46 protein-coding genes, 1 tRNA gene and 3 pseudogenes are annotated in these 55,384 nt (G+C 43.6%); 24 read left to right on the top strand and 26 right to left on the bottom strand.

Annotated elements, in window-relative coordinates; translation table 11 throughout:
- Together F8S12_RS23380 and F8S12_RS23375 are read right to left on the bottom strand one after the other, a co-directional pair.
- A partial coding sequence (locus tag F8S12_RS23380; RefSeq protein WP_196518705.1) for a beta strand repeat-containing protein occupies nt 1-4,077 on the bottom strand: 4,077 nt, incomplete at its 3' end.
- Between the two features lie 65 nt (nt 4,078-4,142).
- Nucleotides 4,143-5,246 carry a TIGR03032 family protein gene (locus F8S12_RS23375; RefSeq protein WP_196518704.1) on the bottom strand — a complete coding sequence of 368 codons (1,104 nt, stop codon included), beginning with the start codon at nt 5,244-5,246 and terminating at the stop codon, nt 4,143-4,145.
- Nucleotides 5,247-5,372: 126 nt separating this feature from the next.
- Between F8S12_RS23375 and F8S12_RS41745 the strand changes: the two genes are divergently transcribed.
- Nucleotides 5,373-5,507 (top strand): hypothetical protein, encoded by a 135-nt coding sequence (locus tag F8S12_RS41745; protein ID WP_269144846.1) that lies wholly within the window; start codon nt 5,373-5,375, stop codon nt 5,505-5,507.
- Nucleotides 5,508-5,797: 290 nt separating this feature from the next.
- Here F8S12_RS41745 and F8S12_RS23370 read toward each other — a convergent pair whose 3' ends face one another.
- Nucleotides 5,798-6,757 (bottom strand): protochlorophyllide reductase, encoded by a 960-nt coding sequence (locus tag F8S12_RS23370; protein WP_196518703.1) that lies wholly within the window; start codon nt 6,755-6,757, stop codon nt 5,798-5,800.
- Between the two features lie 206 nt (nt 6,758-6,963).
- A complete protein-coding gene (nagZ, locus tag F8S12_RS23365; RefSeq protein WP_196518702.1) occupies nt 6,964-8,049 on the bottom strand; it encodes a beta-N-acetylhexosaminidase in 1,086 nt (361 codons plus the stop codon).
- A gap of 807 nt (nt 8,050-8,856) precedes the next feature.
- On the opposite strand from nagZ, the gene pds reads away from it, so the two are divergent.
- From pds to F8S12_RS23345, 4 genes are all read left to right on the top strand, one after another.
- A complete protein-coding gene (gene pds / locus F8S12_RS23360; RefSeq protein WP_196518701.1) occupies nt 8,857-10,296 on the top strand; it encodes a 15-cis-phytoene desaturase in 1,440 nt (479 codons plus the stop codon).
- Complete coding sequence (gene crtB / locus F8S12_RS23355; RefSeq protein ID WP_196518700.1) at nt 10,280-11,212, top strand: 15-cis-phytoene synthase CrtB; 933 nt, start codon at nt 10,280-10,282, stop codon at nt 11,210-11,212. The genes pds and crtB overlap by 17 nt, the downstream gene beginning before the upstream one ends.
- 83 nt (nt 11,213-11,295) lie before the next feature.
- Nucleotides 11,296-11,387, top strand: a tRNA-Ser gene (locus F8S12_RS23350).
- Nucleotides 11,388-11,580: 193 nt separating this feature from the next.
- The gene (locus F8S12_RS23345; protein WP_196518699.1) at nt 11,581-12,906 is read left to right on the top strand and encodes an ABC transporter substrate-binding protein; all 1,326 of its coding nucleotides are present in this window, start codon (nt 11,581-11,583) and stop codon (nt 12,904-12,906) included.
- 77 nt (nt 12,907-12,983) lie between these two features.
- On the opposite strand, the gene F8S12_RS23340 is transcribed toward F8S12_RS23345, so the two are convergent.
- A complete protein-coding gene (locus F8S12_RS23340; RefSeq protein WP_196518698.1) occupies nt 12,984-13,814 on the bottom strand; it encodes a hypothetical protein in 831 nt (276 codons plus the stop codon).
- Between the two features lie 781 nt (nt 13,815-14,595).
- On the opposite strand from F8S12_RS23340, the gene F8S12_RS23335 reads away from it, so the two are divergent.
- A complete protein-coding gene (locus F8S12_RS23335) occupies nt 14,596-14,913 on the top strand; it encodes a hypothetical protein (RefSeq protein WP_196518697.1) in 318 nt (105 codons plus the stop codon).
- A 212-nt stretch (nt 14,914-15,125) separates the two neighbouring features.
- A complete protein-coding gene (locus F8S12_RS23330) occupies nt 15,126-16,853 on the top strand; it encodes a succinate dehydrogenase/fumarate reductase flavoprotein subunit (RefSeq protein ID WP_196518696.1) in 1,728 nt (575 codons plus the stop codon).
- A 220-nt stretch (nt 16,854-17,073) separates the two neighbouring features.
- Here the strand turns inward: F8S12_RS23330 and F8S12_RS23325 are convergent, their stop codons facing one another.
- From F8S12_RS23325 to hetZ, 3 genes are all read right to left on the bottom strand, one after another.
- Nucleotides 17,074-19,404, bottom strand: coding sequence for a transglutaminase TgpA family protein (locus F8S12_RS23325; RefSeq protein WP_442946824.1), 2,331 nt, complete (start codon nt 19,402-19,404; stop codon nt 17,074-17,076).
- Nucleotides 19,405-19,723: 319 nt separating this feature from the next.
- Complete coding sequence (locus tag F8S12_RS23320) at nt 19,724-20,701, bottom strand: PatU (protein ID WP_196518695.1); 978 nt, start codon at nt 20,699-20,701, stop codon at nt 19,724-19,726.
- Entirely contained in the window at nt 20,694-21,899 is a 1,206-nt protein-coding gene (gene hetZ / locus F8S12_RS23315) for a heterocyst differentiation protein HetZ (RefSeq protein WP_196518694.1), read from the bottom strand. The genes F8S12_RS23320 and hetZ overlap by 8 nt, the downstream gene beginning before the upstream one ends.
- A 205-nt stretch (nt 21,900-22,104) precedes the next feature.
- Between hetZ and F8S12_RS23310 the strand changes: the two genes are divergently transcribed.
- On the top strand, nt 22,105-22,578 hold the full coding sequence (locus tag F8S12_RS23310) for a hypothetical protein (protein ID WP_196518693.1): 474 nt from the start codon (nt 22,105-22,107) through the stop codon (nt 22,576-22,578).
- Between the two features lie 300 nt (nt 22,579-22,878).
- On the opposite strand, the gene sds is transcribed toward F8S12_RS23310, so the two are convergent.
- Nucleotides 22,879-23,850 carry a solanesyl diphosphate synthase gene (gene sds / locus F8S12_RS23305; RefSeq protein ID WP_196518692.1) on the bottom strand — a complete coding sequence of 324 codons (972 nt, stop codon included), beginning with the start codon at nt 23,848-23,850 and terminating at the stop codon, nt 22,879-22,881.
- Nucleotides 23,851-24,995: 1,145 nt separating this feature from the next.
- Here sds and F8S12_RS23300 point away from each other — a divergent pair.
- Complete coding sequence (locus F8S12_RS23300; protein WP_196518709.1) at nt 24,996-25,193, top strand: hypothetical protein; 198 nt, start codon at nt 24,996-24,998, stop codon at nt 25,191-25,193.
- Between the two features lie 60 nt (nt 25,194-25,253).
- Here F8S12_RS23300 and murI read toward each other — a convergent pair whose 3' ends face one another.
- The 6 genes and pseudogenes from murI to F8S12_RS23270 form a co-directional block, all read right to left on the bottom strand.
- Entirely contained in the window at nt 25,254-26,117 is an 864-nt protein-coding gene (murI, locus tag F8S12_RS23295) for a glutamate racemase (RefSeq protein WP_196518691.1), read from the bottom strand.
- Nucleotides 26,118-26,246: 129 nt separating this feature from the next.
- Nucleotides 26,247-28,114, bottom strand: a pseudogene (locus F8S12_RS23290) (N-acetylmuramoyl-L-alanine amidase).
- A gap of 300 nt (nt 28,115-28,414) precedes the next feature.
- A complete protein-coding gene (locus F8S12_RS23285; protein WP_196518690.1) occupies nt 28,415-30,289 on the bottom strand; it encodes an N-acetylmuramoyl-L-alanine amidase in 1,875 nt (624 codons plus the stop codon).
- 779 nt (nt 30,290-31,068) lie between these two features.
- A complete protein-coding gene (locus tag F8S12_RS23280; RefSeq protein WP_196518708.1) occupies nt 31,069-32,547 on the bottom strand; it encodes a cation:proton antiporter in 1,479 nt (492 codons plus the stop codon).
- Between the two features lie 380 nt (nt 32,548-32,927).
- Nucleotides 32,928-33,995: a S66 peptidase family protein gene (locus tag F8S12_RS23275; RefSeq protein ID WP_230968213.1), complete on the bottom strand. Its 1,068-nt coding sequence runs from the start codon at nt 33,993-33,995 to the stop codon at nt 32,928-32,930.
- Nucleotides 33,996-34,031: 36 nt separating this feature from the next.
- Complete coding sequence (locus F8S12_RS23270) at nt 34,032-34,211, bottom strand: hypothetical protein (RefSeq protein WP_196518689.1); 180 nt, start codon at nt 34,209-34,211, stop codon at nt 34,032-34,034.
- 61 nt (nt 34,212-34,272) lie between these two features.
- On the opposite strand from F8S12_RS23270, the gene F8S12_RS23265 reads away from it, so the two are divergent.
- A complete protein-coding gene (locus F8S12_RS23265; protein WP_196518688.1) occupies nt 34,273-35,019 on the top strand; it encodes an SIMPL domain-containing protein in 747 nt (248 codons plus the stop codon).
- A gap of 522 nt (nt 35,020-35,541) precedes the next feature.
- Here F8S12_RS23265 and F8S12_RS23260 read toward each other — a convergent pair.
- Nucleotides 35,542-35,904 carry a single-stranded DNA-binding protein gene (locus F8S12_RS23260; protein ID WP_196518687.1) on the bottom strand — a complete coding sequence of 121 codons (363 nt, stop codon included), beginning with the start codon at nt 35,902-35,904 and terminating at the stop codon, nt 35,542-35,544.
- A 369-nt stretch (nt 35,905-36,273) separates the two neighbouring features.
- On the opposite strand from F8S12_RS23260, the gene F8S12_RS23255 reads away from it, so the two are divergent.
- From F8S12_RS23255 to ribD, 4 genes are all read left to right on the top strand, one after another.
- Nucleotides 36,274-37,281, top strand: a complete 1,008-nt coding sequence (locus tag F8S12_RS23255; protein WP_196518686.1) for a rod shape-determining protein — start codon at nt 36,274-36,276, stop codon at nt 37,279-37,281.
- A gap of 102 nt (nt 37,282-37,383) precedes the next feature.
- Entirely contained in the window at nt 37,384-38,178 is a 795-nt protein-coding gene (mreC, locus tag F8S12_RS23250; protein WP_196518685.1) for a rod shape-determining protein MreC, read from the top strand.
- A gap of 25 nt (nt 38,179-38,203) precedes the next feature.
- Nucleotides 38,204-38,821: a rod shape-determining protein MreD gene (gene mreD, locus F8S12_RS23245; RefSeq protein WP_196518684.1), complete on the top strand. Its 618-nt coding sequence runs from the start codon at nt 38,204-38,206 to the stop codon at nt 38,819-38,821.
- Nucleotides 38,822-39,008: 187 nt separating this feature from the next.
- Complete coding sequence (gene ribD, locus F8S12_RS23240) at nt 39,009-40,253, top strand: bifunctional diaminohydroxyphosphoribosylaminopyrimidine deaminase/5-amino-6-(5-phosphoribosylamino)uracil reductase RibD (protein WP_196518683.1); 1,245 nt, start codon at nt 39,009-39,011, stop codon at nt 40,251-40,253.
- Between the two features lie 29 nt (nt 40,254-40,282).
- On the opposite strand, the gene F8S12_RS23235 is transcribed toward ribD, so the two are convergent.
- The gene (locus F8S12_RS23235; RefSeq protein WP_196518682.1) at nt 40,283-40,501 is read right to left on the bottom strand and encodes a hypothetical protein; all 219 of its coding nucleotides are present in this window, start codon (nt 40,499-40,501) and stop codon (nt 40,283-40,285) included.
- A gap of 265 nt (nt 40,502-40,766) precedes the next feature.
- Nucleotides 40,767-42,554, bottom strand: a complete 1,788-nt coding sequence (locus F8S12_RS23230; protein WP_196518681.1) for a serine/threonine-protein kinase — start codon at nt 42,552-42,554, stop codon at nt 40,767-40,769.
- Between the two features lie 342 nt (nt 42,555-42,896).
- Here F8S12_RS23230 and F8S12_RS23225 point away from each other — a divergent pair, with 342 nt between their 5' ends.
- The 3 genes from F8S12_RS23225 (at nt 42,897) to F8S12_RS23215 (ending at nt 44,177) form a co-directional block, all read left to right on the top strand.
- Entirely contained in the window at nt 42,897-43,190 is a 294-nt protein-coding gene (locus F8S12_RS23225; RefSeq protein ID WP_196518680.1) for a hypothetical protein, read from the top strand.
- A 263-nt stretch (nt 43,191-43,453) separates the two neighbouring features.
- Entirely contained in the window at nt 43,454-43,642 is a 189-nt protein-coding gene (locus tag F8S12_RS23220) for a hypothetical protein (RefSeq protein WP_196518679.1), read from the top strand.
- 13 nt (nt 43,643-43,655) lie between these two features.
- Entirely contained in the window at nt 43,656-44,177 is a 522-nt protein-coding gene (locus F8S12_RS23215; protein WP_196518706.1) for a substrate-binding domain-containing protein, read from the top strand.
- Here F8S12_RS23215 and F8S12_RS23210 read toward each other — a convergent pair.
- Together F8S12_RS23210 and F8S12_RS23205 are read right to left on the bottom strand one after the other, a co-directional pair.
- A pseudogene (locus F8S12_RS23210) lies at nt 44,161-45,304 on the bottom strand (hypothetical protein). The gene F8S12_RS23215 and the pseudogene F8S12_RS23210 sit on opposite strands and share 17 nt — an antisense overlap.
- Nucleotides 45,305-45,821: 517 nt before the next feature.
- Complete coding sequence (locus F8S12_RS23205) at nt 45,822-45,989, bottom strand: hypothetical protein (RefSeq protein ID WP_196518678.1); 168 nt, start codon at nt 45,987-45,989, stop codon at nt 45,822-45,824.
- Between the two features lie 873 nt (nt 45,990-46,862).
- On the opposite strand from F8S12_RS23205, the gene F8S12_RS23200 reads away from it, so the two are divergent.
- The 3 genes from F8S12_RS23200 (at nt 46,863) to F8S12_RS23190 (ending at nt 48,181) form a co-directional block, all read left to right on the top strand.
- Nucleotides 46,863-47,261: a DUF1304 domain-containing protein gene (locus F8S12_RS23200; protein ID WP_196518677.1), complete on the top strand. Its 399-nt coding sequence runs from the start codon at nt 46,863-46,865 to the stop codon at nt 47,259-47,261.
- A 192-nt stretch (nt 47,262-47,453) separates the two neighbouring features.
- Nucleotides 47,454-47,837 (top strand): hypothetical protein, encoded by a 384-nt coding sequence (locus F8S12_RS23195; RefSeq protein WP_196518676.1) that lies wholly within the window; start codon nt 47,454-47,456, stop codon nt 47,835-47,837.
- 8 nt (nt 47,838-47,845) lie between these two features.
- A complete protein-coding gene (locus tag F8S12_RS23190) occupies nt 47,846-48,181 on the top strand; it encodes a hypothetical protein (RefSeq protein WP_196518675.1) in 336 nt (111 codons plus the stop codon).
- Here F8S12_RS23190 and F8S12_RS23185 read toward each other — a convergent pair.
- Together F8S12_RS23185 and F8S12_RS23180 are read right to left on the bottom strand one after the other, a co-directional pair.
- A complete protein-coding gene (locus F8S12_RS23185; RefSeq protein WP_196518674.1) occupies nt 48,172-48,327 on the bottom strand; it encodes a hypothetical protein in 156 nt (51 codons plus the stop codon). The genes F8S12_RS23190 and F8S12_RS23185 overlap by 10 nt on opposite strands.
- Before the next feature lie 21 nt (nt 48,328-48,348).
- On the bottom strand, nt 48,349-49,272 hold the full coding sequence (locus F8S12_RS23180) for a nucleoside hydrolase (protein WP_196518673.1): 924 nt from the start codon (nt 49,270-49,272) through the stop codon (nt 48,349-48,351).
- 15 nt (nt 49,273-49,287) lie between these two features.
- On the opposite strand from F8S12_RS23180, the gene F8S12_RS23175 reads away from it, so the two are divergent.
- The gene (locus tag F8S12_RS23175) at nt 49,288-49,719 is read left to right on the top strand and encodes a nucleoside deaminase (RefSeq protein WP_196518672.1); all 432 of its coding nucleotides are present in this window, start codon (nt 49,288-49,290) and stop codon (nt 49,717-49,719) included.
- 31 nt (nt 49,720-49,750) lie between these two features.
- The gene (locus F8S12_RS23170; RefSeq protein ID WP_230968212.1) at nt 49,751-50,098 is read left to right on the top strand and encodes a hypothetical protein; all 348 of its coding nucleotides are present in this window, start codon (nt 49,751-49,753) and stop codon (nt 50,096-50,098) included.
- Nucleotides 50,099-50,405: 307 nt separating this feature from the next.
- Here the strand turns inward: F8S12_RS23170 and rbsK are convergent, their stop codons facing one another.
- Nucleotides 50,406-51,341: a ribokinase gene (gene rbsK, locus F8S12_RS23165; RefSeq protein WP_196518670.1), complete on the bottom strand. Its 936-nt coding sequence runs from the start codon at nt 51,339-51,341 to the stop codon at nt 50,406-50,408.
- A gap of 195 nt (nt 51,342-51,536) precedes the next feature.
- Nucleotides 51,537-51,761, bottom strand: coding sequence for a ribbon-helix-helix domain-containing protein (locus F8S12_RS23160; protein WP_196518669.1), 225 nt, complete (start codon nt 51,759-51,761; stop codon nt 51,537-51,539).
- 217 nt (nt 51,762-51,978) lie between these two features.
- On the opposite strand from F8S12_RS23160, the gene F8S12_RS23155 reads away from it, so the two are divergent.
- Entirely contained in the window at nt 51,979-53,520 is a 1,542-nt protein-coding gene (locus tag F8S12_RS23155; RefSeq protein ID WP_196518668.1) for a phytoene desaturase family protein, read from the top strand.
- On the opposite strand, the gene F8S12_RS23150 is transcribed toward F8S12_RS23155, so the two are convergent.
- The gene (locus F8S12_RS23150) at nt 53,488-54,180 is read right to left on the bottom strand and encodes a hypothetical protein (protein WP_196518667.1); all 693 of its coding nucleotides are present in this window, start codon (nt 54,178-54,180) and stop codon (nt 53,488-53,490) included. The genes F8S12_RS23155 and F8S12_RS23150 overlap by 33 nt on opposite strands.
- 287 nt (nt 54,181-54,467) lie before the next feature.
- On the opposite strand from F8S12_RS23150, the pseudogene F8S12_RS23145 reads away from it, so the two are divergent.
- A pseudogene (locus tag F8S12_RS23145) lies at nt 54,468-54,632 on the top strand (calcium-binding protein); the annotation flags it as partial.
- A gap of 3 nt (nt 54,633-54,635) precedes the next feature.
- Here F8S12_RS23145 and F8S12_RS23140 read toward each other — a convergent pair.
- Entirely contained in the window at nt 54,636-55,196 is a 561-nt protein-coding gene (locus F8S12_RS23140) for a sugar O-acetyltransferase (RefSeq protein WP_196518666.1), read from the bottom strand.
- Nucleotides 55,197-55,384 lie beyond the last annotated feature (188 nt).

Genomic DNA, 55,384 nt, shown 5'->3' with positions numbered 1-55,384 from the left:
AGACTTGACTAAATCTGTACCTGCATCTAAGCCTTCAATAATAGTATCGCTGAGGTTGTCTACGATGTAAGTATCATTACCCACTCCACCATCAAGACTGTTAATCCCGGTACCTCCATCCAAGGTGTCATCGCCTGCGCCGCCGAACAAGGTGTCATTGCCTGAGCTACCAGAGAGGCTATCGTTGCCATCTTCTCCTCTCAAAGTGTTAGCACCAGTATTTCCCGTCAGGATGTTATTAAGGCTGTTACCAGTACCATTAATTACCCCGCTTCCAGTCAAAATCAAGTTTTCTAAGTTATCTGCCAGCACCCAACTCACGGCAGACTTGACTAAATCTGTACCTGCATCTAAGCCTTCAGTAATAGTATCATTCAGGCTATCTACAGTGTAAATGTCATTCCCTGCACCTCCATCAAGACTGTTAATCCCGGCATCTCCATCCAAGGTGTCATTACCGGAACCACCGAACAAAGTGTCATTGCCTGCACTACCAAAGAGGCTATCATTGCCATCTTCTCCTCTCAAGATGTTAGCACCAGTATTTCCCGTCAGGATGTTATTAAGGCTGTTACCAGTACCATTGATTGCTTCGGTTCCAGTCAGGGTCAAGTTCTCCAGGTTATCTGCAAACACCCAACTCACGGAAGACTTGACTAAATCTGTGCCTGCATTGAAGCTTTCAGTAATGGTATCACTGAGGTTGTCTACGGTGTAAGTGTCATTGCCGACTCCACCATTGAGACTGTCAGCTCCCAAACCTCCATCTAAGGTGTCATTTCCTGCACCACCCAACAAGGTGTCATTGCCGAAATCACCAAAGAGGTTATCGTTGCCATTTTCTCCGCTCAACGTGTTAGCAGCAGTATTTCCAGTCAAGATGTTATTAAGGCTGTTACCAGTACCATCGATTGCGTTGGTTTCAATCAGGGTCAAGTTCTCCAGGTTATCTGCTAAGACCCAACTCACCGAAGAGTTGACTAAATCTGTGCCTGCATTTAAGCCTTCAGTAATGATATCGCTGAGGTTGTCTACGGTGTAAGTGTCATTGCCGACTCCACCATTGAGACTGTCAGCTCCCAAACCTCCATCTAAGGTGTCATTTCCTGCACCACCCAACAAGGTGTCATTGCCGGAATCACCAAAGAGGTTATCGTTGCCATTTTCTCCGCTCAACGTGTTAGCAGCAGTATTTCCAGTCAAGATGTTATTAAGGCTGTTACCAGTACCATCGATTGCGTTGGTTTCAATCAGGGTCAAGTTCTCCAGGTTATCTGCCAACACCCAACTTACCGAAGAATTAACTAAATCTGTGCCTGCATTTAAGCCTTCAGTAATAGTATCGTTCAGGCTATTCACAGTATAAGTATCATTACCTTTACCACCAATGAGACTGTCAATTCCTGCACCACCATCTAAGAAATCATTTCCATCGCCGCCATCGAGGGTGTCATTATCACCTAGTCCTGTGAGCGTGTCATTGCCCTGCAATCCTGAGATAATATCCATGTTCACCGTACCAGTCAGGTTGTCTATACCTGAAGTACCATTAATCACATTTGTGATTTCATTAATGCTCAAGTTGACAGTAGCAACACTGCTACCTCCGTTTCCATCACTTATGGTGTAAGTAAAGCCGTCGGAGCCAAAATAGTTTTCGACAGGGGTATAAGTGTAAGTACTGTTGCCATTGTTAACTAGGCTTCCTTGGCTAGGTTGAGTCAAGCCAGCAATGCTCAATACGTCACTGACATCCACATCTGTATCATTGCTCAACAGAGTAGTAGCGCTAATGATAATGGGTGTGTTTTTGTTTGTGGTGATGCTGTCGTTAACAGCGACGGGAGCATCATTGGTATTAGCCACTGCCAGTACAAAAACATCGCTGACAGTTGCTGTTCCATCACTGGCAATAACTTTGATGTTGAGGCTGCCAACGTTGTCATTAGTGGGAGTACCACTGAAGGTAGTGCCGTTGAATGTCAGCCAACTGGGAATAGGGTTACCATTTTCCAGGGTGGCGCTGTAGGTGAGGTTATCTCCCGCATCCACATCGGCGAAGGTATTTGCTGGTAGGGTAAAGCTGAAAGCGGTGTCTTCTGTCGCCGTTTGGTTAATAATGGGGTTGATAACGACTGGGGCATCATTCTCCGCCGTAATATTAACATTGCGGGTAACAGCAGTACTATTAACAGTCCCATCATCGACGACAAAACTGACGGTACGAGGTGTGAGACTGGGGTTGTCGCTGCTGTTGGTATAAGTAATGGAACGCAGTGCGGTTTGATAATTAGCAACGGTAGCACTGCCAGTTAAGATTAAGACACCTGTGTTGCTGTTATAGCTGCCCGTAATCCCATTTTGGTTGGTGAAAGCGAGGGTGTCTTGAGCAGAAATAAAGCCACTGCTAATCCTGACGGTGGCACTGGAGAGGTTAGCGGAGTCTATGTCGCTGATGGTGATGTCTGAGTCGATGGCTGTAATGGCATTCTCAGTGTATGCCAGGGCAGAGTTGGTGGCAGTAGCAACGGGCGCATCATTCACTGCCGTAATATTAATATTACGGCTAACGACGGTACTATTGGCAGCTCCATCATTAACTAGAAAGCTGATAGTACGAGGTGTGAGATTGGGGTTGTCGCTGCTGTTGGTATAAGTAATGGAACGCAGTGCGGTTTGATAATTAGCAACAGTGGCACTGCCAGTTAAGGTTAAGACACCTGTGTTGCTGTTATAGCTGCCCGTAATCCCATTTTGGTTGGTGAAAGCGAGAGTGTCTTGAGCAGAGGCGAAACCACTGCTAATGCTGACGGTGGCACTAGCCAGATTGGGGGAGTCTACATCGCTGACGGTGATGGCTGAGTCGATGGCTGTAGTGGCGTTCTCGGTGTATGCCAAGGCAGAGACAGAAGTAGACGTGATTGTCGGGGGAACCCCACTTCTGTATAGTTGGGCATATATCCCATTGCCAGACGCGTCCTGATCAAAGCTAGTCCAGGAAATGACAAAGTCCCCCCCTGCATCTATTGCTACTGTGGGGTTATTTTGGTCGCCGATGGTGTAGTTATTGACCTTGAATTCGCCTCCTTGAACCATCCCAGTACTGTTGTAGCGTTGGGCATATATCCCAAAGCCAGACACGTCTTGCTCAAAGCTTTGCCAGGAAATGATAAAGTCCCCATCTGCATCCATCGCTACTGTGGGGTTAGCTTGATCGCTGGTGGTGTTGGTATTGACCTTAAATTCACCCCCTTGTGCCACCCCGGCAGTGTTGTAGCGTTGGGCATATATCCCATAGTAAGACCCGTCCTGACCAGAACTCTGCCAGGAAATGACAAAGTCCCCATCTGTGTCCATCGCTACTGTGGGGTTAGCTTGACTGTTGGTGGTGTAGGTATTGACCTTAAATTCGCCCCCTTGAGCCACCCCAGCACTGTTGTAGCGTTGGGCATATATCCCATTGTCAGACCCGTCCTGACCAAAGCTAGTCCAGGAAATGACAAAGTCCCCATCTGCATCCATCGCTACTGTGGGGTTATATTGAAAGCTGTTGGTGTTGGTATTGACCTGAAATTCGCTTCCTTGTGCCACCCCGGCAGTGTTGTAGCGTTGGGCATATATCCCATCCAAAAATCCGTCCTGACCATCGCTAGTCCAGGAAATGATAAAGTCCCCATCTGCATCCATCGCTACTGTGGGGTCACTTTGGTCGCTAGTGGTATTGGTATTGACCTTAAATTCGCCCCCTTGAGCCACTCCAGCACTGTTGTAGCGTTGGGCATATATCCCATTGCCAGACCCATCCTGACCATCGCTAGTCCAGGAAATGACAAAGTCCCCATTTGATTCTATCGCTACTGTGGGGTTACTTTGATTACTGTCAGTGTAAGTATTGACCTGAAATTCGTTCCCTTGAGCCACCCCAGCACTGTTGTAGCGTTGAGCATATATCCCAGCACCAGACCCATCCTGACCATCGCTAGTCCAGGAAAGGACAAAGTCCCCATCTGCATCTATCGCTACTGTGGAGTTATATTGATTGCCAATGATATTGGTATTGACTTGGAATTCAGTCATGAAAAAACCTCTGAAAAAAACTAAAAATTTGATTTCAACAATTACGCTTTGATTAGCCAGACTCTTTAGTCATTAGGAATCACCGCACTCGGTCGCAGCCAATAATTCAACTCTGGTGCAGTAAATGCTTGGCGGATTTCTTTTCGTTCCTGATTTAAAACCATCGGACGCTGCACACCAGGGAGAAACTGCACATCATAAAGTTCTTGACAGCCTGTTGTGAACTTCAGCATCCCCACCTGCTGCCCATTTCGCAAATCTACGACTGCCACACCACAGAGCAACTGCTCAAACCGTTGGGTAACGGGTAACCCTCCGAAAATATGCCGTTCCCGAATCTGGCAAAGTCCCACTAGGGCGAAATACCCCACGCAGCACAATCCTCGTAGAAATCCAGGGAGTACACAGACTACCTGTTTGTCCCCTGATTCCGGATGAATGCGCCATATTTCCCCAGCACCAGAGTTGAGCAGCCACAAAAATCTGTCATGCCAGATTGGGGAATGGGGCATTGATAATCCATCTAAAAGAATTTCATTGCTCTCCACTTCTACAACGACCCCACCGTTGGCTTTACCCGGTCGCCATCCCCCGACAGTATCCGTCGTACCGAGGGCAGTCACATACTTGGGTTTGCCATCCACCATCGCTAACCCATTGAGGTGGCAGCGGTCTTCTGGCACTACTTCGGAAATAAATTTGGGATGCCAGCGCGGTACAAAGCTAAAGTCTGGACTCAAGGCAGAAAGACAGGAAAAGCGGGTATTGACAATCCACAGCCCTTCCCTGCCAAACTCCAGGTCGTGAATGTTGAGGTCGCCTGTGAAATATGTCATCCGTGGCAAGTAGAGGGCATCGTAGCATCCGGGCTGGTCTTCTAAAAACTCATAAGCTAATGCGGGGGCATTGGCTAATAAACAGACTTCGTGATGGCTAGCCACTGCCAGACGTGAACCATGAACTGCCAACCCCATTGGTTTGGAAAATTGGCGTAATAACATGGTAATTTGTTGCCCATTCCAGCCCACAACTGCCAGTTTTCCAGCTTGGTAGGTGGTGATAGCAACAGAGCCTCCAGCTTGACTCAGCCAGGAGATAAATCCTTGATCGGCATCACACTGAATTAAGTTATTCTCTTCTGGGGCGGTAATGGTAGAGGTGGCTAACATAAATAAGTTGAATTAAATTTCAAATTTTGTTGGGGAAATTTGGACTTAGTTGAGTACAAAAATAGTCTGTGGCTCTAGCCCTTAAAGTTGAGCGATAAATCGCTCACTACGAACCCCGCAAAATTGATGACACAGACCACTAGACGTGCCATTATTGTCAATAAACAAACTTCTCCCAGGAACAACACCCAAAGAAATCGTCTCCTGATAACTGGCTACACCGCCAAAGATGCACCGGATCAAACTTTGCAGACATTTTGAGCTTAATTTTTTATAATGTCCTAGTGGTAAGTCTTATTTAGTAACCTATTGTCATAATAAAGACTATCTATACAAAAAAACTCTGTATATATACGGGATGTAGAATTTAGTTATTATATGTAAAGAGTGGAAGTTTATTTTCAATATCATAAATAAAGCTATTAATAAAGTCAGAGGTGACTTATAATCACCTCAACCATTTGTTACCTGTACATAATGCCAATTCATTCAAAAAAGTGGATCGATGAATCAATGAATTATGCACAAGGGTAACGCTATCTGCGATCGCATCATGCAAGTCCAACCAACTTTGCACTTAGTTCCCACATCCGCTCGGCTTTTTCGTCATCGCGGGCTTGAGGAGAGACTTTTTGAACAAAGGACTTGCCATCTTTCTTTTGGCGATTTCCCCAGCTCCAATAGGCACCGGATTGATTATACTCAGGATCGGCAACCACCGCAGCAACCCGTTCTCCCGCCAATTCCTGAGACACGTATCCCCCAGTGATGTACTTCTGGAATAATGGGAAAATTTTCTGAAACAAAGGATAGTGGTTTCGGAATAACGGCGTTTCTGCAACACATCCCGGATAGAGAGAATTGAAGATGATACCGGTTGACTCGTGATAGCGCTGATGCAGTTCCCGCATGGTCAGCACGTTGCAAACCTTGCTGTCTTTGTAAGCTTTGACTGGTTCAAACTTCTTGCCATCAATCATGGAGATTGGCTCTTTAAACCCTTCTGCAAAGCCCTGCAAATCGCCCAAGTCTGGGCGTGGTGGAATCTTCCCACCCAGTTCATCTGGATTGTGTGTGACAGTTCCTAAAATAACGAGCCTTGGCTCTAAAGATGACTTCTTTAGATCCTCTAGCATCAGGTTGCACAATAGGAAATGTCCAAGGTGATTTGTGGCAACGCTTAACTCGTAACCTTCTGGACTGCGTAACGGCTCTTTTAATAAGGGCATATAAATTGCGGCGTTGCACACCAAAGCATCTAGGGACTTTCCACTAGCTCGGAAGTTATTCACAAACTGTCGAACGCTTTCCAAGGAGCCAAGGTCGATATGCATACTGGTATAACTGTTGTAGGGAATTTCTACAGCTTGGGCAGCTTTTTGCGCCTTCGCTAAATCCCGACAGGCCAGCACTACATACCATCCCTTTTCAGCAAGCGCTTTCGCGGCGTACAAACCTACCCCCGACGATGTACCCGTGATTACAACCGTTGGCTTGTGATGTTGTTCCATTCTGTTCAGCCTCTATTGACTGTCTCTAGGATCTCACACCAGTGAGCCACTATTGTCACCAGCTTTTTCAATGCTGTATTAGGCTGAACTAAACTGGAACTTGATCGCGTCAATCACTTAGAGCAGATACCCCAGGAAGATTGGCATAACTGCTGTGCAGATAGCTCTTAACTCGCAGAAATAGGTTCAACCCATACCACCTATTATTAATAGGAACTAGCGATCGCTAGTTGAGCATGTTGCAGTAGTATATTTTTATCCAGAGCATGGACGGGATATTGCGGTGTTACTGCCAGTAATTTATCGATTCTTTCTCTGGCTGCTTCCACTACTGATTCATCTAAATTTCCCTGACTGAGGGAATTGGCTAAATCTTCGGCAATGTGATAAATTCTTTCAGTAGATGAAGAATTAATATTCCGCGAGACAATAAACAGGTCGCAGCCTGCGTGAAATGCCCGCGCCACAGTACCAGCTTTATTAAACATATCTGAGATAGCTTTCATATCCAAGTCGTCAGATACAACCACTCCTTTAAAGCCAAGTTCCCCCCTAAGTATGGTTTTGAGGATAGCCGGAGAAAGTGTTGCTGGTACATCAGAATCTATATTGGGAAATAAGATATGGGCAGTCATGATTAAAGGAATCTGTACTTCTATCAGCGCTTTGAAGGGTATAAGTTCTCGAAGTCGCAATTCTTCTAAAGTCAAATTGAGTATTGGTAGCTCAATGTGAGAGTCCTTGCTGGTATCTCCATGTCCGGGGAAATGCTTGGCGCATCCCAGAATTCCTGACTCTCGAAGTCCAAGGTAGTAGTCACGGGCAGATTGAGTAGCAGTTTCGGGAGTGTTGCCAAAGGCGCGAGACCCAATGACCGGGTTGTTCGGATGGGAAAAAATATCTGCTATAGGTGCCCAGGATAAATTAATTCCCAGTGATTTTAGTTCTACTGCTGTAGCTTTTGCTACTTCACGGGCGTGCGATCGCAGCAATAAAGCATGAGGAAATCGGGTAATCGGCAGTGGTGTACGAATTACACGACCTCCTTCATGATCGAGAGTCATAAACATCGATTCACGTTCAGTATATTCTCGTATCTGATTGTTCAAATCCTTGAAGCTTTCCAGCCAAGACTCATAGGGGATGTTATCTAGAAAGTTCTTAGCGAAAAATATCACCCCAATTGGTTTTAATTCATTGAGTGCGCGTTTATCGTCATCGCTTAATGTACTACTGGAAACACCCAGAATTAGGTGATGTCCAAAGCGCTTTAGCTCCTGCGATACTGCCATAATCCTTTACCTATAGTTGTGTAGCCAACAACTGCGATGTTCAACTTAGAAGACATAAACCTGATCCTACACCCTGATGGGGAATGGGGACTTTTAACAGGCAGGAGGACACAGTTGCACAGAGAGGAGAAAAATTTTCTGTTTGTTCTCCCGCTTCTTTAACAATGCCCCATGCTCAATTTCCTTCAACCTCTCAGTAAGTCTTTAAAAAAGACTGATTTATAAAAAGAAACAGTAAATATACTCTCAGCAAGTATCGTTATTCATTTTTAACAATTAAGATACAAATTACATAGTATTACTTACGTAAGCATAGATGAGTTTTTTCGCAAAAGCATTTTTGCGTTTATATCTTGCTATCTAAATTTTAGGAAACTTATGTCTATAAATTTATTCAATAATTCTTTACATAATTTTTACAAAAATAGTATATTTGTCTAAAGAAAGTAACCCAGAAATCAACTAGCAGTTTTTACTAATGTCTAGACATTTCCTCGGAGCAAATACATAGATTCCCAAAGAAATCAACTACTTGGAGAAATCAGTTTGTAACTACCTATTTTTAGTCAAAAGAATGACTTTTGTCTCTCTATATCTGGTGGTGTAAATCTAGATGAAATGCACGCCACAAACCATTGCCAATAATGGTATTGGCAATTTGTCTTGGTAGGTGCGTGTAAGGTAAAATTTTCTTTTATAGAAGTTTTTTAGAAAAGCGATCGCCCAATAGCTACCAAATGTAACAGATTGCAACGTATAATGAGAACGATAAAACCATTAAGAAATATTGAAGGGCATTAGGGTTAAATGCGAGTAGCGATCGCGGGTGCTGGTCTAGCAGGACTTTCCTGCGCGAAATATCTCACAGACGCAGGTCACACTCCCATTGTCTTGGAAAGCCGGGACGTACTGGGTGGTCTAGTTGCGGCGTGGAAAGACTCTGACGGCGACTGGTACGAAACCGGGTTACACGCCTTCTTTGGGGCATACCCGAATATGCTTCAATTGCTCAAGGAGTTGGGCATTGAGGATAGACTCCAGTGGAAAGACCATACACTGATTTTCAATCAACCGGACAAGCCTGGGACACTATCACGTTTTGATGTTCCAGATATTCCATCTCCTTTCAACGTGATTGCGTCGATTCTTCGCAACAAAGATATGTTGACTTGGGAGCAGAAGATTCGATTTGCAATTGGCCTACTTCCCGCAGTGGTTCGGGGTCAGAAGTATGTTGAAGACATGGACAAGTACAGCTTCTTAGAATGGTTGAAAAGGCAAGGTGTTGACGAGCGAGTAACTAGTGACGTTTTTATCGCCGCATGTAAAGCCCTCACCTTTATCAATCCTGATGAAGTTTCGGCAACGATTTTATTAACTGCACTGAATCGCTTTCTGCAAGAACGATATGGCTCTAAAATTGCGTTTTTGGATGGTTCTCCCACAGAACGGCTATGCAGCCCTATCGTCGATTACATCACAGAGCGTGGTGGAGAAGTGCGGTTGAATGCCCCCTTGAAAGAGATTTTGCTCAACGCCGATGGCACGGTTAAAGGATACTTGATTCGGGGGTTAAATGGTGCAGAAGATGAAGTTTTCATGGCTGATTCCTATGTATCTGCTATATCGGTTGATCCTTTGAAGGTAATCTTGCCTAAACCTTGGAAACTTATGGAGTTTTTCCAAAAGCTAGAAGGTTTGGAAGGAGTACCAGTGATTAACCTACATTTGTGGTTTGACCGGAAACTTACAGAAATTGATCACTTGCTATTTTCGCGATCGCCCCTCCTCAGCGTTTATGCTGATATGAGCAATACCTGCCGTGAATACGCCAACCCCAATCGCTCAATGCTGGAATTAGTTCTAGCCCCGGCAAAAGATTGGATTGCCAAATCCGATGAGGAGATTGTGGCTGCAACGATTGCCGAGTTAGAAAAACTATTCCCCAACCACTTTGGGGGAGATAATCCAGCAACGTTGTTGAAATCTCATGTAGTGAAAACGCCGCGTTCAGTTTACAAAGCGACCCCTGGTAGTCAACAGTACCGTCCTGCACAAGTTACGCCCATTGCCAACTTCTATCTCGCAGGAAGTTACACTATGCAACGCTACTTAGGCAGTATGGAAGGTGCCGTACTTTCTGGTAAGCTAACAGCGCAGGCAATTTCTGAGGCTCTCCCGGTAGCAAATTCCTCAAACCTGCAAACGCTCACCCGACCGCCCGCAACGAATGCTGCAACTGCCTGAATCCCCACCGCGCATGAAAACGCTGGTCTCTCTGGACGAGTCCTACGAACTTTGTCGTCACCTCATAGCCAAGTATTCCACGACTTTTTACCTCAGTACTTTGCTCCTGAGCAAAGAAAAACGTCCTGCTATTTGGGCAATTTATGCTTGGTGTCGCCGTTTAGATGAACTGGTAGATGGCCCCACATCTGCTATCACCACGCCAGAAACCCTAGACCGATGGGAGCAGCAGCTCGAATCGATGTTTGCTGGACGACCATTGGACAACTTCGATGTAGCTTTGGTAGATACCATTCAACGTTTCCCGATGGACATTCAGCCCTTTCGGGATATGATTGCCGGTCAGCGCATGGACTTATATCGCAGTCGTTATGAAACCTTTGAGGAGTTATACCTCTACTGTTACCGTGTTGCTGGCACTGTAGGCTTGATGTCAACAGCAGTCTTGGGGTTGGATACTACCACAAATATAGCTCCGTGGAACCGTGAACAACAGCTATATATTCCCACAGAAGAAGAAATTGCCTTGGGAATTGCCAAGCAACTGACCAACATCTTACGCGATGTGGGCGAGGATGCCCGGAGGGGACGAATCTACATTCCCCTAGAAGATTTGGCAAAATTCAACTACACCGAACAAGACTTGTTCGAGGGTGTGGTGGATGAACGCTGGCGTTCCCTGATGCGCTTTCAAATTGACCGGGCACGACAATTTTATACCAAGGCAGAAAAGGGAATTTCCTACTTATCTTCTGAAGGTCGTTGGCCTGTGTGGGCGGCTATGATGCATTATAGTGGAATTTTAACCGTAATTGAACGCAACGATTACAATGCCTTCACTCGACGCGCCTACGTGCCCCAGTGGCAAAAGTTACGTTCTTTGCCCGTGGCTTGGATGCGATCGCAAGTCCTTTGAGCAAGTAGTCATTTGTCATTACTAATGACAAATGACTATTGACTCTTCTCAATAAATCTGCTAACATTATTATTCGTGACTCAGGAGAGGTGGCTGAGTGGTCGAAAGCGGCAGATTGCTAATCTGTTGTACGGCAGGCAACTCCGTACCGAGGGTTCGAATCCCTCCCTCTCCGTTTTCCAGCTTTTAAAGAATAGAGTATATTCCGCACCAAAGAGAAAATACTCATACAGGAGTAGATACTTTTACTTCCAAAGATGGATGATATGATTTATCCTTTGGAGTAATGATAAGATCCAGCTAACTTAACAAATCTAGTTTGAATCTTACTTTTAGGCTCCTAAATATCTGAGGAGTAAAAGTGACTTATGAGAAAAATTAGCGCCGCCTTAACTTTGAGTATAGCTACCCTAGTAACTGGGTTCCTAGTTGGGGCTTGTGGTGATAGCAGTACCCCCAATGGCACAGCTAACAACGGAAGTACCGCTACCCCAGCAGGAAATTCAACTACCACAGGCAGCAGTGGCAAAGGGCTAAAAATTGGTTCCCTGCTACCGACAACCGGGGACTTAGCTTCTGTTGGACAGCAGATGTTAGGTTCTGTTCCTTTACTCGTCAATACAGTCAACGCTTGCGGTGGCGTGAATGGCGAACCAGTGACCCTAGTGCAAGTAGACGATCAAACTGACCCTAAAGCTGGTGCTGCTGGTATGACCAAACTAGCAACTTTAGATAAGGTGGCGGGGGTAGTTGGTTCCTTTGCCAGTAGCGTATCTAGTGCAGCAGTCTCCATTGCTACGCCGAATAAAGTTATGCTAGTTTCTCCTGGCAGCACCAGTCCTGTTTTTACCGAAAAAGCCCAAAAAAATGACTTTAAAGGCTTTTGGGCGCGTACAGCTCCCCCCGATACCTACCAAGCACTGGCATTAGCCCAACTTGCCAATAAAAAAGGTTTCAAGCGAATTTCTACAGTTGTGATTAACAACGACTATGGCGTTGGGTTTGAAAAAGCATTTGTGCAAACTTTTGAAAAATTGGGGGGAACCATAGTTAACAAAGACAAACCTGTTCGCTACGATCCGAAAGCCCAGACATTTGACACTGAAGCTGCTGCTGCTTTTGCTGGTAAGCCAGACGCAGTTCTAGCTGTACTGTACGCTGAAACTGGCAGTCTTTTTCTGAAAGCTGCTTATCAACAAGGTGTGGCAAAGGGTGTACAGATTTTGCTGACAGATGGTGTCAAATCACCTACTTTTCCAGAACAAGTTGGCAAAGACAGTGATGGTAAGTATATCTTAACTGGAGCGATCGGTACAGTTCCCGGTTCCGATGGTAAAGCACTAGAGGGTTTCAACAAGTTGTGGAAGGAGAAAAAGGGCGGTTCACCAGGGGAATACGCTCCTCAAGCTTGGGATGCGGCTGCCTTATTGACGTTGGCAGCACAAGCTGCTAAAGAAAATACAGGCGTTGGCATAGCCAGCAAAATCCGTGAAGTTACCAATGCCCCTGGAACAGAAGTTACCGATGTCTGCGAGGGACTGAAGTTACTCAAAGAGGGTCAAGATATTAACTACCAAGGAGCCAGTGGCAACGTAGATGTTGATGCTAACGGTGATGTAGTTGGTGTTTATGATGTTTGGACAGTAGGAGACGATGGCAAAATTAAGGTGATTGACAAAGTTACCCCTAAGTAGAAAATTAGGAGTTATGAATTATGAGTTACGAGTAAAACATTACTAACTCCTAACTCCTAACTCCTAACTCCTAATTTTTAAAAGCCAGTGAAGTTGTAACCTACTCCTAACAACAAGCCCACATCAGTTTCATCAAAAAATCCAGCATTTACAGCGGCCGTTACCGTGAATTGCGAACTTAGAGGTACATCAATGCCACCCGATAGCAAAAAGGCAAATTGCGAATCATTACCAGTTTTGTAAGCTGCACCTACTCCAACGTAAGGTGCAATTGGTAACGATTCGCTAAAAGGATCTGCTGACTGGAAGGAAAAATCGTAGGTGATAGGAAGTAGAACTGTGGTAGTGTCCCCAAACACGGCTGAGGGTCGAACCGATATGGCATTTGTCAGTCCGACTTTGCTGATTACCGCAAAGTTACCATCGCCCAAAGATGAGTCACCACCACGCAAACCAACGTTACCAGCAACACCTAGATAACTGCTGCCGCCACGGGTACGTCTACCTAAATCAATGTCCGATTGTGCCACTCTGGGAGCAGATGATTCAGAAATCGGTTGAGAAGTCGGTTTTACAGACTCAGGAGTGAGCATTGCAGATGAGGTTGCTACTGTGCCTGGAATGGGTGTAAGCGTTACACTAGCAACAGCTTTGCTGAACTGCTGTACTTTAATTAAATTTGTAACTGTGGATGGTTCAGTTGTTTCTGTCGAGAGGTTTTGATTTTTAGCTTCTAGTTCTGTACTCAACTCGTTGGGAAATGCTACGGTTACAGAAGGTTCGATTGATGGCTGAGTGTCCACCTTGTCTACTGTCTGGGCAACTACAGATAAGCCGCTACTCAGGACTGTAAGAGCAGCTAGACTTGGCAACCAAAAAACACCTTTACGAAGAAAAATAGTATTCACGTTCACTCCTAAAACAACATTGCCACGAGATATAAAGGGTTTTGTTGATTTAAGCCAACAAATTCGGGCAACAATCAAAATTTAACACCAAAAAATAGGTTTTTGCATCCTGGCTTTGATGAATTTATCTCTTTAAGAGTTACTAGTAAAAAATTAATTTCTATAGCCTGAATATCCTGAGTTTGATAGATGACAAAAATTATCCTGGCTTCTCCGGCGAAAACCAAAAATATTCTGGTGGATGAAAACGCTCTTAATACATGTTAACTTTCAAATTGCGGTATTTTTTTATATTTCTGCATCATGCAAAATAGTGATACCATTATCGGGTAAAGAGTCTTTGTTAGCGATTTCATTACCACTCGAATCTTTTCATTTATTCAAAAATTATTAAGTAGTTGTTTATTTAATTTCTTCATGTCTCTATTGCCCAATTACTCCCATTAAAGTAAAATTTTGTTCAATGTAAAATAATAAATGGCATTTATAAAATAAAAATAGCTGAATAAAGTCTTCTTTGGTCTTTGATTAATTTAGAAGTTACGATAATTAATCAAATATGTTAGATTAAAATGTAGCTCGTTCATAGTTGGTCGTGTTGTATGTTAAATTATCCAGTCCCGAAAAACTGTAAACACTCAATTTAGGCATTCTCCTTTGCAACAAAAAAAGTTGATTGTAAAGTGATATTACAAACCTTGCAAAAATATTTAGAATATTGTCTACAAGATAAACATGGCTCTAATGTAGAACCTATTAGGAGAGACTTGAGGCAAATGTGATGAGCGGAAATAATATTCAAAACTATCGGTTTGTCTGTACCCTGACCTTTGGCGATATCTACGGTCAAATAATTGTTTGGTTGATTACAATTACTCTAAGTTTGGCATCAGCCTTGGCGCTAATGGGTGCTAAGAAACCGGTGTACGCTTTAGCAACAGTGGGACTGGTCGTTCTGCTATCGCTGCCTTTCTTGCTTTTTGCCTTTGTGACTACATTGTTAAATCATATTGAAGTAGTTCCTGTAGGACTGGGAACCAAAATGGAAACCATGCCAGGTAATGTGTCTCAGCAACAACCTGTACAAGCAACTAGCTAAAGAGTTAGAAGTTAGGAGTTAGGAGTAACTTTATTTGTCTCATAACTCTTCATTTTTAACTTTTCACTCCTTATTTCAAAATTTTTAATAATATCCCTGTCTATAGGCAGGGAATTTTTTTGTATAGACGCGATCGCAACTGCCGCAACACACTACTTGATTAATCACCTCTCTACAATAGAACAGCAGTGGTTTGCAGTTAGAGGCTAGTTATGCTGGAACACGATGTGATTATTATCGGGGGTGGATTGGCGGGATGTCGTGCTGCTGTGGAAATTGCGCGCACTGACCCCAATTTAAATATTGCTGTGGTTGCCAAAACCCACCCAATTCGTTCCCACTCGGTTGCGGCTCAAGGTGGTATGGCTGCATCGCTGAAAAATGTTGATTCGGAGGATAGTTGGGAAGCACACGCTTTTGATACTGTCAAGGGTTCTGATTACTTGGCAGACCAAGATGCAGTAGCAATCCTCGCCCAGGAAGCGCCAGATGTGGTGATTGACTTGGAACACATGGGCGTTTTGTTCTCTCGTTTACCCGATGGTCGCATTGCCCAACGCGCTTTTGGCGGACATTCCCACAACCGCACTTGCTACGCCGCAGACAAGACTGGTCACGCGATTTTGCACGAATTGGTGAACAACCTGCGGCGTTATGGAGTGCAAGTTTATGAAGAGTGGTACGTGATGCGTCTTATTTTGTCAGAAAATGAGGCGAAGGGTGTGGTAATGTTCAATCTCTTAGATGGACATATTGAGGTGGTGCGGGCTAAGGCGGTGATGTTTGCTACGGGGGGCTATGGTCGCGTTTATAACACCACCTCTAATGATTACGCTTCTTCGGGTGATGGTTTAGCAATGACGGCGATCGCAGGTTTGCCCCTCGAAGATATGGAATTTGTCCAATTTCATCCCACTGGTTTATATCCGGTAGGAGTGCTGATTTCGGAAGCAGTACGGGGAGAAGGAGCGTATCTAATTAATAGTGAAGGCGATCGCTTTATGGCTAACTATGCACCCAGTCGCATGGAACTAGCTCCTCGTGATATTACCTCACGAGCGATCGCTTACGAAATTCGCGCCGGACGTGGTATCCATATTGATGGTACTGCTGGTGGCCCCTTTGTCTATCTGGATCTGCGACATCTAGGCAAAGAAAAAATTATGAGTCGCGTTCCCTTCTGTTGGGAAGAAGCACACCGTTTGGTAGGTGTTGACGCTGTGACTCAACCGATGCCAGTCCGCCCGACAATTCACTATTGTATGGGTGGTATCCCAGTTAACACTGATGGTCAAGTCCGCAGCAGTGGTGATGGTTTAGTTGAGGCTTTCTTTGCTGCTGGGGAAACTTCTTGTGTTTCTGTGCATGGTGCTAATCGCTTGGGGAGTAATTCTCTATTGGAATGCGTGGTTTATGGTAAGCGGACTGGGGCTGCGATCGCAAAATACGTGCAAAAACGCAAGTTGCCCTCTGTGGATGAACAGCACTATGTAACAGAAGCCCAGCAACAAATTCAAGCTTTACTAGAACAACCAGGACAGTATCGCATTAACCAAGTCCGTCAAGCCTTCCAGGATTGTATGACTGAGTATTGCGGCGTTTTCCGCACTGAGGCATTAATGAGGGAAGGTTTGCAAAAACTAGAAGAAATACAACAGCAATACCCGCAAATTTATTTAGATGACAAAGGTAGTTGCTGGAATACAGAGCTCGTAGAGGCTTTGGAATTGCGAAGTTTGATGGTAGTGGGACAGACTATTTTGGTATCAGCCCTGAATCGGCAAGAAAGTCGTGGCGCTCATTTCCGCGAAGATTATTCCCAGCGAGATGATGCCAACTTCCTCAAACACACAATGGCTTACTATTCACCAGCAGGAATTGACATTCAGTATCGTCCCGTGGCGATTACTATGTTTGAGCCAAAAGAGCGGAAGTATTAGTAAATGATGAAATATGAAGGATAAAATACCATATCCTTCATAATTTTACTTGTTCAATACAAAACAGAAACCGAGTTGCTTTGCCATGTAACAAGTTCGCCTCAGCCCATTAGACAGGCGATTGATGAATTACTCCTGCTTGTTGATTGTAGTGAGCAAGCAGAATAGAAGGAAGTCGTACTCTATCTCCCTTTGTGAGTAATTTATCCAAAGTATTCAATTACTTATCAGTCTTAGCGGTTTTTTTCAAACCTTGCCACCTTTGTCGCAGTCCCTTCAAGTTAGGCGTATGGCCACCATAACGCCAGCTAACATAGGCTTGAGAAATCTCATCTATTACCTCAGAAGTTGCTGGGGCATGATGCTGGGATGAGACTCTGGCATACTCTAAAGGTGTTTGGGCTGGATGTTTGCCCAAACCTTTTTGGGCTGTCCATTGCAGCATTTGTTGATAAATGCTCTCCATCGCTGGCAATTTCTTTAACCATCGGCGGTTGCGCCACTCTCGCCACTGTCCCCAACCCAGCCAACCGAAGAAGGCTATAACAGTCCCCAAGATTAAGCCAGTCAATACGCCGAACCAACCTTGAGAAAATAAAGCGAAAAACCAAGCGATCGCTCTAATAATCCAACTCAATATTGTCCCAAATACATTATTCAACAAACCTGTCACTGGAGACGGCAACCATCCAGCAACCCAGTGCCACAACTGGCGCAAGACACTAAAAGTCTGAGTGTCTTCAATAGATGGGGGAATTAAAGGATGATTGGGAATAGGGTCAAAGGCAAACCAACCATATTTAGGAAAATATACTTCCGTCATCGCATAAGCGTCAGTATTACGGACAACATACAATCCCGTAAATGGGTTAAATTCTCCAGCACTAAACCCTGCTACCAACCGCGCTGGGATGCCAATGGAACGCAACATCACCGTGAGAACTGTCGAGAAATGGTCTGGATAACCTCCTTTTTGCTTGAACAAAAAAGCTTCTACCAAGTCTTCTTTTTCATCCAAATAAGGCAGTCCTAAAGGATTTTGGGGAATAGAGTAGTGTTGTTTTAGGTATTGAGCTAAGTAAAGAGCCTTTTCATAGGGTGAATCTAGGCTTTTAGAAGACTTTGCGACTCGTTCTTGATTGTAGTTGACGAGAATTTCTTCAGTCCGTTGCCGGACTTTTTCGACAATTTCGGGAGGAATTTGCAAATAATGCTTTTTAATATATTCTGAATATTGAGTGGAAGCTTCACCTAACAAAGTCCGATCGCGGTATGGTACTTCGGAAATTACTGTGTAAGTCAGTCCTTCGGATAATTCCACAGGCGATCGCAATCCATCTTCTTTATCAACGGCGATTACTGGTGCTGGAAAGTAAATTTCTTTGGGATAAGCCATTGCTGGAATTAGGTTAGGCAAATCCGACACCACTGTATAAGTTTGTACTACCTCTTGGGTTTTACCAGTAATCACAGATGGGGAAAGAAAAATTTGGTAAGACCAAGGCGATCGCCTGATAGTCGTAACATCTTCATTCCGGGAAACTTCCCATCCCTTACCTGTATAATGGTCAAATCCTAGCACTCGCCAAAAACCCTCAGCTTGCGATCGCACTCGCATCACAACTTTAGGTTTCATCTCGCCCCGCAAGTTTTGGTTAATTTGGCTATTAAAACCGTAATAAAAATTATTATCTACTTTACCTGGTTGACCAGTTTGATTTTGTCCCGTACCACCGCTACCATTGCCTTGATTATTACCTTTACCTTGGCGGACATAACCAGGATTGATAATACTACGTCCTGTGAAACTGCCTTTTACTTGAATAGCAGAACTTACAGGAAAATTCCGTAACTGATAACCAGGGAATCTGGGTAAAACAGCAAAAATTGCCAGCCCCAGACCGACAATTAGCAAAAAATTCAGAATTAAAAATTTAAAATTAAGAGTTGAGTAATTCTTCTGATTGAATTTTTCCTTTTGAGTTTTTAATGGCTGTAAACCCAAGCGTGAGCGATAATCTAGCACTAAAGTTGGCAGAGCGATCGCTAAAAATAACAGCAGCACAGGTGCAAATGCTAAAGTCTGACTTAGTGTTGCTGCCACACCCAATAAAATCAGTCCGATAACAATCGAATAGCCCAAATTTTTCCGGCGGGGTGTATCAAAGCTATGCAGCACTTGGAGTTGAATTAATAACTCTGCCAAACCCAACCGCGTATCATTCAACTCTCCCACTAACCGCCCAAAGAAAGCACCAAGTGCAACTAACATGCCGATGGCAATGCAGAATTTAACTGCAATATTCCGATCGCGGCGACGGTAGTAACTCCAAATCGCACCAACTACACTCAGGGGTAACGCCCAAAAACTGAATGAAGTCTCGGCGGCGATATCCGTCGCCACAATTCCCAAAATAACCAACGCTAGCACCAGCACCCGTAAGGAAATTGAATCTTCCACTTCTGTCAAAGGCGACCCCTGGGGATTTTGCCGCCAGAAATTACCTACGGGAAAACGCCAAAACCGATTCATCCTGGATAAGTTAAACATTTGACTTTAAGGGAAGCAATGATGTAGATGCGACGGACACAATGCGGGCGACGTAATTGCCTAACCTACTATTGTGTCAAATAAAAAATGATGAATAGGGAGAGACACGGAGAGGGAAGAAGACGCAGGGACGCGGAGAAATTATCAAATACTCTCTCCGTATCTCCGCGTCCCGCATCCCTGTGTCTTTGTAATAACTGCTTCTCGTAGACACCCTAATGACCCTTGTTGAAAAATAGGATAAGCTTCAAAACCAGGAAAATTCTCTTAATATATATCGGCGTTGAACGACGTAGTGTGCTAGCGCTGGCAATTTAAACTAAATCATCGGGCTAATAACAAACAACAACGATTGTTCGTCTATTTCTGGAAACTCAACCTCCAGAGTATAAGTTGGGTTAAGTTGCTCGCAGCTTAACTCTACACTTAAGTATCCCGAAGTCGAAGATGTTGCCATTGCTAAGGTGCCACTTGCCCGAAGTGTCAAAGTTCCTTTAACGGGTAACTCAGCCTGAACAAGTAACTTCGTAATTTTACCTAGAGACTGGTACTCTACTCTGATGTTCAAAGTACCGACACTGGTTAGCCATTGTCTTTCTACCACTGGACTAGTTACTGAAAGTGGTAGAGTCAGATTTTCCAGCAGTTGTTTAGCTGCTAGCAATGACAAAGCCATCTGTTGACGCGGTTGCAAATCTGAGTAATCGCTCTGGATATTGGGCATTGTCTCCAGAGTATTTACAGATCGATAGGTGCTTCTTAGCACCAATCCAGCTATGTCGTTCAGCGTTTGAGATTCGTTGGGAAAAAAGTTCTCCACTGCTTGAACTAATTTTGCCCCCAGAGGCATCGAAGATGTAACCAACGCCTGACACTGTTCTAGTAATTGCCGGAAAACTTTCTCCGGCAAGGGACGCGGCAGGTTCAGCTTCGCCTGTTGTACCATCCACCCCCAGCTAGGAACGAGTGTCATTGATGGCTCGTCAACAAAATCAGGATAGTCGATTAATTGTGTTTCCCAAGGAAACAACGGTGGGTGATCTTGGACTTGGATTTGTAACCGACGCTTAAGGACGGCTTGGAAACGATCTTGCACAGTAGGAATTTCTCCCAGTTGAAAGGTCTGGGGCGTTCCTCCCAATTTTGGCTCACTGCTTTTTGAAGCAGTGGCTTCGTTGAGGAGGTTTTGTACCCCGTCATTTTCCTCACATTCTACCGATTGCTCGTTACTTTTGACATTATCTGTCAATAACCAATCGAGACACTGGTGTTGTAAGGATTCTGAGTCACTATTCATGAGTAGATGCACCTGATCCGGATACTAATGAGTTACGAATTTCCCAAGCTTGCTCAAGAATCTTAAACCATCGTTTTTGAAGTTGTGCCATTGATAGCCCTAAAGTTTTTGCTATTTTTTCATCGGCTTCTCCTTGTTGCTTCAACTCTAATAAAGACCGTTGTTTATTGTCCAGCTGTGCTGTGTATACTTGCCATTGCTGAGGAGTTAAGCCCAAATTGGTGTGCAAAGAAGCTTCCAGCCATTCGTGAACTAATTCCCAACGGTGCAACAAAGCAAACCGAATCAAATGATACTTAAAGCGCTGCTGCAAGTAATCTCTCTGACGAGGGGTTAAACCTAAAATCGACTCAATTTCCTGTGCTGATAGATCCTGGAGGCGAAGAGAAAAGTAATCAGCGCAGTCAGATTGTTGCCGTTGTTCGAGATAATTCATTAATTCCGTAATCACAACGGAGCGCAAGGTGTCTTCTTCGGGTTCAGGTTCGACTTGCGTTGCCATTGTGGAGCGCAATTTGTGCACTGCTGGTTCTTCCCAAGAACCATCACCTTCATTACTGCTGCCTTCTGAGGCTTGTTCTATATCTACGCTGGTTTCGGGGGGCTGCTGTTGGGAAAAAGTTTGCGCCCGTAGGATAATTAACTGCTGCTGACGGCCTGGTAAGGGAATGCGTCGCTTGCCATAGCGCTCGGTAAATGCCATGTACTCTGCCAATTCCAGAAGCGTTTGAGGGCGATAGGTGGCACCGAGTTGATTTTCTCGCCGGAAAGCGTTTAATGCCTCCAGATAAAAACTCTGGAGGAAGTCTTCAATTATAGTCAGCCGCCCTTGATAGCTCAATTGCTTCTGAGGAGGATTAATATAACGATAAATAATTGCACTCAGAGTACTGTGTAATTCTACCCTGCCCCGATTTGAACCAAATTGATAGTACCTGAGACACTGTTGTAGCCGATGCCGAGCCAGGGTCATCGCCGAGCTTTCTACAGACCCAGAAGCTTGAATACGTTTACTTTCATGACAAATCCGATATACTTCGGTAGTAATACGTGTTGCTACATCGTGGCAATTCTGTTGCGAAGCTTTGGTTGACTGCTGAAACTCCTTGGACAGGAGTTGAAAGATCACCTCCACGCCTGTAGAATTTTCTCCCAGAATAGTTGCAAATGGAATAGTTGCGGTTGCGGCTGAATTCATAGTCTCGGTTTTCAAAAGACCCTAACTTACTTAAATACAACCTGTACGACTGTGGGTATTGGCTTTTTCGGTTTTACGTATAAGCTAAACGCAGACCAATCCTATATTTAAGATATGGCTGATTTTATTATTCCCAACTCTAATGGGATTGTTCACATTTTGATAGATGTTATTGCCATTACCCAGGAGTCGTATACAAGTCATTATGGATTTAGAAGCACAAATTCAATTGCTGATTGATAATGCACCTCGCGATGGCATGACACCACATCTTGTTGCAGCAATTGCTCCTGCCCTTAGAGCGATCGCTCAAAAATTACGCTACTCCCAGTACTATATTCTCCAAAATTCAGAGTCAAGCTGGGTTTTAACTACATTGAGCAATCGTGCTAATCCAGGATTGGAAAAGCGTGTGATTTACGCTTTCCCTACCATACAAGATGTCTCTCTAATTCCCCCTGCTGGGCTTGACCCTCAAATGCTAGCTAAAATTGTTCCTGTAACTCATATTTTGTTTCAAATGGTGGCATTAGAACCCGTAGATAGTATCGTTTTTTTGGAAACGCCGGGTAAGACCACTCATACCGTTGAAATTAAGCGAACTGAACTAGAAAAACTCATGCAGCAACAGTTACGACAACAGCGATCGCCTAAACAGATCCCCCCTGATATTGCATAGAAAAAATTTGGATGTGGGATTTTTTAGATACAATCCCACATCCAAATTTTTAAGTCTCAAATTCCTTTAAAAAAGTTTTCTAAATTAGGCAGAAACGAAATTTTTTCTTTCCCTTAAACCATGCCATTGGCTCAACTATCGGTGAAGCCTAAAATCGATTAATAAATAGTTATCAGTGAACATTTTTCAGTTTTTAAGTTTTAATTTCTTAGTGAGCTAGAGTCACCCACTTAAGAACAGGTGGAAAGTTTTACTTAGGATCTAAATCCCTACTTTTTACCTAAGAACTGATAACTGAATTTAATAAAGACGACTCAGTGTGTATTCAGCTATGTTAATCAATGCCTGGTGAGACTCTGAGGGTGGGAGAATTGCAAGATGTTCAATTGCTAACTTGGCATGGTGAGCAGCTAACTCTCGCGCCTGCTGTATACCTTGACTATTTTGAATTAGTTCCAGTGCTTGCTCTAAATCCCCTTCTTCGGTAAACTCTCGGTCAATCAGCACTTCCAAAGATGGTTTTTCCCCTAAAGCAAATAAAACGGGTGCAGTCAGATTGCCACTTTTGAGATCCGACCCCACAGGTTTACCCAAGGTGTCTGTTGTACTAGTGAAATCTAAAATGTCATCGACAATTTGAAATGCGATACCAAAATGACGACCGTAGCTATACATGTGCTCAACAGTTTCTCGGGAGACTTCACTGAGTAACCCAGCAGCTTTAGAACTGTTGGCCATTAAAGAAGCTGTTTTGTAATAACTTTTCTGGAGGTAACTTTCAACAGAGATGCTAGCATCAAAACAATTCAGCCCTTGCTGGATCTCCCCAGTAGCCAGATCCATAATTACTTCTGAAAGTAGTTTCACCACCTCCAAATTGTCCAAGTTTGCTAAATACCACGACGATTGGGCAAAAAGAAAATCTCCTGCTAAGATGGCAATGCGGTTACCGAACAAACTATGAACGGTGGGAACGCCTCGCCGCACGTCTGATTCATCTACCACATCGTCATGTACCAAGCTTGCTGTGTGAATCATTTCCGTAATCTCAGCTAAACGGCGGTGACGTGGCGTAATGTCTTGTTCTAACATTGTTGCCCGCGATATTAGCAGGACAATTGCTGGTCTGATACGCTTTCCACCAGCTCCGAATAAATGTTCGGCTGCTGCAAACAGAATGGGGTGGCGGTTTCCAACTAGCTGTTTTAGGTTATCTGCTAGTAGTTGCAGGTCTGCTTCCACAGGGGTAAACATGGAGGTGGCTGGGGTCATGGATGGGCGGACTCTGGCTTAGGTTACGAAAGTTTACATATTACTCATTTTAAGATTAAGCCTGTACCAGCGCAAAGTTTTCATCAGGTAATCCTATTTTCATTAGTCTATTGCTAAATTTTAACTCAATAGTGTATTTGGAAATAAGTAATTATGCTTAATTTTGCAAGCTCAGTTTAAAACTAACCTTGAATATGACTTCTCAGTATATAGGAAAGGTTTTTACTGAAGATGGTGTTACGCAATTCCCCGCGCTTCCAAGTTTTCCGCCACAGAACAGATTAAATCTAAATTCAGGTAAGATTACTTATTGACAAACTGGATACAACTTTAATTTTTCACTACTGGCTAAGACTAAATTTCTCTAAGCCTAAGGTCATAGTTATTCAAAAAAATTGAAATTTAGCAGACGAGTAGGCTTAAAATTCAGGGTCGTTGTGTTACTCTAAAATATAGGAATTATAAATTTTTCAGATATTCACACCCCAAAAGACAAGTCACCTATTAGTTGACTTTACTTAGTTGGTGTAGTGTGTGTAAAATCACTAGTAGTCGCTTACATTAAGGGAAAAACTCCTTTCGTGTTTCGTGCGACATGCGAAACTCCTGGTTTGGAGCTATGCGATATTCCTATGGGAAGCCGCTACACGTCTTCAGCGCACGTTGAGCGCAAGCATTCCTCCTTTCACAGCAGTGTGAGCAAAAATAACGCAGATCAAGTAGACCCCTGAGAATCGCAGTTTTAGCTTGTCGCATGACAATCTAACTGCTGTGGGATGTATGGTCTGCAATAAATCGTATGAGATAATAAATTCTTTGTCCGTATAGAATTCCATTTCTATAGGTAGTTTTACATAGGAAACTACAGCCATCAAGGATGCACTTGGTTGACTGAGGTTTTACTAATTTTATGAGATTTTATATTCCTAGTACTTACGCACTGTACAAAAGAATTATGTTGTGTATTAACGTAAATACGTCGTTTCAGGTTTTTATGAATCATTCTTTGATTGTTGTAAACCCGCACGGTAGGGGCAATTCATGAATTGCCCCTACGACAAATGTGGTTTTTCAAATAACTCATATTTACTCTTTCTTGTCAATGCGTAAGTCCTGATTCCTTTGGAAAAGGTGCTGGTAGAAGAATAATTTACGGAAGTATACCTATGATGATTTTTATTTTAGCGTCTGGATATTTGTTCACAGTCTACTTGTTATTAGCACTGGCAAAGCGAACTGGCACAAAGACTGTTGCTACAAGTTTTCCTTTATCTGCCAAAGGAGAACACAAGCAAGAGATATCAGTAAGGACGAAGGTAACTGAAGCAGTTAATAGTCAATAGAGACGCGATGAATCGTGTCTGTACAAAAGTTATTCGTAGAGACGCGATTCATCGCGTCTTTTAGAATTGGGAAATAGCGATATCAGTAAAGCAAACCTTTTCAACCATTGGGGTATAGCCTAGCCACTGCATTCCAGACTGGGAAAACTGTTGTGGACAACCGCTAACCGCGAAGCGAGTTGGCAGTGGTGGGTGAGTATTTCTTAAGCTTAATAAGTCTAGCTCTTGGGCACAAGCTGCAACAACATGAACAGCTGGGTCAACCATCTGGACTTGAGAGGGGAGGAGCGATCGCAATACTGGTGCTAGGAGTGGATAATGGGTACAGCCGTGGATTAAGGTATCAATTTGCTGCTCTAGTAAAGGCTCTAGGTAGGCTCGTGCTACTTCAGTCGTGTAGGGGTCGTGAATGCGGTTTTGCTCAATGAGTGGTACAAATTCTGGACATCCAACTTGCCAGACTTGGATATCAGGATCGATTTCGAGTATGGCGTGCTTATAAGCATTACTCTTAGCTGTAGCTGGGGTTGCAATTACACCAATCCGTCTTCCTTGTTGCACTGCTGCCCTTGCCCCTGGTAGGATTACTCCTAGAATGGGTATGCTAAATTCTTGACGTACAGTTTCTAGTGCTAGAGCAGAACTAGTGTTGCAAGCCATAATCACCATTTTTACCTGCTGCTGTTGTAGCCAGGTAATAATTTCACGGGTAAATTGTAAAATTTCTGCTTGTGAACGAATTCCATAAGGAAGTCGAGCTGTATCCCCAAAGTAAACAATTGATTCATTGGGGAGTTGCCGATATATTTGTCGCAGTACCGTCAGCCCACCCACACCACTATCAAAAATGCCAATTGGAGCACGTTGGGGTTCTTGATCAGAAAAATCGTCAAGATTACCTTCAAAGATAAAAGATGAATACACAGTCAGATGTTAATTTAGGTTTTTGACTTTAAAATACAGAATTTAGCAGACAATCCACAAATTTACTACTAAATTTTGTATACAAAATAAGTTTAAATACCATGTTTTTAATTAATAATTTTTACTATCTTACCTCTGCTGTAAGTATTTGAGGATGCCACGAGCGATCGCTTCTGCCATCCGATTTTGATAGTCCGGTGTTCCCAATCTCGGATTATCCTCCCGACCAGACATATAGCCTGTTTCCACTAAAATCGAAGGCATGGAGCTTTTCCTGAGAACGTAGAATCTCGCCTTGCGGGTTCCCCGGTTTTTAAGAGTATCGATATTCTGGAGGATGGTATTACGAACTACTTCAGCTAGAGCGTAACCGCTTTCGTAATAATACATTTCTAAGCCATTGACATCAGGGCGATTATCAACGGAATTAGCATGAATACTGACAAACAAGGTTGCATTCACTCGTTCAGCAATGTCTACACGTCCCTGAAGTTCTACGAAAAATCAGCATCTCGTGTTAGTACCGCTTGTACACCATTTTGCTCTAAAATTGCTGCCACCCTTCTACCAATAGGCAAGACTACATCCTTTTCTAACAGTCCGCCCAGACCGGGGGCACCTGAGTCTTTTCCACCATGTCCTGGGTCAATAACTACTAGCAATTTTCCTCTGGGAACTGAGGGGCGTGGTTGTGGCTGAGAAATTGGACGGGGATTATCTGTGGGGTTTGGCGATCGCAGGGGAGGTAAAGTAATGGGGGGTGTGATGTTACCAAAGCGTTGTAATTCTAGAGCCAAAAGTTGGTCACCAACTTGGTTAAGTTCACCAATTTGGACTCCGGCTGCTGGTTGAACTAAGACGGTGACACTATTGGGTTGTTGTGGTTGCAGGCGAACTCGCAGAATCGGGCTATTAGCATTAAAAGCAGGGCCTGTGACTTTGGGAGCTAACTGAGCATTGTTGATAGTGATGCGGAACAGACCAGATGATCTATCCCAGCCTCCTGTAGCGGATAAAGTTTGGTCGGCTCTAATCAACAGTTGTGTGCCATTATTAGCCAGTTCTACAGACTCAATGGTAGCGGGTGAACTATTAGTCGGTTGTATAGGGCGTGGACTGTTACCTCCACCACGACTGGGTAGAACTACAAAACCACCAATACTGCTAGTGGTTGCTCGCCAATTTGGACTATTTTCGTCCACCTCTAAAGTCAGGCGCACAACAGATGGACTTGTTTGCAGTTGGGTAAACTGGATACGGCTGACACCATAGCGATTAATCAACAAATCTCGCGGCTCTAGACTTGATGATAAAGTTGCGCCAGCAATGTCGATGTTAATCGCCTTCTGATCGGCGCTACGATTTACCTGAATCTGAGGATTACCACCACTGGTACGGATGAAAAAACCATCGCCTGTGACTTGTAAATTCTCAATTTGAGTAACCCTGGCGACAACCATTCTGTTGTTAAGTGGATTGCCGATGCCGGTTCTCACCACATTGTAAATATTCCTTGGGGAGAACACTGGTGTAGATGTTCTCGGTGAAGTTTCTGTGGCGATAACTTCTTCTTGCTGCCTCTCAGTATTTTCTGGGGGTACATCTTTGGACTCTGGCGTAGGCAATTGCACTGTCCAGCGATCGCCAGTTGTGCCCACAAATTTTACTCGTTTGGGGTCTAAAGTATAGCCAGGAGTCAATTCAACAACTATCCGCGTTGTCTCTGTATCAAACTGCCCAACACGAATCGAACGAATTGCACCGCCTATTTGTTGGGTTAGCTGCGAACGCCCAAATATGGTTCCTGGCAAATCAATTACCAAACGAGTGGGGTTAAAAATTAATTGTGCTTGGGGTTGAACAGCTTCTGAAGTATTAATTTCCAGCTTGTTTTGATTGGCATCAAAACGCCAAGATTCGAGTTTCGCGGCCATTGCCGGCGACGATAGCATGAAGATAGTTCCAATAGTACTGGATAGTAACCAGCGTAATTTCACAGTCCTTTCTCCTGATTCACATTCATGGGAGCCATCAACATCTCAACATATTGGCAAATCCTCACACATCACCGTACACACTTGAATTTGGCGCTGTTATTAAGACACAGGTAATGGCGTAAAATATAGCAAGCTCCTTTGATTTTGCCATATCATCCATTAGCCCATATAAATTTGATTTGCAAAGCATCAGATGACAATAACAAAGAAGCTATTCCTATTCCGCCGTAAGAATACTTAAGTTGTTTTACTACTTAAATGGTAAAGAATGTATTTACTCAATAATTTAGACTAAATTATTTATCTTCTCTGTAGGTACTGAAGAATGCCGCGAGCGATCGCTTCTGCCATTTGATTTTGGTAAGCTGAGTTTCTGAGTTTAGCGTTATCCTCTCGACCAGTCAAATAACCTGTTTCTACGAGAATAGAAGGCATGGAACTTTTTCTGAGGACAAAAAATCTCGCTCGTCGCACTCCCCTGTCTCTAACGTTTACACTTTGGAGAATACTGTTATGGACACTGCGAGCTAGACTCAAACCACTGTCGTAATAATATGTTTCTAAGCCACTGACATCCGAACGACCTGGGCCGACTGCATTAGCATGAATGCTAACAAACACATCAGCATTGGCTCGCTCTGCTAATTGCACCCGTCCCGGAAGGGTGACGAAATAGTCAGAATCCCGCGTCATAACTACTTGTACGCCATTTTGCTGCAAAATTTCAGCTATCCTTCTGCTAATAGATAAGATAATATCCTTTTCGCGTAATCCTCCAAGACCTACTGCTCCAGGGTCTTTACCGCCATGTCCAGGGTCAATAAGGACTACCATTCGCCCATTATTAGCTCGGCGCTGTGGTGGGAATAGGGGCTGGGGATTGGGATTATTTGGGTCTGGAAATGGGCCCCGGTTTGGCGGCGGTAGTCCAGGTAAAGCAAGGGGGGGTCTTCCGGGGAGGGCGACAATTCGCCGAGAGCCTTGTATTGGTAGAGCCAAAAGCTGGTCGCTGATTTGATTGGGTTGCCCAATTTGGACTCCGGCTGCTGGTTGAACTAAGACAATGACAGTATTTGGTTCTTGCGGTTGCAGGCGTACCCGGAGAATGGGGCTATTGGCAGCAAAAATAGGGCCTGTGACTCCGGGATCTAGGTTAGCATTAGTAATTGTGATGCGGAACAGACCTGAGGATCTATCCCAGGCTCCGGTAGCAGATAAAGTTTTGTCGGCTCTAATTAGCAGCTGTGTGCCATTATCAGCCAGTTGCACAGACTCAATTGTGGCTGGCGAGTTGTTGGCAGATAGTCTACTGGGAAATGAGGGTGGTTCTGATTGATTGTCCGAATTATTACTTTCAGGCAATCTGACAAGGCGACTAGGTAGAACTACCAAACCGTCGTTACTATTGGTTGTCCGCCAGTCGGGGCTATTTTTGTCTACCCGCAAGGTCAGGCGGACGCCAGGAGGTTGGGTTTGTAGTTGGGTGAATTCGACGCGGCTAATACCATGTTTGTTAACGGGTATATTATTCTGCTGCGCCAGACGTGATGATAAAGATGCGCCAGAGATATCTATGAAGATGGTAGCGCGATCGCGGCTCCGAACTACCTGAATCGGAGGATTACCACCACTGGTGCGGACGAACAACCCATCACCTGTTACTTGTAAGTTCTCAATTTGAGTCGCTCCTTGCGTAGTCGTGGCAACCCTTGAAATCGTAGGTTGAGGCTCAGAGTCGGGGGTAACTGCACTGTAAACACTTCTGGGAGATGAGGCTAATTTTTCAACTTCTGGCGTAGGTAATTGCACCGTCCAGCGATCGCCAGTTGTACCCAGAAATTGCACTTGTTTGGGGTCTAAAGTATAACCAGGAGTCAGTTCGACAACTATCCGTGTTGTCTCTGTATCAAACTGCCCAACACGAATCGAGCGAATTCCACCGCCTACCTGTTGGGTTAGCTGCGGACGCCCAAATATGGTTCCTGGCAAATCAATTACCAGCCGAGTCGGGTTGAAAATTAGTTGTGCCTGGGGTTGAACTGCTCCCACAGTATTAATTTCCAGCCTGTTTTGATTGGCATCAAAGCGCCAAGATTCAAGTCTCGCGGCCATTACTGGCGACGATAGCATGAAGATAGTTCCAATAGTGCTGGGTAGTAACCAGTGTAATTTCACAGTCCTTTCTCCTAATTCACGTTCATGGGAGCCGTCAATATCTCAACTCATTGGTAAATCATCACACCATCACCACCGAAACTTGACCTTGGATGCCTTTTTTGATTTTTTAAGCTGGTATAAAGACATACTTAAATCAGTTGTCTTGGGTCTAAATCCCCATCTGAAACCTCCACCTGTAGAGATGGGAGACTTTGAATCCCAAGGAAGCTAGAAAACTGATAATCGATAACCGTTCACTGATAAATGTTTGTTCTTTGTTGCCATTGATGCACTGAGTAAATAATTCCCACTACTGTCAGATGATCTAACAAGATTTATAGGTGTTACTCCCCAATTATCTGGAAAATATTCAGATAAAATTTTCCAAGCCGAGGGAGACTGGAAATAAGTAACCGTTCCCAATGCTGGTAGAAATTACAAACAGACGATTATTCTACAATCACATGGGACGGAAATTTAGCAACAGAAGTTTCCACTGCACAATAGCAAAATCTTCAAAGCAATGTCACAGTACGGAATTCAGCGTCCTGAGTCCTGAGTAATTTTTGCTCAAAACTAATTATTGAAAAAGAATTCAGAAGTCAACGAAGAGGAAAAGGGGCAGCTCTTGCAGGGGGCAGGGGGGAAACCCCATAAATAAATTTATTGGCTCTGAAACCATGAGTGCAGGGGAAATGAGCGCATTTTTCCCCCCGTCTCCCTGCCCCCTGCCCCTTTTCCTCTTCTCTGACTCCTGACTCCTGAATTCCGTTTTAATAATTTACCCAAGACCTTAATTAACTATCTTGAGAATCTGGAGTTGTTTCTAGGTTCACACGCTCATTTGATGCTGACACTCTCGATTGAGGTGGTTCAATTACCAACGATGTCCCAGAGATACCGTCTAGAATTAGTTGCTCTGAGACTGCATCCACGGTTTTTGGTTCTGGAAATACAAATCTTAACAAGGGAGGAGCTAAAAAGGTTGTCAAGATAACCATCATAATGATTGCCGCCCCTAATGGTTTTGAGAGAGCGCCACTGGCAGCCCCGACACCAGCAAACACCAATCCGACTTCGCCTCTAGGAATCATCCCCACACCGATCGCTAAACGGTTGATTTCCGGTTGACCAAACACGCTTAAACCTGTGATTACTTTACCGAGAATGGCTACTGTGATCAGGAAAGTTGCCATAATTAGACCTTCCCGATTGTCGGGAATCGCCGGGTTTAAAACTCCCAAATCGGTTTTTGCCCCAACAGTTACAAAGAAAATTGGCACTAACATATCGGCAATAGGGCAGACTTGCCTTTGCAGTTCTTTGCGCTTATCTGTCTCTTCTAGAACTAAACCCGCCGCAAAAGCTCCCAGAATTGCTTCTAAGTGAATGATGTCGGCAAGGTATGCCATAGCAAAGGCAAAGATGAATGCTGGTATTACCAGTTCACCGCGTGTTTTGAGTTGATCGGCGATCGCCACAAATAACTTATTGAAAACATTGCCTAGTAAAATTGCTCCCAAAATAAAACCAGTGGCGCTGATCATCAAATAAATGACTTTGCTCACATCCACCACGCCATCTTTAGCTAGGCTAGCAACTACCGCTAAAACGATGATTCCTAATACATCGTCAATTACGGCAGCACCCAAAATAATCTGCCCTTCTTTAGAATTGAGTCGCCCCAATTCTGACAGCACTTTGGAAGTAATGCCGATACTAGTGGCAGTCAAAGCTGCCCCTGCAAAAATTGCGGGTACAGCGCCAATACCAAACAAAGTCATCAGTCCTACAGTACCAGCAGCAAAGGGTACTACTACTCCCACTACTGCTACAACAGTGGCTTGAGTACCAACTGCCAGTAAATCTTTTAAGTTCGACTCCAAGCCGATTTCAAAGAGCAGGATAATCACACCCAATTCTGCCAAAACGGAAACGACCTCGGACTGCGCTGCAAATACTGCTGGAGTAGCTTCAGGCGTTAAACCAGCAGTGGTTTGCAGCACGGACATGAGCAAAGAGCTAGAACTGTCTGTGCCGCCTTCTGGAAACACCAAAAGGTGGAAAACAGAGATGCCAACTACTACACCACCTAAAAGTTCTCCCAACACGGGTGGCAAACCTATTAGGTTTGATAACTCTCCACCAACTTTGCTGGCGAGGTAAATTACTACTAAACTTAGCAGTACGGCTGCTACGACCATTGAACTGTCTGCGGCTTGTGTTGCGCTGGCCAGCAGAGGAAAAGAGAAGTTGATTGGATCTAACAAATGCATGGGTTCTGTGAAAATCCTTCTCTTTAATTCTGGCGCGTTTCTGGAAAACATCTATGCTTAGGATTTAGACATTGACAAAAATATTATCTAGCGATCGCATTTCATGGGTAACTTATCAGCGATCGCTTGTTCTGAATATAGATAAAGTTTTTATTTTGCCAAAATTTTCAGCTAAATAAAATAAAATCCAACTAATATATTATCCCTAACTGGTTTAGCCATTTTAGCACTCAGTCTAGTCATGCAGTCTCTATTGTCTATGATACAGATATAGAAAACCACATCAGCTTGACAAAATTCACTCGCTTTTAACTTGTTACAAATGGTGGGGGAATGGGAATGATTTTGAATTTTGCATTGTTCATCCCCCTCATCCCTGCTTATACGACTGCGGGTTCTAGCATCCGAATTGTTCCAGTATCAGCGTCTATTTCCACCTCTAAACCAATAGGTAATGTCAACACTGGTTCGATATGACCAATCATGGCACCATACCAAGCCGGAATACCCAAAGGCTTGATGTGATCCCACACTACTTCTTCTAAGGTGAGAGAACCGTAGTCAGCATCAGGCGAACATCCCTTACATTGTCCAAAAATAAAGCCAGCAAGTTTATTAAATAGCCCCGCAATTTTTAGGTGAGTCATCATCCGGTCAATACGATATATGTTTTCACCGGTATCTTCCAAAAATAAAATTGCACCTTGCAAATCTGGTAAGTAGGGAGAACCGACAATTCCCGATAAAACTGAAAGATTCCCACCGATGAATTTACCTTTAGCTCGACCCGGAGTAATAGTTTGTATCCGGTTCTTGACTTGCATCAGCCGGTTTTCATCATCTCCATCCTTCAAATTTTGAAAAGTAACAGTTTCACCGTTAAATAAGACACGGCGAAAATATTCTGTCTGGGTTGTTCTCCATGAAGTCAGTCCGTTTGGGCCGTGAAATGTTACTAGGTTAGTCTTAGCATTCAAAGCCAGAATTAAAGCGGTCAAATCACTAAAACCGATAATAATTTTGGGATTTTGCCGGATACGTTTGTAATCTAAATAAGGCAAAATCCGGCTACATCCCCAGCCACCACGAATTGGTAAAATAGCGGCTACAGAAACATCACTAAAAAACTGATTGATGTCAGCAGCACGTTGTTGATCTTTGCCTGCTAAATAACCATAACGTTCCAGTAGATGAGGTGCAAGGCGGGGGACAAGTCCCAACGCTTTAACTGCATCTATCACTACCTCCAATTCTTCACGAACAAAGGTTGCACTTGCAGGACTGACAATTCCTACTACGGAGCCAGCCTGCAACCGTTTGGGTTTTAATAGTGGTGGCGGGGATGCTTTCCCCGGTTTCAGGGGCGAAACGAAGATTGAGGAAGTAGCAGCTAAACCAATGAGCAAATTACGGCGGTTAATCATCAGGAATTTAGGATACAACGCCATCTGTAATTAAACCATGCTGCAAAAGAGAATCAAGATTTAGGAGTGGTCAAAGCTTTGTGCGCCGTGCTGTAATATTGTAATTTTTTGAGTTTCCAAAAATGTAACCATTTCAGCTTTTGACGATCGCAGTGTCAAAGTAAGAACATCCAAATCGGATCTAGCGATCGCACTTAAGTTGTGAAAAACTTGTGGTGGCTGTTGACTCTCAACCGCCAACAGCAGATTGCTACATACGCTGATTAAAACATTTGTGGATACTTTGAGGAGTGCAAATCTTATGACTAGAGCCGCTTTACCCGGTTCTCAGTTTCCATCGGGAAACTTGTGGAAAATACTGCCTTTAGCAATGCTTTTATGTGCAATTTTTATCCTGCCTGCATTGGCACAAGAAAAAGATAAATTGTGGCGAACCCTTAGTGTCAGTGGTCGCGGAGTGGAAACAATTCCTACAACCTTGGCACAAGTCAGTTTAGGAGTGGAGATTCAGGGGAAAACAGCCCAGGAGGTACAGCAAGAAGCCGCCCGCCGGTCATCTGCTGTGGTTGCATTTCTCAAGAGCCAAAATGTCGAAAAATTACAAACTACTGGTATCCAACTCAATCCGGTTTATAGCTACACCAATAATGTGCAAAGGATTACAGGCTATGCTGCCAATAACACTGTGAGTTTTCGCATTCCTACCGAGCGAGCTGGGACATTATTGGATGATGCAGTGAAAGCGGGTGCAACACAAATTAATGGCATTAGTTTTGTTGCGAATGATGAAGCGATCGCAGCTGCTCAAAAACAAGCATTAAAAGAAGCTACCCAAGACGCCCAGCAGCAAGCCGATGCTGTTTTCAGTGCCTTGGGTTTTAAATCCAAAGAAGTGGTCAGCATTCAAGTTAATAATGCAAGTCCACCACCACCCATGTTTTTACGGGCTGAGGCTTCACAAAAGTTAGCCAACGCCGATACTTCCACCCCTGTCGTTGGTGGTGAACAGCTAGTAGAAGCATCGGTAACGCTGCAAATTAGTTATTAGTCATTTGTCCTTTGTCAAGTAGTAGGTTGGGTTGAGGAACGAAACCCAACGTTTTACGGGGTTTGTTGGGTTTTGCAAAGTCTCAACCCAACCTACGAATGATTAAATTTCCTACCCTTTTTATGGTGGGCTGTACTTAGACCGCTCCCGTTATGAGGTAGACCGCTCCCGTTACGGCAGATACCGCTCCCGTTACGAGGTAGACCACTCCCGTTATGACAAATACCGCTCCCGTTATGAGGTAGACCGCTCCCGTTACGAGGTAGACCGCTCCCGTTATGAGGTAGACTGCTCCCGTTATGAGGTAGACTGCTCCCGTTAAGACAGATACCGCTCCCGTCACAAGGTAGACCGCTCCCGTTAAAGTAATCCAATTTACTCAGCACTCATTACTGGGAACTCGGAACTGTTTTACTCAGCACTCATTACTGGGAACTCGGAACTGTTTTACTCAGCACTCATTACTGGGAACGGGCTAAACGCCCCGCTATCGCTAACGGAACTGTTTTGCCCAATGCCCAATTAGAAATTTTCTGAAGACATATCTGCTGCACTGCCCTCTCCGTCACGCTTGGAGCCTAATAAATCCAGTTGGTCTACTTGGATAACTGGTGAGGATCGGTTTGCTCCGGTTTGGCGATCGCTCCATGTGTCAAACTTCAAGGAACCCTTGACTCCAATTAGACTGCCTTTACGTACATAATTGCCCGCTACCTCTGCCGTTTTTCCCCATAGTTCCAAAGAAAACCAGTCAGGTTCATCGCTGTTACGGGATCTCCGCTTAACAGCTAGTCTTAATTTACACACAACTTTCCCAGAATCAAAATATTTTATATCAGGGTCGCTGCCTACACGACCAACAAGTGTGACAATATTAATACTCATGTGTGTTACCTCTTAGTACAGGCGTACTGATTAATGCTGACTTTCATCATAGCGAATTGTGAAACTCTTGAAAATAATGTGTTAAACAGTTAACAATATAGTTGAATTGAAAAATTATACATACTACTTGGAGAAACACATAAAAGTATACGGATATACTTAACCAGAGAATATCAAAAAATAGAAGACTGAGACATAGTAAATATTCCTGGGAATCATATAAAAATATAGTCTAGTTTACTTAACTCAGGATACAAACTTAATCAAATCCGGCACGATTAACTCTTACCGTTGTAGTTAAAAAGTATCGCACATAAGGGGCTTAAAGGACGCGTGGGTATTTTTAGGAACTTTCGCACATCATGGGATATGGGTATCGACCTCGGTACTGCTAACACTCTGGTTTATGTAGCTGGTAAAGGTATTGTACTGCAAGAGCCTTCTGTAGTTGCGATCGATGTCAACGAAAAGGTAGCACTAGCAGTCGGAGAAGAAGCCAAAAAAATGCTCGGTCGCACACCGGGAAATGTGATTGCCCTCCGCCCCTTGCGGGATGGTGTAATCGCTGATTTTGAAATAGCCGAGCTGATGCTGAAAAGCTTTATTCAGCGTGTAAATGAAGGTAGGTCTTTGATTTTACCCCGGATTGTCATTGGTATTCCCAGTGGCGTTACAGGAGTAGAAAGGCGAGCTGTGATGGATGCAGCTCATCAAGCAGGAGCAAGAAAAGTGTATTTAATCGATGAACCTGTAGCTGCGGCAATTGGTGCAGGACTACCTGTTGCCGAACCGACTGGCAACATGATCATCGATATCGGTGGTGGCACAACAGAAGTTGCAGTGCTGAGTCTTCAGGGCACGGTGATCAGCGAATCAGTACGCATTGCTGGAGATGAACTGACTGAAGCGATCATTCAGTATATTAAGAAAGTTCATAACTTAGTGATTGGTGAACGTACTGCCGAAGACATCAAGATTCGGCTTGGTTCTGCCTATCCTACTCATGATGATAATGAAGCCATGATGGAAGTCCGAGGCTTACACCTGCTTTCTGGACTACCGCGAACTATAACAATCAAAGCCCCAGAAATCCGTGAAAGCATGTTGGAACCATTATCAGTAATTATAGAAGCTGTGAAGCGGACACTGGAACGCACACCTCCAGAACTAGCAGCAGACATTATTGACAGAGGTATTATGCTGGCTGGTGGCGGTGCTTTGCTCAAAGGCATAGATACCCTCATTAGTCATGAAACAGGGATTATTACCCACATTGCTGCCGATCCTTTGAGCTGTGTTGTGCTGGGAACAGGTCGTGTGTTAGAAAACTTCAAACAGTTGGAACGAGTTGTCACCGAAAGCTCTCGGAACATATAGCAAAAAAAAATATCAGATTTGAGTTCTATTTGAGTTCTATTTGGGTTCTATATAAATAGAACCCAGGTAGAACTTAATTTATATAAGTATGTGAAGGTATATATGGTTACAGTACGACGTTGGTGGGATGGTAAAGGGTTACAAATCGGGTTGTTAGCTCTAGTAGTCGGTAGTGCTTGGATACTGCGACAGACTCAAGGTGAACTGGTGCTTGAAACGTACCATGCAATTACCCGTCCGTTGGAGATGTTACAGTCAGGGCCAACTCCAGAAGAACGGATTAGAGATGCCCGGATATTGGAATTGCAAACTCGTATAGTAGATTTGGAAAGTCAAAAGACAAAGTTACAAGATTTATTAGGCTATGTAGAAAAAGAGCCACTTGCATCACGGCCAATTCCAGCACGAGTGGTAGGACGTAGTGCTGACCATTGGTGGCAACAAGTTACCCTGAATCGCGGTGCAAATGTGGGGATTCAGGAAGGTTTTATAGTCAAGGCAGATGGCGGATTGGTGGGTTTAGTAGAGAGTGTAACTCCCAATACTAGCCGCGTGTTATTAATCAGTGACCTCAAGAGTCAAGTGGGTGTATCCATTAGCCGCACGGCAGCTAAAGGCGTTTTGCGAGGAGATTCTTCTGCAGAAGCTGTGCTGGAGTTTTATGAAAAAGTCCCAAATGTTAAGATAGGAGATTTAGTTTCCACATCTACTTATAGTCAGAAATTTCCATCCGGTTTGGCAGTAGGACGAATCAAGTCACTGGATTTAAAGAAACTCCCAGCATCAGTGGCGAAAATTGAGCTTTTTCCGCCAATCCGCTCTCTCGATTGGGTAGCTATTTATCCAAAGCTAGAAAACCAAGAGTCGGCAAATCAAGTGCCGCAAAAGTCTAAGTAAATTCTTTGAAAAAATCCATACAAAAATGAAGATTCCTGCATTTGGTGGCAGCAGGCAGAAAAAGCCAAAATCGTCAGAGCGAAAAGCCAAATTCCAAATCCAGCCGCTTTCTCGTTGGCATCCCCGTATACGTCAGTTGTTGGGTTGGATAGTGACGGTTGGATCTGTACTGTTATGTTTACTGTTATTGCCAACCCGCCTGCCAGGTATGGAATTATTGGGAATTGGCCCTAACTGGCTGTTAATTTGGGTGGTAGCTTGGAGTGTGAAGCGCCCAGTCCTTTCGGGAGGATTGGCAGGTATAATTCTGGGGCTACTTCAAGATGGAATGACATCACCTAACCCTACCCATGCTTTGAGTCTAGGGTTAGTAGGGATTTTGACTGGTCTGCTCCAGAAACGGCGTTTTATCGAAGAAGATTTTATTTCTATTGCTGTAATTGTCTTTGGTATGGCAGTTTTGGCAGAAACTATCTTTGGGTTGCAATTAACTTTGATCGGCGATGAGCGCAAAGTCACAGATATTTGGATATATTACCAGCGTGTCGCCCTAGCTTCTGCCATTCTTAGTAGTCTGTGGGCACCTGTAGTCTATTATCCTCTAAATCGTTGGTGGCAAAAGATGAAATTGTTGGAGCAATAATAATGAGTGCTGAGTTGAAAGACCACCCACAAAGGGAGAGGTTACAGGTGACAATATTACAGGCTGAGGCAAGTTAAGACAGCCAATAATAAATAGCGCCTGGATTAATTATCAGGATTAAAGCGCGATTCTCCTGTGGAGAGGCTGCGCGATCGCGTGCAGAATATTTATAGTATTGTCTAAAATTATGGATAATTCCCCAGTGATCGCTCAAGCAGATGCATCTCTACCAAATTACACTCAGGAAAATACAGGTTTAGTGCGACCTAATACTGGCTCGAATTCTCCACCGAAGGAAAAGGTAGGAAGTGACTTTGACTCTCGTATGATGCTGCGGTGTTTGGAACTTGCTCGCCGCGCTTTAGGGCGTACCTCGCCAAATCCGTTAGTGGGAGCAGTGATTGTTAAGGATGGTGAAATTGTCGGGGAAGGGTTTCATCCTCGTGCAGGTGAGCCTCATGCAGAAGTGTTTGCCTTGAAAGCAGCAGGCGTTGGCGCAGCCTCTCCTCAGGAGAATCGCGCTAATGGTGCAACAATCTATGTCAGCCTCGAACCTTGCAATCACTACGGACGTACTCCCCCTTGTTCAGAAGGATTGATCAAAGCAGGGGTGGCAAAGGTGGTGGTAGGTATGGTTGATCCCAATCCCCTGGTAGCTGGAGGTGGTATTGCCCGTTTACGGGCGGCGGGGATCGAAGTGGTGGTAGGAGTAGAAGAAGAAGCTTGTCATCAATTAAATGAAGCTTTTGTGCATCGAATTCTTTACAAACGACCTTTGGGAATTTTAAAATATGCCATGACTTTAGATGGCAAAATTGCTACCACCTCTGGTCATAGCGCCTGGGTGACAAGCCAAGATGCCCGAAATGAAGTACATCAACTACGGGCGGCTTGTGATGCAATAATTGTCGGCGGTAATACAGTCCGACAAGACAATCCTTACTTAACTAGCCATCAGGTGGGGGCACATAATCCCCTGCGAGTGGTGATGAGTCGTCATCTCAACTTACCGGAAAATGCCCATCTGTGGCAAACTGCGGATGCTCCGACTTTGGTGTTGACACAGAAGGGTGCCAACCCCGATTTTCAAGAACTGTTGCGAAAACTTGGGGTGGAGGTGGTGGAACTAACATCACTTACACCAGATCAGGCAATGGCGTACTTATATGAACGAGGTTTTTGTAGCGTGTTGTGGGAGTGTGGCGGGACTTTAGCTGCTAGCGCGATCGCTCAAGGAGCAGTCCAAAAAGTTCTGGCGTTTATTGCCCCGAAAATCATTGGTGGTAGCATTGCTCCTACACCTGTGGGCGATTTAGGTTTTACTACCATGACTGAGGCGTTGTCTTTAGAACGTGTACGTTGGCGTGTAGTAGGCTCTGACTGCTTAGTGGAAGGTTATTTTCCCAAAAAAGTCAATAGTACTGACACTTGACTATCAATTAATTTCTTGTGATTTTTATCTCATGAACATTGGCGCTCATGGGCAATATCACGTATGAGGGCTAGCCGAGATTGAATGTAGTGGCACAGATAATCAGTTTGGTTGGGATCTAACAACACTTGGGTTTCGGTTTGTTTCACCAACCAGTGCACCAAGCTAGCATCATCTAGTTGCAAGAGGAGCTTGGCTTGAGCGGTTTCAACTACTGACCAAAGTTGACGCATAATCGTAGGAGTCATCAAACCTCAATTGAATTATTACCTTAGCTGCTTTCACATTACACAATTCCAATCGTACTTTACGACATGAATGTAGAAGCTGAAACAAGTACTATTAAAAACTTAATAATGGTATTTATAATTTTATTTTGCGGGATTTGTTGGGTTTCATTCCTTAACCCAACCTACTATTTTCTTAACCAAAAATTATTAGTCTATATTGAATACTGAATCTGTCTTAGGGGATACAAAAATCTAACTTTTGAGAGCAATTTTTCCTAAAACACTAACACTTTTTAGCTGTAGATGGATTTACAAAATCATGTAAATCTGCATCCCAAACGCTGATGTAAATGAAATCACATTCTTGGCGGATAATCTGACCCTTGACTAAGCCATTCTTAAAACTAAAATTATCAGATTGGCGCTGTTGTACTTGTTTAAGTCCTTGCTTAATATCTTCAGTGGCTTGCCCACTTAACAATCCATTCAAGGTAGCCTCCATTACCTGCGGATCTACCGATTGAGCAAAAGCTACCTCAGTTTGACGCAGCACTTTAGAATTACGATCAAATAAGTAGCCAAGGTCAATTTTGTTTGGTACAAGTTTGTAAACAACAGCACGGGTTTTACCCCACACGCCTCTTAAATCTTGATTTGGTTTGCCGAGGGTAGCTTCTACGATGTTTCTTGGTGTACCTGTAGGAAATGCAGGAACGCTTTGTCTGCTAGTAGTGGCAGCTAATTTACTCCGCGGCTTGTTCTGTGGTGTAGAACGCGGTTCTGGTGTGGGACTCGCCTCATTCTCTGGTTCTGCTACTGGAATATCTGAAGTTACAGGCTTGCTTTCTGGCTCTGGTGTGGATACAACTGAGGGATTAGAGGCTGGCAAAGGATCAGGAGTTAGTTGCGGCTGTGGTGGTGAGGTGGGTACAGCTGGGACTGGGGAAGTTTGGGAAGAAATGGGCGGAGCGGTAGATGTAGGAGTAGGCAAAAATTCTGGCGATCGCGTGGGACTTGTGACAATGGTTGTCTGTGGCTGTTGCTGGCGACTGATACCAGAAATTGCTACTGCACCAATCAAACCGCCTACCAGCAAACTACCAAGAATCACAGCAGGTTTTTGCCAGTTTCTGAAAGTGGCAGATCCATTAATAATTGTACTTTTTTGCGATGAAGATAATGGCTGGATTTGTTCGGTCAATATGGCGGTGGGAGTATTTACACCTGACTCGATGGGAATATAACTAGCAGATTGCAAGTCATGTAGCATTTTACTAGCAGTGCTGTAGCGATCGCCTGGATGAGGCTTAATTGCCTGATTAAGTATCATCCTGAATTGAGGGGAGACATTAGGGGCGTGTTGCTGCCAAAGTATTTCCCCAGTTTGCAGATCAGTTAGTAGTTCCTGCGGGTGTTTGCCAGTTAGCAGATAAATCGCCGTTAAGCCCAAGCTGTAGATATCAGTAGCGTAAACTGGGCGGCCAACGGCTTGTTCGCTAGGCATATATCCAGGCGTACCAATTACGAGCGATCGCGTGGGGTATGTTAGGGAATTCACCACTGAACGGATTGTTTCTTTGACTGCACCAAAATCAATCAAGACTGGCTTGCCATCAAGGGCGCGGAGAATAATGTTATCTGGCTTAATATCTCGGTGAATTATACCTTTGCTGTGGACATAATCTAAGACCAAGAGCAGATTCAAAAGAATTTGCTGGACAATGGCTTCGCTTTCAGAGCCTTTAGTTTGGATAATTTTTGTTAAGGTTTGACCGTGAATCCATTCTTGGACGAGATAAAACTGCCCGTTTTCAGAAAAGTAGGCGTAGAGTTTGGGAATTTGGTTACAACTTTCAGCTAAATACTCTAAGGTTGCTGCTTCCCTCTCAAACCTCTGTTGGATTATTTTGTAGGTTTGCGGGTCATTATTGGTTATCGGTTTGAGTTGTTTGATCACACAATGACGACGAGAAGGCAGATGGGTATCTTCTGCCAGAAAGGTTTCGCCAAACCCACCAGCACCGATTACCTGGATAACTTGATAGCGATTGTTTAACAACGTTATTGTCATGAAAGGTTACAAGCAATAGCCCTTTCTCAATGTACATCAGATATATCATCCACCTTGGGCTGATTTACAAATCTGATGGCGGTAAATATTTTTTAACCTGAGTACGGGATAAGCTCTGAGACAAGAAAAGGGCACACACTGAATGATTTTTCTCACAAAGAAGAATATATATGTAATATGATAATTATGATAATGATGTTCATGTATTCTCAAACGGACAAGCCTATGTCGATTCTGAAGTCTGGTACGCTAGTTCCATCACTAGCCATTGCTTCAGTTGTGATAGTTTGTAACTCCAGCTTTTCAAACACACCTGTCTTAGTGAATGGAGAGGCTAAATTGATGTCACAAAACTCAAACAAAGGATCGAGCAATAATGAAATTAGATTGCCCGATAATGTATCAAAGCAAATAGAAGAAATCGAGAGAAAAGCTCGGCAAGAACATGCTGATGGAGTTGCTCGTGACAGCGCAAGAAAGACACCAAAAGAGAGGGAATCAGAAGAAAAGGAAAGAAAGAAACTGAAGGATGCTGAATTGGCTCCAGAAACAAGAACGGATGAGGAGCTTAGACGTGAAGACGAAAGAGCGATCAAATTGCTTAGAGAAATGAGAGCAAAACAAAAGGGTGAATAAAGTCTACCCAGCAGTCGTTCTCTTCCCTTAAGTAAAAGGAAGGCTCTGAATTAAGCAGTATGCGTTGAATGCTGCAGTAGTTTTTGGCGAAAGTTGATTTATTATCAGGAAAGTCTTAGCTGGAAAATTTAAAATATATAAGATGGTTTGGATATATTGATATAGCTAGCAGGAGCCTTGCAGGAGTTGCACCTAGCAGCTTAGGTGTACGTCGTCCAACTGCTAGTGTAGAGTTCGTAACACCATCGAATGCAACTATTGCCTTGAGTGTTATAACAACAGCCAACCAAGAAAGAGTTGCAATTTACCAACGCATTGCCTGTGACGCACCGTTAACACCTAGTACTACAGACATGATTGCAGGTGCACGAGTGCTGCTTAACCCTGAAGTATTCGGAGCCAGCTATCCCGCCATTTACAAAGGTGGTGGAATAGTTTCAGGATTGAAGTAGAGCTAATTCATCTCTGGGTAACGTCTACCGTCTTAATATACCAACGTCTGGGCTTAGGCTTTCACGGCCTACTCACTGTGGTATTTTTAACGGCAACATCATAAATTGGAACGATGCCAGAATTAGAGCAGATAACGGCGGCGCAATAATTGCAGCCAATAAACCCTTAAAAGTTGTACGTCGTAGTGATAATAGTGGTAGCACTTTTGTTTTGAGCAGTCATCTCAATACTGTATGTAAGCCTGCTGCGACTCCAGGTATCTCATTGATTTCTGCATGGAATAGAGGAGTGGGTTTTATTAGCTATACTCCTAATCCAGATGGTCCTCTTTGCCCATATTTTAGGCCACCAGGAGTCTGTTGTCCGAGAGGTTTCCTATCTGCTTCAGGTGGATCAGGTGTAGCCAGTGCGATCGCAGCTAATGCTGGTGCAATTGGTTATGTGGATAGTGCTACACAGTTAGCTAGAAGTCTGCCTGCCGCAGTCTTACGTAACAAGGCAGGGAATTACATTAGAGCTACTTGGCATTACTAACAACCCATCTGCTATTTTGGGCATCCCATAAAAGGAAAAAGCGCACAGAACCAGGAATTACTTTGCCAGTTTTCATCGAATATCTAAACTGAGCATCAACTGTAGCTGTTTCTGCACTTGCTTCTACCAAATTAACTTGTTCGATATCTATACTTTGAACCTTCCCGCCCCACCAGTCGATGTAAGAAAGATAGCCATCTGGGTGAAGTCGTCTATTATTTTGATAGCCAGGAGATAGCTGATTCCACGCAGCTTGATACTGACCCTGATTAATAGTTGCATAATAATTTTGCACAGCTTGTTCTGGTGAGGGTCGATCAATTTGAGGCTGTGTTGAAGAGGGAAACTGAGTAGATGGCGTAGGGCTGGGAAATTGCGATCGCACTGGTGCGTTATCCTGTGGTTCAGAAGTGCTGGAAATTGGGGATTGTGTAGGTGAGGGCGTATTCTGCGGTTCGTCGCGGGTTGGGGTAGATTCTGATGAGGCGCTTGAGTCTACTACTGATTGAGGTGATTTATTGAAAGCAAAACCAATGATTATAGAAGCACCAATCAAACTACCTGCAATTATACTGGCGAGAAAGATTCCTCTGTTCCCACTGCCTTGATTGGCTGGTTGAGAAGAAGACGCTGGACTGACAGCAATTGTATTTTGCAGTGTTGCGGCAGGAGGTGCAGTTACCACTGGTGGTTGGATATAAGGCACCGTAGGCGGGAAAGTTCCAGCCTCAAATTGCAAGGTGTCTAGCATTTCTTTAGCCGTGGCAAAGCGATCGCTCGATCTATAACTGCTGCCATTGACGGACTAATACTTAAAGCGTGGCTGTGCCAGACAATTTCCCCAGTCCGTGAATCTGTCTCCAATTCTTGTGGCTGTTTGCCGGTGAGGAGATAAATTGCTGTAATTCCTAAACTGTATAAATCACTAGAATAAAGTGGTCTACCTGCGGCTTGTTCACTTGGCATAAATCCAGGCGTACCAATCACATTAGAATTGGTCTTAGTTGTTTAATTACACAGCGACGGTTGGAAGGCATTTGGGTATCTTCCGCTAAGAAAGTCTCACCAAAGCCACCACCTCCTAAAGTCCGAATAACTCGATAGCGGTTGTTCAGCAGTGTTTGCATAAATTAGCAGTGGTAAGAGGTTGTTTGAAAAGTGGTTTGCTGTAATTTTAGGCACTTAATTGATCCCCCCTAACCCCCCTTAAAAAGGGGGGAACCGGAATCAAAGTCTCCCAATTTATCGGGAGATTTAGAGGGATCTAAAACTTTTGATACCGGCAAGAGGACTTTTCAAACATCCTCTAAGGAAAAAAGTATTTTGTAGTATTATTTCTATTTTCTTTCTGTGCATCTAAGTTTTTTTTTATAGCAGTAATATAAGCATTACTGAATATACTATCTGGACGATTACTTATTCTAGATTAGTGAGAAAATAGCGCTGCCCACTCAACAATTGGGAAGCGCTATGCTTGTAGTTAGGAAAATTTTGCTGTTTTGAACGCCTTTAAGAGCGATCGCCACGCTTATGTGTGGTAACAAATACTCACTACAAAAAGCTCAACGTTACGCGTTTTAAGTCAAAGGAGTTACATCCTACTATTTAACTGAACTGGTTTAAAACCACCCCCAGAAGACCTATCTACTGTTGATCTTCTTGATCCTTGGGCTTGGGTTTTTGTCGCCGTTGTTCAACTTGTTGGTCAATAGTTTCTCTCATTTTTCGCTCGGCAGTATCCATCGCAGAATACTTAAAGCGATTGATTACACCACTGAACAAGTTGCCAAAGAATCTTTCAATTTCTTGCATAATTTTATACCTCAATATTTAAAGGTAAATTCTTGACTCTACATTAGTCTTGGACTTTTTAGTGGAAGTTGGAAATAAGACGCTAATTTGTTCTCTTAGAAGTATCTATTAGCGTTTGGGCGTGGTTTATTATCCGTTAATCACTTTTGCTTGGGAATAACTGTATAAAACAGTATTCTCAATCAAATCAATAGTGTTGAGACTTACGGGATTGAAACGCGCTAGACGTTATATCTATTTATTGTATTCGGTCTAAGGTAATAAATGTGGCAAAGACACAGGTAACAAATTGTCTCCTTGGTAAAGTTACGGAAGTTGTCATCAGGGGCAAAGTAGCCTGTAATTATGAAGCTACAAACGTTTCAGCCCTAACTCTCTAATGTTTTATTTGAGAATGTGTCATTAATGACATAGCGGTAGAAGGCTTCTATATGCAGTCCTGTATCGATATCTCTGCGTGGTAGTCCGGGCATGGAAGTGCTGGTGATTATCGATTCGGCTCTTTTTCTTAATTTGTGTTGTCGTCGCTGTATTTATGGTGCAGTGACCCTAAAGCCTACAACGCTTGTACTTCAAACACTTCCAGCAGCGATCGCTCTCATTCTTGTTTGGTTACATTCTCGATCCAAGCTGTAAATCGTTGTTAGAGTGGGTGAGCAACGCCTAACAATATAAAGTTACTTTTCAAGAGGCTACAGTTATGACTTCTACTAACGGATAATTAATTCAAGCATCTCTTAAGGCTGTGCTAGCTACATTTATTGCTTCTAAAAAGTCACTCAGTAGGAATTTCAATTCCGACAAAAAATCTGGAGTGACATATTCTGAAGGCTCTGGTTTTAAAATACACTGGTTTGTTTAGTAGAGGGCATTATGAAAATTGTTGCTGTCATTGCTGTTGCAATTGTTGGTGTTATTCATGTCGCCATTGCGATCGCAGAGATGTTTTTTTGGGAAACTCCTTTTATTTATGAAAGACTTGGATTTACTCCTGATATCGCCCATCAAGTCGCTCCAATTGTCAAGAATGCAGGTTTGTACAATGCATTTATTGCAGCTGGTTTATTCTGGGGGGCTTTTAATGAAAACAGATCGATTCGGCTCTTTTTCTTAGTTTGTGTTGTCGTTGCTGGTATTTATGGTGCAGTGACGCTAAGACCTACAACGCTTGTACTTCAAACACTTCCAGCCGCGATCGCTCTCATTCTTGTTTGGTTAGATTCTCGATCCAATTCGATCCAAGCTGTAAAGCGATACTTTGTACAATCTTAATTGGCAAGGTGGATAGCCAGAAACTTTCCACATAACAAATAGTTAGGCTGGTCTATCCTTCTGTGGAAACAGTTCTTCCAGACCAGGCTACCTGTTCAAGTTCTCACGAGGCTGGCTATTGGGGAATAAGATTTTGTTGCTATGCTAAGAGCTAAGGGCAAGTAGCTAAATTCAGATTGGCGAGTTCGTAACGTGGATGTTCTAATTGAGTCAACAAGGAGCTTTGAGAAGGAACTTGGCAGACTGAGTGAAGATGAAAAAGCCGCAGCAGTTAAAAAAATCAATGATTGCGCCAGTCTCTTCCCAACTCGGAAAGCTGACGTTTATCGTAAATTGCGTCGTCTTCCCCTACTGTCAGATATTAATGGCTATGAATCTTCGCTATACACGCTAAAAATTTCGCAGAAACTAAGGGTGATTTTGGCAGTTGACGAAGATCCAATTTTTGGACAAGTTATTTTTACTCTTTTTCGAGTGGTCAAACACGATGACCTCGATAAAGCGTATAAAGGTGTAGCAGAGTCTTTGTATCAAGGATTACTTCACCACAAGCGAGAAACTGCCCCGTTCTCGTAAGTTGGTTTATGGCACAAACTCTTACTCTCTGTGATGAATACGGCATTATTTATCAAGCCATGAAGATTTTGCCAGATGACGAGCTAAAGATTGCTTTTCTGGAAGCCTTGGCAGAGTTTGAAGATAACGAGTGTCACAGAACAAGAAAATTTCCAAAAACCAGACTGCACAAAGTAAAAGGTGTAAAGCAGGCGATTTATCGTGCTGATATCGATAAAGTCTCAGGTTGGCGCATCCACGTTCAATATATTAATGGGCAAATTCATCTCAAGGATATTATTGAGGGGCAAAGACACGATGATGTCATTGAGATAATTAAATCTAAAAAGGTACGCTATGAGTAATTCTCAGTCTTAAATAGCACCGTACCCAAAAAAGTCTTTGCACCGGAACGCCCCAATATGGACGGTTGAGTTGCAGATGTTGTCTGCGTGCGGTGAGCTTGGGCGTTAGACTGCTTGAGTTTTTGGTGGCGAGTTTGAGTATTCACGCTACCTAATTTTTCAGTTTTTTATCTTGCCCATTGCTGCAAGATGTAAGTGTAAAAAGCCTCTTTATCTACTTTATCCATCGCATAAATTTTCCGACCACCAGCAACTACTTTAGTTCGCCCCTGACTAAGACCGGTGGCGATAATTTCTGTTTCCCACTCGCGTAATTGATAGAATTCTGGATGTCCTAGATAAGCTGTTGCCAGCACATCCCAGAAGTAATAATCTTGGGGGATAACCAGTGCATAACATTGTCCAGCTAAATCAGAGATGGGATAGTGGCGTTGTCGTCCCATTTTGTACACTAACTCCGATGTAACTGGCACATTGTTAGTCAAATCTAAAGGACACATAATAATTTCAATTTGAGTTTGCCATACCTGCGCTGCTGAAATTGCGTCCCAATAAACATTCCATTCGGCGGAACCATCTTGTCCAGCTTCTAAACTTTTTTCGACATTACCACCGACATTCAACGCACCCCCCATCCAAATAATTTTGTGAATTTTTGCTTCAATGTCTGGTGCTTTCTCTAAAGCTACTGCAACCGTCGTCAACGGCCCAGTTACCATCAGCGTTACGGGTTCCGATGCCTCCCGCAACACCTTTATCATAAAATCTTGACCTGTTTCGGCAATCAGAGGCGTAGTAATGGTTTCGCTTTGGTTGAGAATGGGGAGATGATCAACGATAAACGAGTCGCGGCGATAGAGAGTAGGAAATGGATTGATACCGCGCACAGTGCTTTCTGCAACGGGGATATGAGAAAATCCCATTAAATCGATAATTTTACGTGTGGCGCTAACAGCCGGTTGAACGTAGCAATCGGCTGGAGTGACGACGACACCAAGGAGTTCAATATGCTCCATCGTCAACAGCAGCATAGTTGCTAAATAGTCATCTACACCGCCATCATGATCCATTAATACAAGTTGTTTTGTCATAAAAGGAGAATTAACATGGATGAGTTTATGGAAGTTGCAATTCAAGAAGCAAAACAAGGCAGACAAGAAGGTGGAATTCCCATTGGTTCGATTCTGGTCAAGGATGGTAAGATTCTCGGCAAAGGACACAATAAACGTGTGCAAGATGGTGATCCTATTACCCATGCCGAAATCGATTGTCTCCGCAATGCTGGCAGAGTTGGCAGCTACAGAGGTACAATACTCTATTCAACTTTAATGCCATGTTACCTGTGCGCTGGGGCAGTGGTACAATTTGGCATTAAAAAAGTCATCGTCGGAGAATCGAGAACTTTTCCTGGTGCTAAAGAGTTTATGGTATCTCATGGCGTGGAAGTAATTGATCTCAATCTTGACGAATGCGAACAAATGATGAGTGAGTTTATTGAAACCAATCCCGAACTTTGGAATGAAGATATCGGTAAATAATGTTCCGAAGGTGAACGGCCGAGTTCAAACAGTGAATGACCAAGTTCAAACAGTGAATGACCAAGTTCAAAGAGTGAACAACCGAGTTCAAACAGTGAATGACCAAGTTCAAACAGTGAATGACCAAGTTCAAAGAGTGAACAACCGAGTTCAAAGAGTGAACGACCGAGTTCAAAGAGTGAACGACCGAGTTCAAAGAGTGAATGACCGAGTTCAAAGAGTGAACGACCGAGTTCAAAGAGTGAACAACCGAGTTCAAAGAGTGAACAACCGAGTTCAAAGAGTGAACAACCGAGTTCAAAGAGTGAACAACCGAGTTCAAACAGTGAACAACCGAGTTCTGAATAGAATGGCTCAATACAGTTCGGATAAAACTTGATCCCCCCAACTCCCCTTAAAAAGACTTGCTCAGAATGAATAGCTCTATTTCCCCCTTTTTAAGGGGGATTAAGGGGGATCTTTAAAGACTATGCACCTTAACCGAACCGTATTGCGTGAATGGCCGAGTTCAAAAGGCGAACGGTAAAGTAATTAAGTATTATTTCAGCTTTCAGCCTTGATCATTTAAGTAAGCAAACACCATTAATTACACAATGTCATTGCGAATGCAGCAAAGCGTAATGAAGCAATCGCAAAGGCTGGGATTGCTTTGCGACCCTCGCAATGACTGTAAATATTTTGTTCATCTACTTATCACGTATCACGCCTTTTTCTTGGAGAAACGCATCAAATGTAAACCTATCTGCTAAAGAAGTTTGTGCGCCTGGTTTTGTCGCCGCTAAAGCACCCGCAGCCGCACCCCAAACAACCGCTTGATGTAAAGAAAGTCCTTCAAAAAGTGCCGTAGCTAAACCGCCATTAAAAGCATCCCCAGCCGCAACTGTATCAACGGCATGAACTGGGAACGCAGGTACAAAAAACTTTTCCTCAGCAGTGGCACAAAAAACACCCTTGGCGCCCAGTTTGACGATCGCACATTTCACACCCCGTTGCAATAAAACTCCAGATGCGATCGCTGCTGTTTCCTCGCCATCCACAGGAAAACCCACTAACTGCGCTGCCTCAACTTCATTCGGTGTAATAATGTCCACTAATGAATAAAGTTCATCTGGTAAATTAGATGGTGCTGGTGCAGGATCAAGAATTACTTGGATGTTTGCACTCCTTGCTGCTTTGGCTGCTGCAACCACGGCAGTTATAGGAATTTCTAATTGTAAAAGCAGTGCTGTAGCTTCTGCTAATAAGTTGGACAATCGTTCTACATCTTCTTGGTTGACACGCCCATTTGCACCAGGAATTACAATAATTTGATTTTCACCAGCATGATTTACGGCGATGATGGCGACTCCAGAACTAACAGTTTCATCTACAAAAATGTTGTTAGTCTGCACACCAGATGTTTGCAAATTGTTGACAAGTTCTACACCAAAATTGTCTGCGCCTACACGCCCCACCATCTGAGTAGGAATTCCCAATCTGGCTAATGCTACGGCTTGATTGGCTCCTTTTCCTCCTGATACTTTAAAAAAATCGTCCCCCAGCAGCGTTTCTCCTGCGACTGGCAACCGAGGTACTGTAGCTACCAAGTCTATATTGATGCTGCCGAAGACGATAATGCTCATAATGCTGGTTTCTTGTGCTTTTACGCAAACTCAATTCATATTATTAATCAGCATAAGGCTTTCCTCGTTCCTGGGCTGCCGCCTGGGAATGCATTCATTGAGTCTCTGGCTCAATGAGTCTCTGGCTCAATGTCTAACTGGAGGCAGAGCCTCTAATCAGCCATTCCCATGCAGAGCATGGGAACGAGAGAAAAGTTACGATCTAGATGCTTCCCAGTCGGTAATCGCTGCGTTCTGCCATTCACTATCCCAACCCAATTCCAATTCATCCACTAAAGAACAAGCTATTGCTAGTGCCCTATCTTCTTGTTGCTGCTGCCATTGTTTCAAGAGAACTTCAATTAGCGCACTGCGGTTTTCAACTTTTTGGTCGATGTAAGTCAGTAGTTCATCTGGTAAAGAAATAGAGATTTTTGCCATATCCTACCTGGAGTCATACTATGAGTAGTATAAAAGAAGTTTTGCATTTTGTTTAATCTATGTTTTTTAGTGCGTTAACGTAGCAAATAATTTTTGATGGTCAATATTTGAGAGTGCGTTAGAATGCGATCGCCTTCTCTAAACTATCTCACCCATCAGTCCCCAACAAGCTATACTGCCAAACATCAGTTAAACCATCGTTGCCAACATAAGGGATATGCAAAACACAGATGTAGTTGTCATCGGTAGCGGAATTGGCGGTTTAAGTTGTGCTGCTCTTCTAGCACGATACGGCTTTGAGGTGATAGTCTGCGAAAGCCACTCTATTCCTGGTGGTGCTGCTCACACTTTTGAGCGCAATGGTTTCAAATTTGACTCTGGCCCGTCCCTCTATTCTGGACTGTCTTACAGCCCCTCTGCTAATCCCTTAAGACAAGTGTTAGATGCAATTGGCTCTGATCTACCATGCGTAACCTACGATACTTGGGGTTGTTGTCTGCCAGAAGGTGATTTTGACACGGCGGTTGGTGCCGAGCAATTTTGTGAAATACTGCTGAAATTCCGTGGTCATGATGCTGTAGCCGAATGGCAAGAACTCCAGCGCGTTATGAAACCATTTGTGAATGCAGTAACCGCCATGTCGCCAGCCGCATTACGCTTTGATTGGGGTGCAGCTAGAACTATGAGCCGATTTGCCCCATCTCTAGCAAAACACGTTGCAGATATCATCAAGTTAACTGGGCCTTTCAGCCGGATCATGGATGGTGTTGTTAAAGACCCGTTTACACAAAATTGGCTCAATTTGTTGTGTTTCCTGCTTTCTGGACTCCCCGCAGATGGTACGAGTGCCGCAGAGGTAGCATTTATGTTTGCCGACTGGTATCGACCAGGCGCGGTGCTTGACTATCCCATTGGTGGTAGTGGTGCTTTAGTTGACGCTTTAGTACAAGGACTGGAGCGACATGGTGGTAAACTAATACTGGGCACTCATGTGGAGCAAGTGCTTGTAGAAGGCGATCGCGCGGTGGGTGTGCGTCTGCGCGATCGCCAAGAAATTCGAGCGCGACGGGCAGTTATTTCTAATGCATCGATTTGGGATACTCTGAAGTTGCTACCAGAAAAGGCAATACCCAAACAGTTCCGCACCAAACGACAAGCGACACCTGAGTGTGATAGCTTTATGCATCTACATCTAGGCATTGATGCCCAAGGATTACAATCAAATCTGCGGTGTCATTACATCGTGGTCAATAACTGGGAAGCAGGTGTGACAGCACCTCAGAATGTTGTGGTGATTTCAATCCCTTCAACTCTCGATCCATCCCTAGCACCCCCAGGTAAGCACGTGATTCATGTATATACTCCTGGTAATGAACCATACTCTATCTGGGAGGGAATGGACAGGAAAAGTCAGGAATATGCCCAACAAAAGCGATCGCGTGCAGAAGTGATGTGGCAAGCTTTGGAGCGGATCATTCCAGATATTCGCTCCCGTTGCGAAGTCACACTTGTTGGTACACCTCTAACCCACGAGCGCTTTCTACGTCGTCACCAAGGTTCATACGGGCCAGCGATTCAGGCTGGATCTGGTATGTTTCCTGGCCCCAACACACCCCTACCAGGGTTAATGTGCTGCGGAGACTCGACATTTCCCGGCATTGGTTTACCAGCAGTTGCTGCTAGCGGAATGATTGCCGCGAATACCCTTGCACCTGTTAAACAGCATTTAGCTATGCTTCAGGATATCAAGTGCATTTAATTTTCGAGGATAAAATCTAGCTGCCAAGAGAGCCGCACCGACTGCTAAAATTGCTAGTACGCTGTCAGGTTCAGGTACAGCAGTAACTTGAGCATCAATTCGTGCAGTTCCAGCAAACAAACCTGTCAAGTCAGGGTTGCTTAGTATAGTTGCAAACTCTGGAGAAATCAGCAATTGAACATCAGGGAGGGTTAAAGTTTGGCCATCAAATGCCACAGATCCCGGAGCGCTCAAATCAAACAAAATTGTATTTAGAGAAAATGTGTCTCTTAAAACAAGTCCGCTAGCATTTTTAACAGTACGTCCTGAAGCAAAACCTATTGAAAAGTTACCAACAGTAATTTGATCATTGAAGGTAACAGTGCCAGTATGCTCGATTGTACCTGAAAGGAAAGTAAAACCGCCCTCGTCACTGAACCTGAAGTTTGTGGCTGAGTCGATGTTGAAGCCAACAAAGTAATCGCTGGGAATTGGTGTAACTGTATTATTAGTGTCTGTGAAGACTAGTCCGATATTTCTAAGAATATCTTCGTGGTCACGATCAATGCTGGTGACTCCTGATTTCACCTGAAAAGTTGCAGCTTCTACCTGTATGGGTGCAATTGATATAAAAGCTGCTGTTGTACAACTAAAAATTCCTGCAACATGAGAAAAACGCATAAATACTCCATATCTTTTGTAGCTGATTATATGTAATAGAACAAAAGTTTTTCTTAAAGATTTTATTTGAATTTAGATTTAATTAAAGCTTAGATGAAGTACGTAATTAAATCATAAATTATGCTGCTTATTGTATTTAGAAGAGCTTTTCGTTTAACTGCTTTTATTTTTTTCAAACTGAAAGTTTATTTCTTAATCAGTTTTTTTATAATTTTGCAGCATAATGGTTATTGCTAATTTAAGAATAGCTTAAAAAAGCTTTTCCATCTGGCGATTCACCGAATGATGACTGCTTAAAAGATATGTTTGTAGAGGTGGCTTACATTAATGGTAAGGATGAAGATGTGTATTCTGCAAAATTATCTGAAATAGCAGCCATTGACGCTAACAGCGAAATTCAAGAAGCGATCGCAGACTGGTTCTATGGGATTATCAAAGAATATAAGTTTTAAATTCTAGGACAAATACCGAATGACACGGCAAGGATTGCCAACAGCAACAACATTCTCAGGTATATCTTTGACAACTACACTACCAGCACCAATGGTTGTGTTATCACCAATAGTTACACCTGGACAAATAATTGCACCGCCACCAATCCAAACATTATTACCAATGTTAATCGGGGTAGCTAGTTCTCTACCAGAAAGACGAATTTCCGGTTCTGTAGGGTGATAAGCACTATAAATTTGTACATAAGGAGCGCACAATACATTGTCACCGATATTAACTGTATTACAGTCTAAAATTACACAGCCATAGTTCATATAGAATCTGTCGCCAACATAAATGTTACTGCCATAATCACAGTGAAAGGGTGGCACAATTGTGGTTTTCTCACCTATTTTTCCAAACAATTCTTGCAAAATTTGCTGCCGTTGCTCTTGCTGTTCTTCAGTTGTAGAATTGTACCTCCGCAGCAGACGACTAGCTCGCTTATTTTCGGCAGCCAATTCTGGATCTTCTGCAAGATATAATTCGCCTGCGAGCATTTTCTGTTTTTCGGTTTTTTCCATGACAGATTTATGGGGCTTCTCGGTTGGTATGATACACCTTAGTAGCGGCTAGAGTACCATATTCCATTCAATCAAAACCGCCATAAATCAAAATTCTAGATATATCAATCCTAAATGCGTTACGAACAAAAAGATGCCCCGCTCTGCTCCACATTAGAAGGATGAAATCATTTCCCCTACTCCCCGCC

It is taken from the genome of Nostoc sp. WHI (assembly GCF_015714725.1).
GTDB lineage: Bacteria > Cyanobacteriota > Cyanobacteriia > Cyanobacteriales > Nostocaceae > Nostoc.
The sequence above is the reverse complement of the archived record's forward strand: the minus strand, read 5'-3'. Positions and strand labels throughout refer to the sequence as shown.

Excerpts from the sequence above, each read along its gene's own strand:
- F8S12_RS23265 (WP_196518688.1), top strand. The coding sequence starts at position 34,273 with ATGACTAGAGCCGCTTTACCCGGTTCTCAGTTTCCATCGGGAAACTTG.
- F8S12_RS23280 (WP_196518708.1), bottom strand. The coding sequence starts at position 32,547 with ATGCATTTGTTAGATCCAATCAACTTCTCTTTTCCTCTGCTGGCCAGC.
- F8S12_RS23140 (WP_196518666.1), bottom strand. The coding sequence starts at position 55,196 with ATGGAAAAAACCGAAAAACAGAAAATGCTCGCAGGCGAATTATATCTT.
- F8S12_RS23275 (WP_230968213.1), bottom strand. The coding sequence starts at position 33,995 with ATGGCGTTGTATCCTAAATTCCTGATGATTAACCGCCGTAATTTGCTC.
- F8S12_RS23150 (WP_196518667.1), bottom strand. The coding sequence starts at position 54,180 with ATGCGTTTTTCTCATGTTGCAGGAATTTTTAGTTGTACAACAGCAGCT.
- pds (WP_196518701.1), top strand. The coding sequence starts at position 8,857 with ATGCGAGTAGCGATCGCGGGTGCTGGTCTAGCAGGACTTTCCTGCGCG.
- F8S12_RS23235 (WP_196518682.1), bottom strand. The coding sequence starts at position 40,501 with ATGACTCCTACGATTATGCGTCAACTTTGGTCAGTAGTTGAAACCGCT.
- F8S12_RS23310 (WP_196518693.1), top strand. The coding sequence starts at position 22,105 with ATGGATTTAGAAGCACAAATTCAATTGCTGATTGATAATGCACCTCGC.
- F8S12_RS23180 (WP_196518673.1), bottom strand. The coding sequence starts at position 49,272 with ATGACAAAACAACTTGTATTAATGGATCATGATGGCGGTGTAGATGAC.
- F8S12_RS41745 (WP_269144846.1), top strand. The coding sequence starts at position 5,373 with ATGACACAGACCACTAGACGTGCCATTATTGTCAATAAACAAACTTCT.
- F8S12_RS23335 (WP_196518697.1), top strand. The coding sequence starts at position 14,596 with ATGAGCGGAAATAATATTCAAAACTATCGGTTTGTCTGTACCCTGACC.
- F8S12_RS23155 (WP_196518668.1), top strand. The coding sequence starts at position 51,979 with ATGCAAAACACAGATGTAGTTGTCATCGGTAGCGGAATTGGCGGTTTA.
- sds (WP_196518692.1), bottom strand. The coding sequence starts at position 23,850 with ATGACCCCAGCCACCTCCATGTTTACCCCTGTGGAAGCAGACCTGCAA.
- nagZ (WP_196518702.1), bottom strand. The coding sequence starts at position 8,049 with ATGGCAGTATCGCAGGAGCTAAAGCGCTTTGGACATCACCTAATTCTG.
- crtB (WP_196518700.1), top strand. The coding sequence starts at position 10,280 with ATGCTGCAACTGCCTGAATCCCCACCGCGCATGAAAACGCTGGTCTCT.
- F8S12_RS23325 (WP_442946824.1), bottom strand. The coding sequence starts at position 19,404 with ATGTTTAACTTATCCAGGATGAATCGGTTTTGGCGTTTTCCCGTAGGT.
- F8S12_RS23190 (WP_196518675.1), top strand. The coding sequence starts at position 47,846 with ATGGCACAAACTCTTACTCTCTGTGATGAATACGGCATTATTTATCAA.
- rbsK (WP_196518670.1), bottom strand. The coding sequence starts at position 51,341 with ATGAGCATTATCGTCTTCGGCAGCATCAATATAGACTTGGTAGCTACA.
- F8S12_RS23320 (WP_196518695.1), bottom strand. The coding sequence starts at position 20,701 with ATGAATAGTGACTCAGAATCCTTACAACACCAGTGTCTCGATTGGTTA.
- F8S12_RS23205 (WP_196518678.1), bottom strand. The coding sequence starts at position 45,989 with ATGCAAGAAATTGAAAGATTCTTTGGCAACTTGTTCAGTGGTGTAATC.
- F8S12_RS23200 (WP_196518677.1), top strand. The coding sequence starts at position 46,863 with ATGAAAATTGTTGCTGTCATTGCTGTTGCAATTGTTGGTGTTATTCAT.
- mreD (WP_196518684.1), top strand. The coding sequence starts at position 38,204 with ATGAAGATTCCTGCATTTGGTGGCAGCAGGCAGAAAAAGCCAAAATCG.
- F8S12_RS23345 (WP_196518699.1), top strand. The coding sequence starts at position 11,581 with ATGAGAAAAATTAGCGCCGCCTTAACTTTGAGTATAGCTACCCTAGTA.
- ribD (WP_196518683.1), top strand. The coding sequence starts at position 39,009 with ATGGATAATTCCCCAGTGATCGCTCAAGCAGATGCATCTCTACCAAAT.
- mreC (WP_196518685.1), top strand. The coding sequence starts at position 37,384 with ATGGTTACAGTACGACGTTGGTGGGATGGTAAAGGGTTACAAATCGGG.
- F8S12_RS23225 (WP_196518680.1), top strand. The coding sequence starts at position 42,897 with ATGTCACAAAACTCAAACAAAGGATCGAGCAATAATGAAATTAGATTG.
- hetZ (WP_196518694.1), bottom strand. The coding sequence starts at position 21,899 with ATGAATTCAGCCGCAACCGCAACTATTCCATTTGCAACTATTCTGGGA.
- F8S12_RS23160 (WP_196518669.1), bottom strand. The coding sequence starts at position 51,761 with ATGGCAAAAATCTCTATTTCTTTACCAGATGAACTACTGACTTACATC.
- F8S12_RS23370 (WP_196518703.1), bottom strand. The coding sequence starts at position 6,757 with ATGGAACAACATCACAAGCCAACGGTTGTAATCACGGGTACATCGTCG.
- F8S12_RS23375 (WP_196518704.1), bottom strand. The coding sequence starts at position 5,246 with ATGTTAGCCACCTCTACCATTACCGCCCCAGAAGAGAATAACTTAATT.
- F8S12_RS23255 (WP_196518686.1), top strand. The coding sequence starts at position 36,274 with ATGGGTATCGACCTCGGTACTGCTAACACTCTGGTTTATGTAGCTGGT.
- F8S12_RS23260 (WP_196518687.1), bottom strand. The coding sequence starts at position 35,904 with ATGAGTATTAATATTGTCACACTTGTTGGTCGTGTAGGCAGCGACCCT.
- F8S12_RS23175 (WP_196518672.1), top strand. The coding sequence starts at position 49,288 with ATGGATGAGTTTATGGAAGTTGCAATTCAAGAAGCAAAACAAGGCAGA.
- F8S12_RS23230 (WP_196518681.1), bottom strand. The coding sequence starts at position 42,554 with ATGACAATAACGTTGTTAAACAATCGCTATCAAGTTATCCAGGTAATC.
- F8S12_RS23330 (WP_196518696.1), top strand. The coding sequence starts at position 15,126 with ATGCTGGAACACGATGTGATTATTATCGGGGGTGGATTGGCGGGATGT.